At 43.0% G+C, this 57,671-nt stretch carries 48 protein-coding genes and 2 pseudogenes (2 of these 50 running past the window's edge); 19 read left to right on the top strand and 31 right to left on the bottom strand.

Annotation, left to right across the window (positions count from 1 at the left end; translation table 11 throughout):
* The 4 genes from HUE98_RS03275 to HUE98_RS03260 all read right to left on the bottom strand — a co-directional run.
* On the bottom strand, positions 1-1,880 hold the 5' portion of the coding sequence (locus HUE98_RS03275; RefSeq protein ID WP_241422459.1) for an ice-binding family protein. 709 nt of this gene lie to the left of the window's left edge; the window shows 1,880 of its 2,589 coding nt (coding positions 1-1,880); it begins with the start codon at positions 1,878-1,880; its stop codon lies beyond the left edge, outside the window.
* A gap of 485 nt (positions 1,881-2,365) precedes the next feature.
* Entirely contained in the window at positions 2,366-2,500 is a 135-nt protein-coding gene (locus HUE98_RS17925; protein ID WP_407080296.1) for an aspartyl-phosphate phosphatase Spo0E family protein, read from the bottom strand.
* 545 nt (positions 2,501-3,045) lie between these two features.
* Positions 3,046-4,197, bottom strand: coding sequence for a helix-turn-helix transcriptional regulator (locus HUE98_RS17555; RefSeq protein ID WP_277623702.1), 1,152 nt, complete (start codon positions 4,195-4,197; stop codon positions 3,046-3,048).
* Positions 4,194-6,962, bottom strand: a complete 2,769-nt coding sequence (locus HUE98_RS03260) for a chemotaxis protein CheB (RefSeq protein ID WP_241422458.1) — start codon at positions 6,960-6,962, stop codon at positions 4,194-4,196. Before HUE98_RS03260 ends, HUE98_RS17555 begins: the two co-directional genes overlap by 4 nt.
* A 383-nt stretch (positions 6,963-7,345) precedes the next feature.
* Between HUE98_RS03260 and HUE98_RS17920 the strand changes: the two are divergent.
* The 3 genes and pseudogenes from HUE98_RS17920 to HUE98_RS17915 form a co-directional block, all read left to right on the top strand.
* Positions 7,346-7,411, top strand: a pseudogene (locus HUE98_RS17920) (IS3 family transposase); the annotation flags it as partial.
* 303 nt (positions 7,412-7,714) lie between these two features.
* Positions 7,715-7,873, top strand: coding sequence for a hypothetical protein (locus HUE98_RS03255; RefSeq protein ID WP_241422457.1), 159 nt, complete (start codon positions 7,715-7,717; stop codon positions 7,871-7,873).
* Between the two features lie 123 nt (positions 7,874-7,996).
* Complete coding sequence (locus HUE98_RS17915; RefSeq protein ID WP_318036517.1) at positions 7,997-8,140, top strand: lmo0937 family membrane protein; 144 nt, start codon at positions 7,997-7,999, stop codon at positions 8,138-8,140.
* Positions 8,141-8,192: 52 nt separating this feature from the next.
* Here the strand turns inward: HUE98_RS17915 and HUE98_RS03250 are convergent, their stop codons facing one another.
* Positions 8,193-10,100, bottom strand: a complete 1,908-nt coding sequence (locus HUE98_RS03250; RefSeq protein WP_241422456.1) for a serine hydrolase domain-containing protein — start codon at positions 10,098-10,100, stop codon at positions 8,193-8,195.
* 161 nt (positions 10,101-10,261) lie between these two features.
* Here HUE98_RS03250 and HUE98_RS03245 point away from each other — a divergent pair, with 161 nt between their 5' ends.
* Both HUE98_RS03245 and HUE98_RS03240 read left to right on the top strand, forming a co-directional pair.
* Complete coding sequence (locus HUE98_RS03245; RefSeq protein WP_241422455.1) at positions 10,262-11,872, top strand: MalT transcriptional regulator family protein; 1,611 nt, start codon at positions 10,262-10,264, stop codon at positions 11,870-11,872.
* Positions 11,838-12,092, top strand: a complete 255-nt coding sequence (locus HUE98_RS03240) for a response regulator transcription factor (RefSeq protein WP_407080295.1) — start codon at positions 11,838-11,840, stop codon at positions 12,090-12,092. The genes HUE98_RS03245 and HUE98_RS03240 overlap by 35 nt, the downstream gene beginning before the upstream one ends.
* Before the next feature lie 290 nt (positions 12,093-12,382).
* On the opposite strand, the gene HUE98_RS03235 is transcribed toward HUE98_RS03240, so the two are convergent.
* From HUE98_RS03235 to HUE98_RS03185, 12 genes and pseudogenes are all read right to left on the bottom strand, one after another.
* On the bottom strand, positions 12,383-12,976 hold the full coding sequence (locus HUE98_RS03235) for an NAD(P)H-dependent oxidoreductase (RefSeq protein ID WP_241422453.1): 594 nt from the start codon (positions 12,974-12,976) through the stop codon (positions 12,383-12,385).
* A 672-nt stretch (positions 12,977-13,648) separates the two neighbouring features.
* Complete coding sequence (locus HUE98_RS03230; protein ID WP_241422452.1) at positions 13,649-14,401, bottom strand: hypothetical protein; 753 nt, start codon at positions 14,399-14,401, stop codon at positions 13,649-13,651.
* A gap of 46 nt (positions 14,402-14,447) precedes the next feature.
* Entirely contained in the window at positions 14,448-14,750 is a 303-nt protein-coding gene (locus HUE98_RS03225; protein WP_241422451.1) for a hypothetical protein, read from the bottom strand.
* Between the two features lie 216 nt (positions 14,751-14,966).
* Positions 14,967-15,833 carry an AraC family transcriptional regulator gene (locus tag HUE98_RS03220; RefSeq protein WP_241422450.1) on the bottom strand — a complete coding sequence of 289 codons (867 nt, stop codon included), beginning with the start codon at positions 15,831-15,833 and terminating at the stop codon, positions 14,967-14,969.
* Between the two features lie 295 nt (positions 15,834-16,128).
* Positions 16,129-16,647 (bottom strand): DUF5698 domain-containing protein, encoded by a 519-nt coding sequence (locus HUE98_RS03215; protein ID WP_241422449.1) that lies wholly within the window; start codon positions 16,645-16,647, stop codon positions 16,129-16,131.
* Positions 16,648-16,961: 314 nt separating this feature from the next.
* Positions 16,962-17,075 (bottom strand): annotated as a pseudogene (locus tag HUE98_RS17550) (prevent-host-death protein); the annotation flags it as partial.
* An 81-nt stretch (positions 17,076-17,156) separates the two neighbouring features.
* Entirely contained in the window at positions 17,157-18,572 is a 1,416-nt protein-coding gene (locus HUE98_RS03210; protein ID WP_241422448.1) for a hypothetical protein, read from the bottom strand.
* Positions 18,569-19,132 (bottom strand): sigma-70 family RNA polymerase sigma factor, encoded by a 564-nt coding sequence (locus HUE98_RS03205; RefSeq protein ID WP_241422447.1) that lies wholly within the window; start codon positions 19,130-19,132, stop codon positions 18,569-18,571. Before HUE98_RS03205 ends, HUE98_RS03210 begins: the two co-directional genes overlap by 4 nt.
* 478 nt (positions 19,133-19,610) lie before the next feature.
* Positions 19,611-20,693 carry a YheC/YheD family protein gene (locus HUE98_RS03200; RefSeq protein WP_241422446.1) on the bottom strand — a complete coding sequence of 361 codons (1,083 nt, stop codon included), beginning with the start codon at positions 20,691-20,693 and terminating at the stop codon, positions 19,611-19,613.
* Between the two features lie 14 nt (positions 20,694-20,707).
* The gene (locus tag HUE98_RS03195) at positions 20,708-21,112 is read right to left on the bottom strand and encodes a GNAT family N-acetyltransferase (RefSeq protein ID WP_241422445.1); all 405 of its coding nucleotides are present in this window, start codon (positions 21,110-21,112) and stop codon (positions 20,708-20,710) included.
* Positions 21,113-21,411: 299 nt separating this feature from the next.
* On the bottom strand, positions 21,412-21,729 hold the full coding sequence (locus HUE98_RS03190) for a type II toxin-antitoxin system RelE/ParE family toxin (RefSeq protein ID WP_241423492.1): 318 nt from the start codon (positions 21,727-21,729) through the stop codon (positions 21,412-21,414).
* Positions 21,707-21,997: a type II toxin-antitoxin system Phd/YefM family antitoxin gene (locus HUE98_RS03185; protein WP_241422444.1), complete on the bottom strand. Its 291-nt coding sequence runs from the start codon at positions 21,995-21,997 to the stop codon at positions 21,707-21,709. The genes HUE98_RS03190 and HUE98_RS03185 overlap by 23 nt, the downstream gene beginning before the upstream one ends.
* Before the next feature lie 301 nt (positions 21,998-22,298).
* Here HUE98_RS03185 and HUE98_RS03180 point away from each other — a divergent pair, with 301 nt between their 5' ends.
* The 3 genes from HUE98_RS03180 to HUE98_RS03170 all read left to right on the top strand — a co-directional run bounded on the left by HUE98_RS03180 (position 22,299) and on the right by HUE98_RS03170 (position 24,912).
* A complete protein-coding gene (locus HUE98_RS03180; protein WP_241422443.1) occupies positions 22,299-22,817 on the top strand; it encodes a hypothetical protein in 519 nt (172 codons plus the stop codon).
* A 255-nt stretch (positions 22,818-23,072) separates the two neighbouring features.
* A complete protein-coding gene (locus HUE98_RS03175) occupies positions 23,073-24,266 on the top strand; it encodes a sensor histidine kinase (RefSeq protein WP_241422442.1) in 1,194 nt (397 codons plus the stop codon).
* On the top strand, positions 24,253-24,912 hold the full coding sequence (locus HUE98_RS03170) for a response regulator (protein ID WP_241422441.1): 660 nt from the start codon (positions 24,253-24,255) through the stop codon (positions 24,910-24,912). The genes HUE98_RS03175 and HUE98_RS03170 overlap by 14 nt, the downstream gene beginning before the upstream one ends.
* A 45-nt stretch (positions 24,913-24,957) precedes the next feature.
* Here the strand turns inward: HUE98_RS03170 and HUE98_RS03165 are convergent, their stop codons facing one another.
* The gene (locus HUE98_RS03165; protein WP_241422440.1) at positions 24,958-25,794 is read right to left on the bottom strand and encodes a C40 family peptidase; all 837 of its coding nucleotides are present in this window, start codon (positions 25,792-25,794) and stop codon (positions 24,958-24,960) included.
* Positions 25,795-26,046: 252 nt separating this feature from the next.
* Here HUE98_RS03165 and HUE98_RS03160 point away from each other — a divergent pair, with 252 nt between their 5' ends.
* Positions 26,047-27,225 carry a YheC/YheD family endospore coat-associated protein gene (locus tag HUE98_RS03160; RefSeq protein WP_241422439.1) on the top strand — a complete coding sequence of 393 codons (1,179 nt, stop codon included), beginning with the start codon at positions 26,047-26,049 and terminating at the stop codon, positions 27,223-27,225.
* Complete coding sequence (locus HUE98_RS03155; protein ID WP_241422438.1) at positions 27,213-28,520, top strand: YheC/YheD family endospore coat-associated protein; 1,308 nt, start codon at positions 27,213-27,215, stop codon at positions 28,518-28,520. Before HUE98_RS03160 ends, HUE98_RS03155 begins: the two co-directional genes overlap by 13 nt.
* Before the next feature lie 43 nt (positions 28,521-28,563).
* Here the strand turns inward: HUE98_RS03155 and HUE98_RS03150 are convergent, their stop codons facing one another.
* Positions 28,564-29,709: a YheC/YheD family endospore coat-associated protein gene (locus tag HUE98_RS03150; RefSeq protein WP_241422437.1), complete on the bottom strand. Its 1,146-nt coding sequence runs from the start codon at positions 29,707-29,709 to the stop codon at positions 28,564-28,566.
* A 353-nt stretch (positions 29,710-30,062) separates the two neighbouring features.
* Between HUE98_RS03150 and HUE98_RS03145 the strand changes: the two genes are divergently transcribed.
* From HUE98_RS03145 to HUE98_RS03130, 4 genes are all read left to right on the top strand, one after another.
* On the top strand, positions 30,063-31,193 hold the full coding sequence (locus tag HUE98_RS03145) for a YheC/YheD family endospore coat-associated protein (protein ID WP_241422436.1): 1,131 nt from the start codon (positions 30,063-30,065) through the stop codon (positions 31,191-31,193).
* A 326-nt stretch (positions 31,194-31,519) separates the two neighbouring features.
* Positions 31,520-32,134, top strand: coding sequence for a TetR/AcrR family transcriptional regulator (locus tag HUE98_RS03140; RefSeq protein WP_241422435.1), 615 nt, complete (start codon positions 31,520-31,522; stop codon positions 32,132-32,134).
* Positions 32,135-32,148: 14 nt separating this feature from the next.
* Positions 32,149-32,844, top strand: a complete 696-nt coding sequence (locus tag HUE98_RS03135) for an ABC transporter ATP-binding protein (protein WP_241422434.1) — start codon at positions 32,149-32,151, stop codon at positions 32,842-32,844.
* Positions 32,844-35,060, top strand: coding sequence for an ABC transporter permease (locus tag HUE98_RS03130; protein WP_241422433.1), 2,217 nt, complete (start codon positions 32,844-32,846; stop codon positions 35,058-35,060). Before HUE98_RS03135 ends, HUE98_RS03130 begins: the two co-directional genes overlap by 1 nt.
* A 1,083-nt stretch (positions 35,061-36,143) precedes the next feature.
* On the opposite strand, the gene HUE98_RS03125 is transcribed toward HUE98_RS03130, so the two are convergent.
* A complete protein-coding gene (locus HUE98_RS03125) occupies positions 36,144-37,016 on the bottom strand; it encodes a hypothetical protein (protein ID WP_241422432.1) in 873 nt (290 codons plus the stop codon).
* Positions 37,017-37,846: 830 nt separating this feature from the next.
* Between HUE98_RS03125 and HUE98_RS03120 the strand changes: the two genes are divergently transcribed.
* Together HUE98_RS03120 and HUE98_RS03115 are read left to right on the top strand one after the other, a co-directional pair.
* Positions 37,847-38,239, top strand: coding sequence for an IS110 family transposase (locus HUE98_RS03120; RefSeq protein WP_241422431.1), 393 nt, complete (start codon positions 37,847-37,849; stop codon positions 38,237-38,239).
* 154 nt (positions 38,240-38,393) lie between these two features.
* Positions 38,394-38,768 (top strand): IS110 family transposase, encoded by a 375-nt coding sequence (locus HUE98_RS03115; protein WP_241422430.1) that lies wholly within the window; start codon positions 38,394-38,396, stop codon positions 38,766-38,768.
* Positions 38,769-38,883: 115 nt separating this feature from the next.
* On the opposite strand, the gene HUE98_RS03110 is transcribed toward HUE98_RS03115, so the two are convergent.
* The 4 genes from HUE98_RS03110 to HUE98_RS03095 are packed head-to-tail and all read right to left on the bottom strand — an operon-like array spanning position 38,884 to position 47,279.
* On the bottom strand, positions 38,884-40,389 hold the full coding sequence (locus tag HUE98_RS03110) for a TIGR02679 domain-containing protein (RefSeq protein ID WP_241422429.1): 1,506 nt from the start codon (positions 40,387-40,389) through the stop codon (positions 38,884-38,886).
* Positions 40,386-44,594: a TIGR02680 family protein gene (locus HUE98_RS03105; protein ID WP_241422428.1), complete on the bottom strand. Its 4,209-nt coding sequence runs from the start codon at positions 44,592-44,594 to the stop codon at positions 40,386-40,388. The genes HUE98_RS03110 and HUE98_RS03105 overlap by 4 nt, the downstream gene beginning before the upstream one ends.
* Positions 44,584-45,789, bottom strand: coding sequence for a TIGR02678 family protein (locus HUE98_RS03100; protein WP_241422427.1), 1,206 nt, complete (start codon positions 45,787-45,789; stop codon positions 44,584-44,586). Before HUE98_RS03100 ends, HUE98_RS03105 begins: the two co-directional genes overlap by 11 nt.
* 11 nt (positions 45,790-45,800) lie before the next feature.
* Positions 45,801-47,279 (bottom strand): TIGR02677 family protein, encoded by a 1,479-nt coding sequence (locus HUE98_RS03095; RefSeq protein WP_241422426.1) that lies wholly within the window; start codon positions 47,277-47,279, stop codon positions 45,801-45,803.
* A 391-nt stretch (positions 47,280-47,670) separates the two neighbouring features.
* Here HUE98_RS03095 and HUE98_RS03090 point away from each other — a divergent pair, with 391 nt between their 5' ends.
* The gene (locus HUE98_RS03090; RefSeq protein ID WP_407080294.1) at positions 47,671-48,468 is read left to right on the top strand and encodes a mechanosensitive ion channel family protein; all 798 of its coding nucleotides are present in this window, start codon (positions 47,671-47,673) and stop codon (positions 48,466-48,468) included.
* 360 nt (positions 48,469-48,828) lie between these two features.
* Here the strand turns inward: HUE98_RS03090 and HUE98_RS03085 are convergent, their stop codons facing one another.
* Genes HUE98_RS03085 through HUE98_RS03075 form a run of 3 tightly spaced genes read right to left on the bottom strand, consistent with a single transcriptional unit; the run spans position 48,829 to position 50,876 of the window.
* Complete coding sequence (locus HUE98_RS03085; protein ID WP_241422424.1) at positions 48,829-49,653, bottom strand: CPBP family intramembrane glutamic endopeptidase; 825 nt, start codon at positions 49,651-49,653, stop codon at positions 48,829-48,831.
* Positions 49,654-49,659: 6 nt separating this feature from the next.
* Complete coding sequence (locus HUE98_RS03080; protein WP_241422423.1) at positions 49,660-49,908, bottom strand: hypothetical protein; 249 nt, start codon at positions 49,906-49,908, stop codon at positions 49,660-49,662.
* Positions 49,909-49,937: 29 nt separating this feature from the next.
* Complete coding sequence (locus tag HUE98_RS03075; protein ID WP_241422422.1) at positions 49,938-50,876, bottom strand: ketopantoate reductase family protein; 939 nt, start codon at positions 50,874-50,876, stop codon at positions 49,938-49,940.
* Between the two features lie 233 nt (positions 50,877-51,109).
* Between HUE98_RS03075 and HUE98_RS03070 the strand changes: the two genes are divergently transcribed.
* A complete protein-coding gene (locus tag HUE98_RS03070; RefSeq protein WP_241422421.1) occupies positions 51,110-53,863 on the top strand; it encodes a LuxR C-terminal-related transcriptional regulator in 2,754 nt (917 codons plus the stop codon).
* A 76-nt stretch (positions 53,864-53,939) separates the two neighbouring features.
* Here the strand turns inward: HUE98_RS03070 and HUE98_RS03065 are convergent, their stop codons facing one another.
* A complete protein-coding gene (locus HUE98_RS03065; protein WP_241422420.1) occupies positions 53,940-54,485 on the bottom strand; it encodes a hypothetical protein in 546 nt (181 codons plus the stop codon).
* A gap of 153 nt (positions 54,486-54,638) precedes the next feature.
* Between HUE98_RS03065 and HUE98_RS03060 the strand changes: the two genes are divergently transcribed.
* Complete coding sequence (locus HUE98_RS03060) at positions 54,639-54,830, top strand: hypothetical protein (protein WP_241422419.1); 192 nt, start codon at positions 54,639-54,641, stop codon at positions 54,828-54,830.
* Between the two features lie 16 nt (positions 54,831-54,846).
* Here HUE98_RS03060 and HUE98_RS03055 read toward each other — a convergent pair whose 3' ends face one another.
* The 3 genes in view from HUE98_RS03055 to HUE98_RS03045 are tightly spaced (each overlapping or abutting the next) and all read right to left on the bottom strand, a layout consistent with a single transcriptional unit that may run on beyond the window.
* Complete coding sequence (locus tag HUE98_RS03055; protein WP_241422418.1) at positions 54,847-55,548, bottom strand: glycosyltransferase; 702 nt, start codon at positions 55,546-55,548, stop codon at positions 54,847-54,849.
* Positions 55,545-56,657: a glycosyltransferase family 4 protein gene (locus tag HUE98_RS03050; protein ID WP_241422417.1), complete on the bottom strand. Its 1,113-nt coding sequence runs from the start codon at positions 56,655-56,657 to the stop codon at positions 55,545-55,547. Before HUE98_RS03050 ends, HUE98_RS03055 begins: the two co-directional genes overlap by 4 nt.
* A protein-coding gene (locus tag HUE98_RS03045) for a glycosyltransferase family 4 protein (protein WP_241422416.1) crosses the window boundary here: on the bottom strand, positions 56,645-57,671 show its 3' portion. It continues 125 nt past the right edge of the window; only the last 1,027 of its 1,152 coding nucleotides appear in the window; its start codon lies beyond the right edge, outside the window; its stop codon occupies positions 56,645-56,647. The genes HUE98_RS03050 and HUE98_RS03045 overlap by 13 nt, the downstream gene beginning before the upstream one ends.

Genomic DNA, 57,671 nt, shown 5'->3' with positions numbered 1-57,671 from the left:
TCATGCCAGGTGTCGCCGCCGTCAACGGAGACGTACTTTTTGACGCTGATGGCCGGGGCATCGGACACGTAGCCCCAATAATGGGCAGCGTCTGTATCCCCGTAGGTCACCCCTTCGTGGTCTCCTGTAGCAGTAGCCGTGTTTTGATGCTGCCCCTCCTTCGCCGTCTCTTCCAGGATATACTTGAAGTCGCCGCCGACCGGCAGCGGGTCGGTCAGGGCTGCACCGCTAAGATGACCATAAACGTTATCGCTAAGCGTGATATCGGTTAAAGTCACATTGCCGGTGTTGGTAACAACAAACTTAAAGAGCACCTCGCTGCCTACCTCGACAGAAGGACCGGGTGCGGACTGAGCATCATGCCAGGTGTCGCCGCCGTCAACGGAGACGTACTTTTTGACGCTGATGGCCGGGGCATCGGACACGTAGCCCCAATAATGGGCAGCGTCTGTATCACTGTAGGTCACCCCTTCGTGGTCTCCCGTAGCAGTAGCCGTGTTTTGATGCTGCCCCTCCTTCGCCGTCTCTTCCAGGATATACTTGAAGTCGCCGCCGACCGGCAGCGGGTCGGTCAGGGCTGCACCGCTAAGATGACCATAAACGTCATCGCTAAGCGTGATATCGGTTAAAGTCACATTGCCGGTGTTGGTAACAACAAACTTAAAGAACACCTCGCTGCCTACCTCGACAGAAGGACCGGGTGCGGACTGAGCATCATGCCAGGTGTCGCCGCCGTCAACGGAGACGTACTTTTTGACGCTGATGGCCGGGGCATCGGACACGTAGCCCCAATAATGGGCAGCGTCTGTATCACTGTAGGTCACCCCTTCGTGGTCTCCCGTAGCAGTAGCCGTGTTTTGATGCTGCCCCTCCTTCGCCGTCTCTTCCAGGATATACTCGAAGTCGCCGCCGACCGGCAGCGGGTCGGTCAGGGCTGCATCGCTAAGATGACCATAAACGTCATCGCTAAGCGTGATATCGGTTAAAGTCACATTGCCGGTGTTGGTAACAACAAACTTAAAGAGCACCTCGCTGCCTACCTCGACAGAAGGACCGGGTGCGGACTGAGCATCATGCCAGGTGTCGCCGCCGTCAACAGAGACGTACTTTTTGACGCTGATGGCCGGGGCGTCATCGTCGGGGTCATCGGGAGGTGTACAACCCACAACTGTGATGGTATTAGTATCCAGAGTGACTGCTCTCATGGCTAACAGCTGGCCTTCCACCTCAACACCGGTAGTCGCTGTTATGTCTTGCAAGGCCAGAATATGCCCCACAAAAGTGGAGTTTGTTCCTAAGGTCGCAGAGCTTCCGACCTGCCAGTAAACCTGGCAGACCGTGGCTTCGCCGGTTAGGACAATACTGCTGGCTGATGCTGTAGTGAGCGTTGACTCCATCTGGAAAATAAAAGCATCATTCGGGTTATCAGCGTAGAGTGTAAGTGTGCCTGTTAACTCAAAAGTTCCATCAGCTGAATCGTAAACACCGGGAGTCAACTCCTGGCCACCAAGCTGTGTAGGAATTTCGGTGGCCCCCTCTCTTGTTTCAGCATCGGTATAAGCAGTTGACAGATCGTCTTGGGCTTTTTGTGCAACTTCATTAGCACGGTATACACCTCCGCCAGTTTGAACCACGTTTTCCTCACCAGTGTATGCGGCACTTGGATACACCCCTATATCACCATAGATCGTGGTAGTTTCTACTTCGCCGGCAACGGTAATCGCCGAGGCGGCTAAAATCGCAAAAGATTCGGCTGTTCCGAGGTTCACCTTTTGTTGGGCTGCAATACCCACTGAAGGCATCGTAGGCACAACCAACGTTACAACCAGCAATAGCAACAGTAATAATGGTATAAATTGTGCCTTCTGAATTCTTTTCATAAATTATTGACTCCTCTCAAATTTTGAGTGGTGAATCCCAAAAATCATATGTTCTCGGCGCTGCAGCAGTTCTTGAGCTCATAATTATTTCTCTTTTCCACCATTTCCTAGCTTATTTTTGGTGGCAGGTGCGTAAACCAACAAGGGGTGCTGTCTTCAATATCTCCAACCCAATCAGTGTCCGCAGTAATTATCCGCCTTCATAGATTTTCTTATCTGAATTTAAATTACCTGGCAACATATAGCACAATCACTGCACTCAGGAAAATCCCAATGAAGGTTGTAAGGATCAATCCAGTAAATGTCCATAACATTCTTTATCATCCTTCCTTTATGATCTTAATCTTCAGCCAAAGCAACTGTAATCTTAGTTAATTTGCCGCTTGAAGTATTTCCATTTGGCCATCCTAAAAAAACTTCCCATTTGACAAAGGCCTGATAGGCAGGAGTGTTGATGTTAACAGCGGAGAAACTTATAAAGACCTCTAGGACTTTGTAAACCTGTTGTACTGATTTAACAATTCATCTAATTTTTGGCTTTTTCTTACAGTTACATCGCCACTCAAAACGCTGTTCTTGTACGATTTGTTAATATCCGTTCTCTTTTTTTCGATTAGCATTACCAGACTTTTTAAGTTCAATTAATTCACATCCTTAAATGAAAACTTCAACTAGCGGGTTCCCCCAGTTGAGTGCGTTCATATGGTTATACTGTTACAGACAGGGTGCAGCATTACCTTCGTCCGCATCTTTTCTTTAAATTCTACCGGCCTTGCCTGGGGAAAAATCATAGGGCACACCTCCCTAGGTTAGATTTATGTTACTAATTCATAATTAAAGCATATTTTAATGTTATCAAGGAAAATACGTAGAAATCTATTAGCAATTTCCATATTATTTCTTTTTTTCTTTTATTTATAAATAAATAAAAAAAGCCTCATAATTTATGAGGTTTCTCGAAAGCAAGCCTAACACTTATGCTGTTTGTATCGGATTCAATTGCCCCGACAAGTTTGATGTTTTGCTCCATAGTGGAGTATTATTAAAAGAATAATGTTTGAGCCGGAAAAATTTTGTCAAAAAACGGTATTTACCTATACAAAGTCCCGTACTTTTTGGGGCTTTTAAAAATATGCAAAGTTGTTTTAAGATAGATTGTGTCAGGTTACATTAGCCCAATCAGCATGGCAAACAGCATGAGTTCCTCTTTCTCATACAAGCTTAGCTTTTCCATCAGGTTCTCTCTGTGCTTATCCACAGTTTTTGGCCTTATGTTCAACAATTCCGCAATTATCTTACGGCCGAGGCCCTTGGCCAACAGCTTAAAAACTTCTTTTTCTCTAGCAGTAAGCTTGTTGTACACCGCCAGGCGCTTGCGGAAAGTGATATCCTCAAAAGTTATAAAAACCTGAAACGGCCTGTCTTCACCGGGCATAAACTGCGGCACCGCAGTGATATTTAGCCAGACATAACGGTCTGTTTTTGGTGACAAGACCCCCATGACCACATTGTGCATTGCTTTACCCGTGCGAAGGGCTGCCATGGAGGGGTGTGTTTCCCCCGAGAAATCAGTTCCGTCCTCATGGATAGCCCTCCAGCGAAGATCTGTCGATGTTCTTGCCTGTATTTGATCTATCGTTAGACCCAGAATACGTTCAGCTGCTGGGTTAGCTGATATGATTTTTCCATCCTGCCCATAAATCAGAACACCCTGTGCCATGGTTTCAAATAAGGTGCGGTATTTTCGCTCGCTTTCCTGCAGCAATTCTTCTGCCTGTTTTTGTGCCGTGATATCTATCAGGGCGGTGCGGCATTCCCGCCCATCCTTGCATACTCTGCCCTCAATATGGACATAAATCGTACCACCTCCCTCTTTTTGCAGTTCAATCACAAAGGTTTCCTGGGAGTGGCTACTGAATATTTTTACCAGGAAGGCGGTAAACACAGGCCGAGAATCAGCAGCGATGAACCGTAAGAAATGCTGGTTTACCAGCCGGGAGCGGTCTACCTCGAGCATACGGGCCCCGGTCAAGTTAACTTGCAGAATCATGCCGCTAATGTTTAGAGTAAAATAGCCTACGGGAGCAAAATCATAGAGATCGGTATATTGGACAAGAAATGACTCCAGCTCTGAGCGTGCCTGCTGCAGCTCCTCGTTTTGCATCTCCAGTTCAATTTGGTGCACCTCCAGTTCGTGGACGATTCGCTGCAATTCTGCTAGTGACGCAGGAGCGGTTACCTTTTGCATATGTTTTTGTAACCGTTTCTCTGCCAGGCGGCGCAGTTCTTCTACCGAGTTGATTTTGTCCCCGCTCATGAAGGTACCTCCGGTGACTCGTCATTTTTCATGGTTGCATTTGAATTTTCTTTCTTATTTTTCTGCTTCATTTCTGACTGCAGTCTCTTCTTGGTTTTATTCAACTCCGCTTCTTTATTGGTTATGCGTTTTTTCAAATCAGCTTGGGTTTGTCGCAAAACAGCTTCCAGTTCCTTAGAGACAGTGATGTCTGTAAAGGTGAGGACTAAGCCGTCAATTTTATTTTCAAGCGTGCGATAAGGCATAATACGTACCGTACACCAGCGCCCATTGCTGGTAGTAACCTCTTTTTCCACGAATACTAGTGTCCGCAGCACTTCTTCGGCATCTATGGCCAGTTCCGGGTAGACCAGGGTAGATACAATGTCAGTGATTGGCCTCCCCACATCACCTGGTATCAGTTTGAAAATTTTGGCCGTCCGAGCGGTAAAACGCCGCACACAAAGAGCATTATCCAGAAATAAGGTGGCAATGTCAGTGCTTTCCAGCAGATTTTTCATGTCGTTATTTGTTCGAGACAGTTCATCTACTTTCGTTTGCAGTTCGTAGTTAACCGTCTGCAATTCTTCGTTTAAGGACTGCAGTTCTTCCTTGGACGTGGTCATTTCCTCATTAGAGGACTGCAGTTCCTCGTTGCTGGATTGCAATTCTTCGTAGGCTAATAAGAGCTCTTCCTGGGAGGATTGCATCTCTTGACGAACACCCTGCAGCTCTTGGAGAGAGTGCTGCAGATCTAACTCCAGTTCCGCTACATGACTTCTGTTGGCAGTTGTGTGACTGGTTTTGCCTGTTTCTTTCGTTTTTACAGGTACTCTTACATCTGTAAAGACAATCATGACCAGGTGCCGCAACGCTTCAGGCTCTTTAAGCGGCTCGATGGTAATGTCTACTACCTGCTTTTCACCCTCGGTTCCTATTTTAACGTTTTTCAGTGCTATGGTACTATTTTGACTGACTGCTTTCTGAAAAGATCTGCTAAGCTTGTAGCCCAGGCTTTCATGGGTCATGACAAAAATATTCCAGTTAGCCTTGCCGGCTGCCGGCTCCAGGTATCTGCCAACCCGTCCACTGGTATAGAGAACATCTCCCATTTCGTTGACCATCACGGCGGCAGGAGAGTAGCGCTGCAGGATCAATTGGTTGGCCAAATTCTCCAGGTTTGGGGCTTGCTTCCACTCCTTGGGCAATGCTTTACCAGCACCCGGCTCACCGGGTGGAAAGCGGAACCGAGGAGAGGGGAATTGAAATAGCTCTTTATGCTGCGTGGACGACTCCAGTCGCCTGTAGAGCCGGGATTTCCCCTTCAAGGACTCGAAAAGATCGGTTAAAATACCGATTGTTTCCGAGCTACCCAGAAACAGGAACCCGCCTTGATTTAAGCTGTGATGAAAGAGAGCCAGAAGCTTTTTTTGCAACTCTTGAGTCAGGTAGATGAGCAGGTTGCGGCAGCTTATGATATCAATCTTGGTGAAAGGTGGATCCATGATAATATTCTGGGGGGCAAAAACTACCATATTACGGATCTCTTTCCCTACCCGGTAACCGCCATCCTCCTTAATGAAAAAGCGGCGCAGCCGTTCCGGGGAAACATCTGCAGTAATGTTGGCTGTATAGAAACCCTGGCGGGCCTTTTTAATGGCGTCTCGGTCAAGGTCGGTGGCAAAGACCTGAAACGAGAAGCCAGCGGTTGGTTTGGCGTATTCCAGCGCCTCTTTAAAAATTATGGCCAGGGAATAAGCTTCCTCCCCTGTGGAGCAGGCGGGCACCCACGCCCGCAGCGGTTGATCAAGCGAGCGCGTGGCAAATAGCTCTAGAATTGCCTGTTTTTTCAATTGCTCCCACGCCTCAGGATCGCGAAAAAAACTGGTCACACCGATTAAGAGTTCTTTGAACAGCACCTGCAGTTCCTGGGGGTTTTCCTGCAGGAAGCGGATATAGGTTGCAAGATCGTTAATCTGGTGGATACCCAACCGTCGCTCAATACGGCGGTAGACGGTGGTTTTCTTGTAGAAGGAAAAATCGTGGCCCGTTTGTGAGCGCAGCAGGATAGCAATTTTTTCAAAAGTATTGCTGTCTTTGTCTGTCAGGCCCTGCTCTAACCCGCCGATCACGGGCTTGTGTTTAAGATAAGCAATGGCTTTAAAGATCAGCTCCTCCGCCGGGGCCACCACGTCAACTAAGCCTGTGTTGATAGAGCTTTTGGGCATGCTATCGAATTTTGCCGAGGCTGGTTCCTGGACTAAGACCATGCCTCCTTTTTCCTTAACGGCCTTGAGGCCCAACGTACCGTCTGTCCCCATACCTGAGAGGATAGCTACGATGGCTCGCTCCCCCCGATCTTCGGCCATGGAGCGAAATAAATAATCAATAGGCAAACGAAGACCGCGCGGCGCTACCGGCTCGAAAAGGTGCAGCGCCCCGTGGAAGAGAGACATGTCCTTGTTTGGCGGAATAATATAGACGCAATTCGGCTGGACTGCAGTTTGTTCCTGGGCCTGAAAAACCAGCATGGGGGTAACACGTTTAAGCAGCTCCACCATGGCACCTTCTCGCGTCGGGTCCAGGTGCTGAACCACGATAAAAGCTATACCGCTTTTTTCCGGAACATTCCCCAAAAAAAGCTCCAGGGCCTCCAATCCTCCGGCTGAAGCGCCGATACCGATAATGGGAAAGTCTGCATCCAGCGTCTTTACTTTCGTGGTGCTGAACTGCTCACTGGTAGAAAAATTCTTTTCTTTTTTTCCATACTTTTCCTTATTAATCATTTTTATCATTCCTTTTTATTGTTATCCAGAGAATAATTAGTATTTTTCAGAATTTCCCGAGAGGTCTGCAATATTTTCTTTATAAACCCGGTTTCCTTTAAATACGACAATATTCCTTATTATTCCTGCTTTTGGATATAACATTTCTTGCACTACCAGGTAAAATATACTTAATCTTCTTATGTTGGTAGAATCTGGGTTAGCAGCCCGTTAAATAAGTGTTATATTCTCGAGCCCACATGATCAAACAATTAGTAATTGATGCTATGAATCAATCTATCATGCATGAAAGACCGCAGAGGAGCTTATATTTCATTCTGCCAGAAGTTCAAGACCCGTTCCCAGGCCAAGTTAGCAATTATTAATTACATTTTTTTGGGTATAACTCTAAACGAATTCATAGTTACCTAAATGATTTATCTCCGATGGAATTTGAGCAGCAATACTAAAAAATCAAATAAATCAAATATTGCTGATAGATTTGTGAGCACTCTGTTTGATATTATGCTGATAGGTTCAAATATGATCTGGTATCCGAAATCTATTAGTAAGGAGGTATACCCGATGTTTTTTCCTCATGGCAAGAAAGGTAAGGTTGCAAGATGGGATGCACAGATTGCCTTTGTTAGCAGTTGCGTGCCTCGATTTTCTGTTAATACTCGGGGTTTTTTGAAAATGTAAGCTAGACCCGACATTGTTAATGGGCTTTAATCGAGTATGTGCAAGAATAACTTAAAAAGGGGGTTATCCTAATGATTTTGAAAAACTCTAAAGACATTAGCCTTGATAACGAAGATGATCGCTCTATAAAAATATTTGAAAAATCAAATTATAGAAATAGAGAAAAAGACATTAAAGACATTATCCTTGACAGCGATGATTCCAATTTGAAAATATTTTTAAAGAAATAGCTGGGTCTGGTCAAAAGGGAATCGTTTTAATAAAGCAGGTTTCTGGTTTATGTCAAACTTATGGTATTATTGTTCAGCAAGTAGAGCTTGTTAACCTAATACTAACGAAAGGGGTGAAACAATATGTTATGGACAATTATTTTTATACTCGTAATCTTATGGTTGCTGGGTCTTTTTACAGCTACCGGTGGTGCGTTAGTACACATTCTATTGGTAGTTGCACTGATTGTGATTGTAGTACAGTTGCTTCAAAGCAGAAGAATATAAAACAACAAATATCTCATTCGCAGCATTTTGGTTTGATGTAACACGCTGAAGATTATACCCAGGTGCGGAATCCGATGATATTGTGAAAAGCTAAAAACAGGGTAATGGTCATATTGCCCAGGGAAACCAGCAGGGAATGAACCTTTACGCCCAGGCCTATTTCTTGCCGGTGCCAGGTCCTAATTGACTGAATGAGTCCTCCCAAAGAAGCCAGCCCAAACAACAAGGTAAGCAAAAACAGTAACACCGACCATATGGTAATCCGCCCATAATGCTGAATGGGGTCTCCTGCCATGGTGCTTAGAACTACGACAACCGCCATTCCTATAAAGGACAGCGCCGGCAGAAGTGGGAGAATCCTTACACTGAGGTACTTTGCGTTTTTCATCTTTCCAAAGAGCTTCATCGGCGCCCAGACTGCTGCAAATAACAAGGAGCTAAGCATTAACAGGAATGATGCTGCAGCCGCTGTCAGCCGTGCCCAGTATTTCCAGGCAGGGATAGAACTGAGGTTTACGGATACCGGGCCGCCATATCCCTGCATAAACCATCCAGAACCGTCGTCCTTTTGTATAAATACTGTGGTGGAAACCGGTTCTCCTGTCCCCCTAAACTGTCCATCCTTAACCGGAATCAATGCCTTTCCTCCTCCCATGAGAGGCCTTAAGCTCAAATTCTCACCCTCTATTTCAATCTGTGTTAAACCCAGAATCACTTCCAGAAAGCGGGATACCTCCTGCCGGGGAGTAAAGGTTTCATAGAAGCCTGTATACTGCTGCATCTCATCTGCCGTCATTTCCACAGCAGGGGCAGCTGGGTTTTCCAGATCCCTGGTTACGTATCCCCTTATAAGCCGGAGAATTTCGTTAAAAGCTCTACCGTCCGGTGCGTTGATAGAACAGAAATAGCCCAGTCCGTGTTCCGGAAGGTAACCGTAACTGGATAAAAACCCGTCAATCCCTCCGTCATGACCGTAAAAAAGGAATCCATCTACAGGGGTAACATAACTTCCTGGACCAAATCCTACATCCAGGCCCTGTTCTGCTGCCAGCGTTGTTTCCGACCGCTGAAAACGGGCGATGGAATCAGGAGATAATACCTTATTTCCCTGGAAACCACCATGGTTTAAAAGCATCTGCAGGAAATTTCCCATCTCTCGCGGAGTAACATTTATGGAACCGGAGGGGCGCATGATAATGTGGGTGTAGGGCATTTCCGTTACCCCATCGGGCTGGTAACTTCTAGCCAGTCGTTCTTCAGCTGTTGGAGTTAAGAAAAAGGAAGCAGTTTCCATTCTTAATGGGCTGAATAAATTCTCCTGAACCAGTTCTTCAAAGGATTGACCCGCTGCTTTTTCTGCTGCATATGCAGCCACTGCCGGGCCTGCATTGCTGTATGAAGCATGCTGGCCGGGAGCCCAGCGCACTACTCTAGAACGGGGATTGTACTCAAATGCCTCCGGCAGGGTAATGTCCGGATCTGAATGGGCGGTTTCTCTTAAAGAAAGGTCATCATATCCTGCGGTATGTTCCAGCAGGTGCTTGATTCTTATGGGGTTGGTTTGCTCCCAGGGGTTTGTGGTAGCAGCTTCCGGTGCCAGGTCCTTTAATTTATCCTCCAGGGAGATAAGGCCTTTTTCCTGCAGCCGCAGTATGGTCAGGGCAGTAAAGGATTTTGAAACAGAACCTACCCGAAACATGGTTTCCTCTGTCACCTCTCTGCCGCTTTCCACATCAGCTGTGCCCAGAGCCCCCACCCACAGAATATTATCCCGGTCCGTCAGCACGAAGGCAGCGCCGGGAGCATTGTTCTGCTCCAATACCTTCTCTATACGGGACTCCAGCTCCTCCAGGGTTTGGGGTATAGAGTCCGGCGAATCCTGGCCTGCCGCAGGGATACCGGAAATCAATACCCCCATAATAAGTACTACCATAATTAATTTTTTCGCATAAAATTTCATTTCTCTTCCTCCTTCTCATGATAAACTTTCTGTTTTGGTGTACATTTCTCAATGAACATCAATTAATTTCCTCCACCGGCAGTTTGAAAAAAAAATTAATTATTACCTTACAGATTCATATATTTTACAGCCATGCACAGTTCTAAAGCCTGAACCGGTACATGGTAGATTACCTTTCCAACGAAATTCTGGGATCCGTGGAACAAACAGAAAAAGAATTTCTTCTAAAAACCTCTATTTTGAGCTATTTTAACAGCTCTATATGCGCTGCACTTTTAGACATCCCGGAAGTCAGGGCAGAAAATATCATTGACCGGCTGGTGGAGAAAAACCTGTTTATCGTTGCTTTAGACCCACAGGAGGAGGTTTACCGGTACCACCAGGTCTTTGGAGAGTTTTTACAGCTCCCCCTGCATAAACATGACCCAGAAATTAACATAGCCTTTCATGCAAAAGCTGCAGAGATATATGAGAGCCGTGGAGACCTGGAGGAAAGCATCAAGCACCTGTTTCAGGTAGGAGATTACTCCCGGGCCCTGAAGGTCATTGAAAAGATGGGGCAAAACCTGAAGGGATGGACTTACCTTAAGCAAATTCCCCTGAAACATGTGGCAGAAAACAGGGAACTGGCTATCCAGAGGGTATTTGTACATTTTTGCAGCATGGAACTGAACCGCTGCACGGAGCTCATCAACTACATGGAGGAAAATATTCAAGATAAAAGCACTTTAAGGATCCTTAAGCTGGCCCTTTCCTTAATTGAAGATGCCGATTTAGTCGGTGAGATTGAGAACAGCTGGCTGGAAGACCTGAAGGCCATGGAAATCAGCCCTGTTACCCGGGCAATCATATACCTTCATATTTCTCTGTTATTGGGAATCCAGGACCGTTACAAACAGGCGCTAAATTTGTTGGAACAGGCAGAAGCCATTGAAAGAAAATTTAATAACCCTTACATCAATTACTATGTGCTGAATATGAAAAGCCAGATAAAAGAATCACTGGGAGACCTGAATGACTGCCTGTATTTGTATGATGAAATAACTCAACTCCAGAAAAGTAATCCAATTCTTTCTCCCCTGGCAGGAAACAGCTTGATTGGTGCCGCAGGAATTTACCTGAAACGAATGCAGCTGAAGGAAGCGGAAAACTGCCTGAGCAGAGCACGGAAACTGATGGACCGCAGCTACACTTCCCTGGACAGGGGATATGTATTTAATATGATGGAACTGAAAGTACTGATGGGGGAACACCAGGAAGCATTACAACTGATCCAGGATCTTATGAATTTTGAAATCTATAAAAACCCTCTCTACTTTTCCGCAGTATTAAAATACCTGATGTATATGGGTCAGGCTTCAAAGGATATGCTGCAGGAATACCTGGAGGTTTACACTACCTTTCAAAAAAACCATTCCCTGAGACATGAAGACAGCCTGGTCTATTCCCGGTCCCTGTTGTTATTGGGGAAGGGGCGTCAGGCTCTGCAGCAGGTAGAAGACATTCTGGAAACAGCCCGCAGGGAAGGGATTAAAACTACGCTGCTGGAAGCACTGCTGTTAAGAGTGCTGATTCTCAAAGATCAAAAGGAAGAAAGCCAGAAGAACATCCTGAACCTGCTTCGGGAAGCAGTTCACTACAGTTACGAAAACCAATTCTTATCCCCTTTTGTAATGGAAGGAAATGAACTAAAGCAAGATCTGAAATTATTATTGGAGCAGAGAGGAAAAGACTTGAATCTTCAAGAAAAAAAATTCACACCGGCTTCTTAATACTCCCGGTCAAAAGCATAAAGAAGACCTGTTAAGTGAAAGGGAAATGGAGGTCCTGCAAACACTATCTACCGGCGCATCCAACAAGGAAATCGCCAAAAAACTCTGCATCTCCCTGTCCACAGTTAAAACCCATATCATAAACATTTACTCCAAACTCCACGTATCCAACCGGGTAGAAGCAGTGGAGACGGCACGGATGAAAGGGATTTTAGATTAACTGTTTGGGGATCCAAACCCTGGGCAGTATTTACCATCTTACAGGATTTTTTAATTCTAAGAGAATCTTTCCTGGCCGCCCTGGGTTACAGTTTTTTTATCCTTCTGGTTTTAGGAATTCAAGGGACTTCCCTGGCTGCCGGCGCTTATATCATAGAAACTTTGACCATCAATGATCAGCCGAAACCCAAAGCAGTCAAAATGCATTCAAGAAGAATTAGACCATAACAACAGGCCATGGGGGCTATAAATTAGCCTGCCATGAAAATCTAAGATTCCAAAACTAATTTTCTATTTGGGAAAATATCTTTCAATTATCTTTTTTACATCTCTAAGCCATGATTGCCTTTGTTCCAGGGAGCTGGTTACCATAACTCCATACGTCTTTCTATGGAAGTTTTTAATTCCACAGAAATCAAAAATACAGGCTTTCCAGATACTTTCCAACGGGTCGCCAAAAACCTGTTTTTCCCTTTCCTCAGGTGTGTCGGCCGTGTTAAATACTATGGCTGTTTTTGCTTTTAATAGACCATCAGGTACTCCTTCTCCACTGTCTCCCTCTAAAAATTCATATGCTACTCCCGGTCGAATAACTCGATCAATCCATCCTTTTAAAATTGCCGGCGGCTGCCCCCACCAGTTGGGGTGAACGATTACGATGCCGTCTGCACCTGCAATTTCATTACAGTGAGTTAAGATGTCCAAGGGAATTAAAGCATCTTTTGGTATTTCTTCAACAGGCAGAACTGGATTAAAGTTCTCCGCATACAGGTCATAATAATATACTTCATGCCTGTTTTCCCTTAAAGTATTTAACACTGTATTTGCTATGGCATGATTAAAGCTGCCCATTCTTGGATGGGCTAAAATTACTGACACTTTCATTTGTGAAAACCCTCCATTTTACATTACCCAAAATTTTATTTTTTTTAATTATTTAGTACGTATATTTTCAATGTTATGCAATACGAATATCGCCCAATAAGTAAGATCTAGAAGTATCCCGTACTTACCCAAAAATATATCTAATATTCTTTCAGCTTCTTTTCAACACTTGCTATTTTAGTAAACTCCTTGTCATCATGAAGAAGTAAAAGAGTATTATCTATGGCTGTTTGTGCAATAAGCAAATCAATGGTGCTACGAACAGTTATCCCTTTTTTCCTGCAGTTTAAAAATATTAAGGCGGCTGATTTATAAGAATCAATTCCATGCAGTAATTGATAAAAAATTTAAACTTATCCTCTTGTTCACTGTTTCTACGTTTACAAAATTAATGAGAACAGAGGTATTAACTAAAATCATGTTATTCCTCCGTTCTCATCTTTTTTTGATCAAACTGATCCATAAATTGTATCTTTCCTTTAAGATCCATTAAATTTTTCTTTTTCTATTACTAACAAATTCTTCACAAATTCTTCCAAGGCAAGGTTTATCTCTTTTTTTTAGTGTATAAGACCCCCACCTCTAAGCGTTAGCGTAGGTGGGGCTTATAATCAGGTTGGAGTAGAGTCTCCACCTGATTCCCCGATGTTTCAGCTTGCTGAAACGAGTTCACTAATTTGCAAACTTACTAACCTCTTCATAAAGCTCTGCTAATACACTGCCGTCAATCGGACCCTTTGAAATATAGTCGTATGTATCTTCTTGCAGCTCTCCACCATTAATGTACCTTGAAGATACACTAAAGCTCTCCAATAAACCATCAACTATTGTATATGTCTCTACTGTATGCTCCTCATCTGGCTTACCATCGTATTGTGTTTCTACTTTAATAACTGCTTTATTGCCACTTGAATCAAACTCTACTTCCTTTACCACCCAGTTATGAAATTCATTTTCTGCATATAATGAATTAGTAGAGTATGCTTCTAATTGACGTATAAGAGACTCTAAACGAAATCCAACCCAATCCGTAAAATCATTTTCAAAAACTGTACCATACTCTCCATTTGCCATTTGTACCATATAGCCTTTTCCGCCAGCTTTACCAATGCTAAAAAGCATCGACTCCTGATTTCCCATGAGTACATAGTCTCCCTGACGAGTAAATACTTCACCGATTTCTACTTTGTACCCCTTCTCAATTGCAGCAGTGATTTCATCTACTAAAATTTGATATTCCGGTGGTAGTCCCTTAACAGGCTCTTTATCCTTTTCATCAACAACTGCTGCCACCTCTTTCTCTGTTGGATTGTTATCTATTTTCTCATTTGTTACTGGTGAAGTTTCTGTTTTACAACCTACCAACAATAATAATCCTATGATTAATGCTATTACTTTAATTCTCATACTAACTTTAATTCTCATACTAATTATACCCCCTCTTCCTTTTATTTAATTTCTTTATACCGTCTTAAGTTGTCATATAGTCTTGCTGTCTTTGATGTTCCCTTTTAGTTCCATATCTGTCATTCCCTATACCTGCCGTTACTCTTACATTGAAAACATATCCTATATATGGTTTTACCCATTGTGCAATAAAATCCTTACTTCCGGTTCCTATTTGTCCAAAATAATTTTGCCCATACCCCCATAAGCTGTTATCTTTTGTAATGTAAAAAGTCATGTTACTTTCTGGTGCAAAAATAATATTACTTACTTGACCTTGAGCATATACAGGCTGTGCTCCATTTACCATTGATAAAATCATGGTCACTACAAATATTGCTGATATAATTCTATTTTTTCATATTAGCTTCCATCCTCCTATACTTTAAATAATTATTTTACCATTCAAATTAAACAATATCATGTGATTAAATATTTGCTTTCACTTTATTGCATTATTTTGTACTATTATTGCTCGCTGATAATAGAAAAAAACACCCCTATTAGAGTGCTTTCACTATTTCATAAGAATTTAACATTTTTTTTATATATCTAAAACTTTTTTTCGATATTCACTAGGGGTTAACCCTGTTTTTGTTTTAAAGATTCTCGAAAAGTAGCTTTGATTTTCAAAGCCACTCAAAACACCTGCGTCAATGATTTTGTTTTTAGGATTACTCAAAAATTCAAGTGCTCTCATGATACGAATGTTTAATAAATATTCATGGGGCGTCATCCCAGTACTTTCTTTAAATTTGCGGATAAGATTGAATTTGCTCATATTAGAAATGTCCGAAATTTTGTCAAGGGAAATATCATCATCATAATTTTGATTCAAATATTCCACAATTTGTTGAATCTTCTTTTTCTCATCCTCCTTCTTTTCACATGTGTAATTTACAATGCCAATTTTTCGAAAGACAGCAATGGCAATATGTACGCTTAAGTTATTTAAGATATAAAAATAACCCTCCTGCTTTTGTTTATGCTCCTGTATAAAAGCATTCACAAGTTCAGGAATTTCTTGATCTACTGGAATTGGCAGGCTAAGAAAGACAACCTGTTTTATACCATATATTCTAAGAGCTAAGTCTTGTAAAAATTCCCTTTCAAACTGAATACTCAAAAATGAAACTTTAGACAAATACTTTGTTCCATGCATCTGTTCGGAATTAATAGCAAAAATCATGCCTGGTTCTGCATATATTTTTTTTCCATCTATCATAAAGTCATCAACCGATGAATCTGTGATAATAAATTCATAATTTAGATGCTTATATTCACCTTTTAATAGATAAATTGGTTTTTTAGTTTTAAATATTGTCATTTTATTACCCGGATATGATGATATAAATTCATCTTCCTTGACAAAATCAGGCAGTGGTTTTTTTCCCATATTAATTCTACTCATAAATAATCCCCCTGGCCAAGATTGTTAGTGTACACCTTATCTATTCTAAAACACCAATATCTGTTGATATTTCAGTATTTGAAAAAAAATATAGCGACACCCCTCTTGTTTAGTATAATTTAGTCACCACAACCAATCACAAAAACAAGGACGGTATCGCTATGACTAATATTATAAATATTTTACTACATAACATCAAACAATTGCATCAAGAAAAAACTCAGCTGCTTTATTTTATTGCGAAATTCTTACAAAAACCCCGACCAGAGCGGAAATTCAACAGTTGGCTGCAAACTTATATGTTTGCCTTTAGGTTCCCATATACGTCACTTATTTCTTTAACTACCATCGTGCGTTCTTTCCCGTTTTCAGGTTTCACAAATCTTTTAAATGATTTTAAGTCTCTTCTTTTTAAGGTAGTTTCTACGACATACCTTTTCTTCCCGCTGAAACCGAAAGCAACTACCGTGTTCACAGAATACCCTGCCCTTCTTAGTTGATCAGCGATAGAAGACATCTTGGTTTTATCATTAAAAAATATACAGGCTTCCAACAGTCCTAAAGCTACCTTATTTTCCACTATCCCCCCCAGGAACACTCCGATACTCTTTCCGAGGGCAAAGGCAAGGATATAATATATTCCTTGTTCTGTACCAACCACTTTTGAGATCACCACAGCAAAAATGACTGAGTTGACAAAAACAATGAAATATACCGGTTGAAAAAACTTCTTTGATATGAATATAGTTTTTAGAGTGCTTAAGCAGTCGGCAACTGCCATTATAACTATTATCATTAACAGCTCTACAAACATTGTTACACTTCCTTTATTTCTTAAAATTTTTTAGCTGCAGTAAAGGAACAATGATTCCAAATTTCCTCCTGAGGTTAAGGTGCAAACGGATCGATTATTTCTAATAATAATTGAATAAAATAAATCCCTCCATTTCTACTGGAGGGATTCTCCTTAAAAAAACAGAACAACCCGAACACCAGGGTTGCTGAAAAAATCTATTCACTCAATTTGAGTCAATACCTTAGCTGCTGTGGTACAACAGCAATGTCAGAAATTTTTACCTCGCTTTAACTACTATAACATATAGAACAAATATTTACCAGAGGTATGCACTAAAAGAAGGATCCGTCAAGGTATTTGTCCAATTCATCCGGCGTGACTCCAGCGCGTCCAGCCAGACGATCTTCCTCAACGGCCAGCAGTTCTTCGCGCAGCTTGAGCATTTTTCTTTCCAACCACGAAATTATTCTGTTATTTCCCTGGGTTCAGAGATTGCCCAGTTATGAATTTAGATTTCCAGGGTATTTTTACTGCTGGAGAGAAATATCTAAATTCCATGGACCTTGTATGACTACTACCGGGTCATTTAGCAGTAATTTAATGCTCTTTATTTCTTTAGCATCAGGCTCAAGATTAATAGTAAATGATTTCATGGCCCCTGTTTTTTCGTCGATGGTATAGCTGGAAGATCCTGATGTTGGTTTTCTAATCCAAGGGAAAGGGGAGCTTTTAACATCGAAAGAAAAAGCCTGGAGTGTTTTTTCTTTATCTTCTTCATAATTTACATCTACGTGAATTTTTATATTATCTCCATTAATATCACTAAAACGTTCAACTTTTTCTAACACTACAAGGTAGTCTGCCAACTGAACTATTTGATTTATGTCTGCACTGCCCTCCCGGGGAATATCTAAGGTTATTTCAGCTTGTTCTTCCTGGTAAACAACCTGTATAAAAGGAATGGACAGGGTAAACTCCTTTTGTTCCGCTGCTTCCATATCAAAGTAGAATTCACTTAAGGGAGGAGAATATGAATGTGGTGCATCTATATCATACACCTTACCTTGCGTATCTGTCAGGGTGATTGTATCCCCGCCAAACTCCTGATGAGCACCATATGCATCTATTTTCATGCCATCCCGTGATGGTGATATTAAGTTTATCTTTAACTGTTCTCCTTCCATGGCAGCAATTGCGGTAATGCTGAAATCATTCACACTGGCGGTGGGCCCCATTTCATCATAGCTGCTAAAAGTTTGAGCTTTTTCTAGAGAAAGAGCAATAACAGTATGATTAGAATCAGCCAAGATAATCCCAAGCTCTTCCGGTTCCGGCATATATCCCTTATAAACGTAAGTTCCCTTCCAGTAAAAACTATTATCGGGGCCTCCACCGCTGCTGCTTACAGTATAACCAGTTGTAGCATATTCTGCTCCGTTTTTATCCAGGAAAACAATGTTTTTATTCAGGGGGATGTTCCACCCGGAAATGGTAACAACTGTTTGCTGTTGGTCCACGATTATACCTTCAACTCTGATTTTACCATTATTAGTTTCCTCTATTTCTTTTTCAACCGGACTGCTCAAGATATATCTTTCTAATATTTCTTTGTCATCTTCAAGGACAATCCCCATACCGGGAATAAATTGCAGTGCCTGTTTTACCCTTGCCCAGGCTTCATTGGGTCCAACTATGGCTGTGCTTAGGACTGTCAATAATAAAAGGGATGCAGCAATAGTTCCCCAAATGTTTCTTATGGTTTTAGGTTTTTTAGGCTTACAAGGATTAACTGCAATTTTTTTATATGTTTTTTGTTTGATATTATCTATAGTTTTCTGGGGAATTTCAGGCTTATTATTGGGTTCAATATTTTCTATAATAGGTATCATTTCTTCTTCTTTAAATGAATCTATCAGATTAAATAATTTATCCTCTTCTCTCATGAAAATGACCTCCTTTCATTGGAAAACTGTTCTTTCAATAATTTCCTTATCCTCCAGAGTCGGTTATCTACTGCTTTCCTGGTTAAACTCAAACAAACAGAAATATCTTCAATCTCTTCATAAAAAAAATATCGACGATAAAATATTTGTCGATCTGTTTCACCCAGGTTGTCTATCACAGTCATGATCTGTTTTATTTCCTCTTTAAAAATTACTTTGTTCTCTACCTGCTCCTCAGATACTAATTCTATCTCTTCCTGTTTATTTAAATTTTTCTCTTTATAAATTTTCCTGCGGTAATCCAGGGCTTTATATTTGGCTACAATGAACAGCCAGGTTTTAATTGTTCCCTTTTTAGGGTTATACTTATGGCTGTTTTCCCAGGCAGTCACAAATACATCACTTACACATTCTTCTATATCTTCATTACAGCCAACATCTTTTAATATTCTGTAAGTAAGACTGTAAATATTTTTGTTATAGTTATCCAAAAGATATTCCAAAGCTTGGGGGTTTTTCTTTTGGAGCTGTATTATCACATTTTCTGCTGTAATTTTCATCTAGTGACTCCTTCCTTTAGCCTTGTAGCCCATTTCCCTTAACCTGAAACTAACTCTGTTACAACTGAAGTTAACTTCTTATTTATTACTACGGGAAATGAATAAGAAATCCCCCAACATATTTAATATTTTAATAAAAATATTAGCACTAACTAATAATTCTTATCAAGAAATCAGAGATTAAGCTCACCTCCGAAGTTAACAAAGAATCGTTATCATTACTGGTTATCAGAAAGGTTTAGAATATCCGCCCCACCAATTTCAAGAGTGGCTTTCTGCTGGGCCATCGATGTACCAATCCTGAAATTGATGGTCCGGCCAGTACCCTTGCGCAAGAAGTTAAAATAGCAAAAGGCTGTTAAAATTCACCAAAGAAATAACATCTCTTTTTGGGACGCAATGATAATTAAAAGTGCTAAACAAATGAGATGCGAAATTATCTGGACAGAATAAAAATAGGGTCAGCCCCCCCACCACATTAGTCCCCTAGAACCTTTTCTGTATATAAATAGTACGCATGCTCAAATGGGATTTTGAAAGTGGTAACCCATCTGATTTTTTCAGGACAAAAATTGGTTTCAATATACCACAGCTTACCATTTTTATCAATTGCCAGATCGATACCCATTTCTGCAGTCCAAGGATAAACCTTTGCCATAGTTTTGGCTATTTCCAGACAAAATTCACGAATGTCCCTATAATGTTTTTTAAGCTGCATTTTGGAAAATGATACCATTTCCCCGCCCTGACTCAAATTAGTAATTTGTCCTGGCTCCTTCGCGACTCTGGCTACACGGCTTGTTAATTGCCACTTGTTTTTGCCATTTTTTTGCACAACAGCCCTGATATCAAAGGGACGGCCTTTAAATTCTTTAAATGGAATCCATTGTTGAACCAGAAAAGATTTAGGTTTTCCAAAATTTTTATTATAGAATCCTTTTAGCTGTGAATGCGAAATGGATAACTTTTTTTGATTTGAGTTCAATCTACTATTTGTGAAATTTTTTTTCCCTAAGGGAGTTTGACAGACCTTATACTGAATTTGGTCTTTTTCAATGATTGTCATGCCTCTCCCTTTTTTGCCATAAATTGGTTTAATGATGACTTTATCATACTGCCGGATAAATGATTCTAAACGCTTGAATGATAAGGGTTTCGCAGGTGGAACATGATCTTTTAATTGGTTATGTGATTGAATATATTCATAATTTCTTAATTTATTTGCTTGAAATTTTAAAGGTAGGTTAATAAAATAAATATTCTGATTGTGTAATTTCTCAAAATTGTTAATTTGTTCCTGGTTGGCAATGTAGCTTGTATTATAGACGATATTTATTCGTGGTAACGCTAACGTTTTCCGTATTAGATTGTCTTGTTTCCACGAGTAAAAAAATGCGTCAATCATTTTCAGGTTTTTTGAGATTTGCTTGAAACTGAACATACACAAGTCTACCTGGTATTTTTTTGCCAAAATTTTGTATTGATTTAAAATGTTGTGTTCCTTGTTTAAACGTTTTATCTCACGATTAAAGGAAGTGGGGGACAATACGATCCCGATCATTGTTGATTCTCCTTTCATGAAGGCACCGATTTGGTTAAATCTAAATAATTTGCACGTTTTCTGGTTACCAAAAAACCGTACTTTTTAGCAGCATTGATTGCCTGTTTATTTTTTTTATTGATTATAATTGTAAGCCCTCTAAAGCACTTATCTTTTTTACGTCCATATCTCATAACAGATTCAATTACCATAGAACCAAATCCCTGTCGCTGAGCCTGTTTTTCAAAGGCCAGTATATAAATATAAATTCTTTTATTCGGCTTAAAACCAAAACTAACGAAACCTATTCTTTCTTTGGCATTATAAATAAGATACGTTTTATAGTCGTTCAATCTTTTTAGCTCAATGTTAACTTCATCCCGTGCCAATTTAAGCGCGTAATCTTTTTCACTTTTTTTTATTGGCCTGTATGATAACATATTCATGCACCTCCATACCTGGTAATCATCATTACTTTACTAATACATAATATGCAATATCATCCGGCAGCGTGTAAGCATTAATATAGTATATAAAAAAAACGCCCATATTGGCGATTGTTTTAATTAATCTAAAATATTTCCTCCGAAAGATAAACAGTTATTCCAATAGCTTGGGTTTTTAGAATTTACAAAAATCAATCATCATCATAAACACCTTTCAAAAGATAATTATAGAATACGTCCAAATTACTGAGTACTTCAAACTTATTGCACATATCAATTATAAACCTTTAAACCTATCGTACTAACCACCCATAATCCTGACTGCAATCCACGATATAATCAACGTACACTGTCTGGCCCTTGACCTGATACAGAATTAAATACCATTTCTCAACAAACATCTTATGATACTTGTTAAGCGGTAAAAATTCAGCATTGAGAAAAGGAAAACGCTCCGGCATGGTGGAAAGGGAACTAATAGCATCCATCAATTCATTCTTTGTTCTACGGGCAGCAGTAGGACTTTTTTGTGCCAGAAATTGAACATGGCCAGCTAGCATCTGACGGGCACGGTCGGAGACAATCACTTTATATTGAGGTTTCTTTTCCATGTTCCACCTCATCTATAATACTGTCAAGGTATTTGTCCAATTCATCCGGCGTTACTCCGACGCGTCCAGCTAGACGATCTTCCTCAACAGCCAACAGTTCTTCGCGCAGCTTGAGCATTTTTTCCCGGCGTGTAAAAGCCTCTATATCCATAACCACAAGGTCGCCCTCGCCATTTTTAGTAAGATACACAGGTTCACCGGAAGACTTACACAAAGCCGCAATTTCATTATAGTTCTGTCTGATGCTTGCGGATGGTTTAATCTGCATGGTATCAACTCCTTGTAGTAGCATTCTACTAATATTATACCCCGTTGTTGCTATGAAATCAATCAAGATGGTTAAGGTCTTTCAAAGTGCATTAGCGGTTGTTAAAGATACTGGCCACCGCTAATAAATGAGTATGCTAAACCCTGCCTCAATTTCTGTTACAGGCGGCAGCAAATTTAATTTAATAAAGAATTAAGGATTACCCCGGTCACATAAAAACATGACCCCTTTCATGACTCCAGTTACTGGAATCTCTCCTCCATCGTATTTATAATGAAAGAAAAAAAGGAGAGGATCCAAAATGACAAAAATGACAAAAGGCGGCATTCTGTTGTTGGCAGCGGGAATCGCGCTTCTTTTCAATCAGTTAGGTGTAATCCCGGGGGATATTTTTTTACTTACTTTGGGACTGGGATTTTGTTTTGCTTACGCCCTGCTGGGAGGTCGAAAGGAATACGGAAGCGTTGGTTTTCTAATTCCCGGTATGGTCCTGTTGGCTATAGGTGTTTTCGCTGCGCTCCAAAGCATGCAAATCACGGGGGACTCTACACCGGGTTTCTTTTTTCTCAGTTTGGGGCTGAGCTTTTTGGGAGTATTTATTATACACACCTTTTGGTTTAAAGATCTGGACCATGGTGAACGTTTCTGGCCGCTTTATCCTGCGGGTGGATTAATATTTTTTGCAGTACTGCTCACCCTCCAGGATTTATGGAATATGGACTTTCCCCTGCAGGCGCTGAATTATATCTGGATAACAGTTCTGTTGGGAGCCGGGCTTTGGCTCATTTTAGGGAGCAGGAAAAACAAAGAAAATTCATAGGGTTTGCCCTGGAGAAAAAAAGTTGAGCTCATGAAAAATAGTGGGGCGCGGTCGGCTGCGCCCCACGGTATTATCGGCAGGAAAAACGTTCAATATATAGAAATATTAACATTGTACTAACGAAACGATACTGAAAAGTACTGCCCGGCTACAAATAACAATGATAAAAAACCTGTACACAAGAGTGCCAATAGACCAGCCGGTGACAGTTAACTGGAATATTAATAATATATTTAGAGGAGATATTAAAAATACATGGACAAAAAGACTGCCTTGATTTTGACTCTGGCCAAGTATGGGGTCTATATTACAACCCTCTGGGTCACCATAAGCAACCAGCCCCTGGACTTAAAAGGGCCGCTGCTTCCTCTTCTTCTGGTTTTCATGGTGGACAATATTAGAAGCTTTTACCTGGATCGTGAAGCCCGGCAATTTTCTAAATCCAGCCTTTTTCTGCAGTTAATTCTTCTCTACTTCTTTATTTCCATGGACATCAGTGCTATCGGTAGTGTCCTGCTGGTGGTTCTAATCGCAGAAAGTTTGATTGCCTATCCTCGCCCGGTAGGAGACTACATTTTTCTCCTCTCCATCGGGGGGTACTTTGGCTTTGGACTGGCCGGTTTTTACTGGCGGGATGCTTTCACTACAAACAACCTGGTCCTGATTCTCATTAACGGCCTTTTCCTGTTTTTCGGTTACGGGATCAGCTACTTGGCCAGGCGGCAGATTGAAGAAAAAGACAGGGCGGAATCTGCATTAAGAGAGCTGGAGCGTTCCCGAAGGGAGTTGGATGAAGCATATCAAAAACTGCTGAAAAACAGCAAAGAACAGGAGCAGCTGGCGGTTATGGAAGAAAGAAACCGCATGGCTCGGGAAATCCACGATACACTGGCCCATACCCTGACCACAGTAATTATCAGCCTGGAAGCCGGTAGAAAGCTGATGCCAGTGGACACTGACAGGGCCCTGGCAGAACTGGAAAAGAGCCAGGAACAGGCCCGCAAGGGGCTCCAGGAGGTGCGCCGCTCCATCAAAGAGCTGCGGCCCCATGAGCTGGATACCCTGGGTTTCGATGCCGCATTAAAAGGGCTGTCACGGGAACTTGATGGCAGTGGGATAAAAGTTCATATTTCCCTGGAAGATGGAGCTGCTGTTCCAAAGGCATTGGAACTTCCTTTCTACCGGGTAATACAGGAAAGTATTGCTAACAGCCTGCGCCACAGCGGAGCCGGATTCATTACGGTCACGTTAAAACAGCGTAGGAATACTTTGCTGCTGAAAATAGAAGATGATGGGCGGGGCTGCCGAGAAATTCTTGAAGGCTTTGGTTTGAAAGGCATTCGTGAAAGGATAGCTGCAGAAGGAGGCCGGGTAGAATTTATTAACCGAAGCCCTCATGGTTTCCTGGTGAGGGTTGAAGTGGAAGGAGAAGCATGTGACCAGGATTAGAATTTTGATAGTTGATGACCAGACGTTGATGAGGGAAGGACTGAGTACTATTCTGGAGCTGGAAAGTGATTTCTTGATTGCCGGAACAGCTGCCAACGGCCAGGAAGCTGTTAAGTTTTGCCTGGAAAAACCCCCGGATGTTGTGCTGATGGATATACGGATGCCGCAGATGGACGGTGTTGAAGCCACCCGCCGCATCACTGCTGCACATCCTTCGGTTAAAATCATTATCTTAACCACTTTCCTGGAGGATGATTTAATAGTAAAGGGCCTGAAAGCGGGGGCTAAAACCTATCTTTTAAAAGACCTTCCCTCGGAAAAACTGGCTGAGTCTATTCGCGCCATTTACCGCGGTGATATTTTTATGCAGCCTGAAATCGCCGCCCGCCTGGTAGCCCAGGCTGCCGGACAGCTTCCCGCCGGTGAATTGCATGAAAAATATGATACCCTGATAGAACCGCTGACCCGGCGGGAGCTAAATATCCTGGCACTGATGGCTGAAGGCTTAAGCAACTCAGCTATTGCCTCCCAGCTCCATTTAAGCGAAGGAACGGTGAAAAATCATGTCAGCTCCATTTACGGCAAACTGGGTATCAGCGACCGCACCCAGGCGGTATTGTTCGCCTTAAAACACCGCCTGATATAAATATATTAGCGGCTAAAATATCTCAGAATAGATAATAATTTACTATTAATCTAAAATATTTCCTCCGAAAGAGAAACAGTTATTCCAATAGCTGGTCATTGTGCCTACGTGAACTCCACGGGTACTGGTTGCATGCAATATTTGGCTGTCTCCCATATATATTGCTACGTGGTTTACGGTTCCTTCCGAATTAGTAAAAAACATGAGATCTCCACGCTGTAAATTTCTCCAGTTTGTTGTTGTTTTACCATTCTGACTTACATAGGCAGCTTGAGTTCTTGAATTGCCCGGTATCCATGATCCTGTTGCATCAAAATATGTTCTTCTCACAAAATCAGAGCAATCAAACGTAGCTGTACTGGAACGGCTTGAGTTATATTGATAAGGGGTGCCTACATATTTTAATCCTTCCTGAATAACCTGTTCTCTTATATTGTCTGCGACATTAACTATGCGTCTTGCAAAAAGGGCATAACGTAAGGCATCCTGTGAACTTAGGCTGATGGCCCGAATTGTTCCATATGGCCGCCAAGAAAGAATGAACTGGTTGTTCCCTATATAAACGCCGGCAGAAGTTAAATTGCTGGAGCTATGTCCGAAAAAAATGATATCTCCTGGTTGTAAATGTTCAGCTCTTCTTACCAACGTCCCCTGCTGTCTCAACGCATCTAAGGTATCAGGCAGTTGAATTCCTACACTACTGTATATGTCTTGTACTGCAGTAGCGGAATTTCTAAAAACTGGCCTTCCTTCGTACTTTGAAGCTTCGTTAGCTATGTCTCTACCTGTTACCTGGGCAAAAGCCTGTCCACTTACCGAGAACACCAACATTAAAAGAACTGTAATGGTAAGGAAAATCTTGCTGTGCCATTTCATTTTCATGAGTAAATTCCTCCTAAAAAAAGTATTGTTATGTAAACTTTATATTTTAACTATAATAGATTCCAAACTAGAAATCAAATGTAATTGCTTCCAATAAGATACATTTTTAGACAGTATATAGCTGATATGTAATTGCTTATATGCAAAATAGGAAGTTTTTTTTCATCATTAAATTAAGCATTCTGATATAGTCTCCGGTTTGCAATATTAAGCATATACTGTCAATAAGTCTGTAAGCCGGGAGTGATAAATTTGATTGTAAAACAAAAAGAACCCATAGAGAAAAACGTTATTATTGGTGTTTTTATTACTAAAACACATGCACAATCTCTCATCACAATGAATCCTCAGTTTGTCAATTCTCATCGGTATATTCGCTACATTGAGCTGGCCAAAGCTAATCAAGACTTGGATGTTACCCTGTATTTTTTTACGACTGATGACGTGAGCTTTGAGAAGAAATGTGTAATGGGAATCTATTACAATCACCAGGACAGTACTTGGCAGAGAAAAAGATTTCCACTACCGCATCTATTGTATGACCGGGGAGGGGGAAGTTCGAAAAAATCAAGGCTTGTAATTAAAAAGTTTTGGGAACTGGGTATTAAAAATATTAACGCCCGGCACTACTTTGACAAGTGGGATTTATATGCCCGGTTATCTAAACTAGATACAATTTCACCACACTTACCTTTCACAGTGAAGGGAGATAAGGCTATAAATATTGTTCAAATGCTCAACCGGTATGGCCACGTATATGTAAAAAAGCGAAGAGGAAGCTGTGGAACAGGGGTCATACGCATAAAAAAAAGTGGTCCTGACAAGTTCAGATATTATTACTCATACCATGGCAAACTGTTCTCCGATATATTTCCTAAACAGGAATTAAATAAGATTCTTTATCATTTTTTTGCTGAAGAACCTATACTTATTCAAAAACCCATCGAACTGATGAAAAAGGGTCGATGCATTATTGATTTCCGCAGTGAAGTTCAAAAAAATAAAAATGGCCGGCTCATTGTTTCCGGGACAACAGCACGTATAGGTAAGCCTGGCTCACCGATTGCTTCTAATACTCATAAAGAGGATTATTATCGTATAAAGAATTTCATGAAATATTTGTTGCAATTAAATGCACAAAAAGCAAACGCGCTGCAGGCAAAAATTAATCGTTTTCTACAAACCGTATTTAGAGCTGTTGAGCAAGCTTACGGTTCATTCGGTGAAATGGGCATTGATTTTGGCCTGGATAAACAGGGGAATCTGTGGTTGATTGAATGTAATTCCAAATCAGCTAAAGTTGCCTTGTATAACGCGTTCGGCCGACAAAAAGTAAGGCAATCATTTAGTAACACGTTAGAATATGCCAAATATATGGCAAAGAAGCAAAAAAACTATAAGAAAGGTGCAAAAGTAAAATGCCTGCATTGATAACGGCTGCTCTCTATTATGATCCTAAAAGCAAAAAATGGCACATTTATTCAAAAGGAAAAACTGCTGGTAAACGCCAAACACTGTATTGGGGCGTGCCGCATACACCCATCAGGATAATTGCACACAATAATCTTCTACCATCAGCAGCATTGCCAACGAAAGCATTGGCAGCACCGGGAAATCCACCTGTATTAGGGCCGCTCATCGGCATATTAAGCGCACAAGACCGGAAAGGATCACTGAAGGGCAATTTTAACAATTATAAAGCGATTATAAAGACTGGGCAAACAATCGGCGGCATAGTCTTTACCTTTACCCCCAGCAGCATTAATTGGAAAAAGAAAATCATCCGAGGACAAATATTTAATAAAGATAAAAATCAATGGATAACATACCCTTTCCCATTCCCTAACGTCGTTTATAACCGTATTCAGGACCGGCCCCATGAAAATCAAAAAAGCAGCCAGTCGTGTATACGGCGATTTATGTCCTGCCCGGGTATTACATTGTATAATCCAGGGTTTTTCAATAAAGAAGAGATCATCAAAGTGTTAAACAAATCACCTAAGATAAAGAAACACATTCCTGAAACAACTCCACTATTGTCAAAAGCTGATCTTGTTGACATGTTACAGCGACATAAAGCCGTCTATTTAAAACCGTCTTATGACAAATTAGGCTCAGGTATTATCCGCGTTATAAAGTCGCGAGTATCAAGCTCGTATATAATGCACTATTATGCTGATGACAACGAATTAACAAAATACCAGGCTTACAATATTTATCAGTTATGGAGCAAGATCCAACAACAGATGATCCACTCACAATACATTGTACAAAAAGCTGTTCCTTTGGCTGTTGTATCCAATTGTCCATTTGATTTTCGTGTGCTGGTACAGAAAAATTATCAAGGCTTTTGGAAAATATCAGGGTTGGGCATACGCGCTGCCGCACATCCTAAAAGTATCACCACTCATGTACAAAGAGGCGGCCGTATTGATACACCTCAAAATGTACTGCGAAAATCAATTCCATGTAAAAAACCTGCCAGGATCATACAGCGCGTACATCGGTTATGTATTGCTGCTGCTAAAGTGCTGGAACAACATCAAAACCTTCTGGGTGAAATGAGTATTGATGTTGGACTGGATCACCATGGGTATCCGTGGATTTTTGAAGCAAACGCCAAACCAATGAAATTTGATGAACCTGAAATTAGAAAAAAACAACTTGAGCAAGTTATTCGTTATGCTCAGTTTCTAACATTTAGAAATTATCGCAAAAATCTGTAGTATAGACTAAGTCCCCCATATCTGCGATATGAGGGACTTAGTTTTAGTTATTCCAAAGGTTCTTCCTTTCGGATCCGGGTCTTTTTTTTAAATATAATAATCTGGCGTACTCCAGCGTCAATAGAAACTGTGGAGATATTCCTACGGTATCTTCGATTCTCTTTTCCGGCAATTTGCTGGGTTTAGAATTTGACTCTAACAACCACACCTTGCCGTACTTATCCAAAGCGACATCGATTCCGATTTCTCCGAATGGTCCGAATTCTTTTTCGATATAACAGGCGATATTCTTGCATATATTCTTAATTTGCCTGTCTGACGGTATGCCGGGGTATTTTTCTTTTAAAGCAGGAAAAATATCACGGTAATTCATTACCTCCCCACCCAGTGAGATATTAGTAATTACGGCCCCTTTTTTCGCCACCCTGGCTTGATTGTAAACAGCATTCCATATACCGTCTTTGCCTTTAACCATGAGTACGCGTAAATCCGTAGGGCGGTTTTTATATTTAATCAGACGTATTCCCTGCTGAATAATAACCCGGTCAGGTTTAAGTCCTATTGTTTTCATTTCTGTGCATAAACCTTTTAAATTTGAAACATACCGTTTCAGGTGAGCACCCTTACGATAATAACGAAAACAGAATCCTTTGGCACACTTTTCCAGGGAAAATACGCCTTTACCACCGCTGCCACCGGAGCTTTTTAGAAAAAGATATCCATATTTCGCAACCTTTGCCCTGATGTCATCTATGCCATGGCTAATCGTAGTTTTAGGTAGATACTTGTTAACGGCTTTGTGTCTTGACAGCTTTTTATGCACCTGCCATTTTTTTAGTTTACAGCTGTTAATATACTGAATCCCCGGATTTTTTTTAAAGCGGGCGCGCAGCGCCTTTACTTCCGCTTTTTCTCCTCCGTCAAAACCGGTTCCCCTGTCATAGATAATATCTGGAAATGGCAGACGGCACCTTAGCCACTGTTTGCTGCCGTCCTCTAATACATACCCGTTGATTGTTTTCTTTTTCCAGTTAATATCCTGCGAAGTAAAAAAATATATGGAACACCTTGCCTTTTGGTTAGCCTGATAAAGCTTTCTGGCAAACTTGGGTATCTTACGTACATATTTTTTTTTCACAAAGACGCCGATTCGTGGTCTGAGGTGATTGTGTTTTGCCCTGGGATACACCTGCTTTGCCTCCTCTTTATTGCTGGATAGCAGCAGTTTTGTTGTTACTTATTTAATATATTCCGATAGGTGCATGCAATGTTCATGATTTTCCTGATTATTGAGCATATACTGAAAAGTAGAATGACCGTAAACCAGGAAGGAATGTATTTGCTCTATCAACCCTTATCGTAAAATTTTCAATAACATCTATCTTTCATAGGCATATATTGAATATATATATTTAGCATTCTGGTACCCAGGTTTAAAATCGTTTGAGCTGTGAAAAACCAGTCAGGTAGAAGAGTTTTTAACTAAATCTGGGTGAAAGGATATCAAGATGTACAAGATTAAAGAAAAGGAGACGTTTCCCATTGCTTAGCGACAAAAAGAGTTACCCAAGGCCTGTCATGGCTGTGTTAGTGAGAAGTAAAACCATATCCGGTATGCAAAAACAGATGGCTGCCCCCCGGATTCGGATGATGGCGGAAGCGAACAAAGAAGTCAAGAACATCCTTTACTTTTTTTCACTCAGAGAGGTAAAGTTGAGAGAGCAAAAGATTACCGGTTACTATTGGCATATAAAGAAGAACAGGTGGTTTAGTAAAGACTTTTTATTTCCTGATGTTTTATATATAAGGATTGGAGTTGGCAAAAGACATACTCAGACTTATAAAAAATTGTGCAGCATTATTACTAAGAAAAACGGTAAATTGATCACTCACTATCGCTTTAACAAGTGGCGGTTGTATCAAACTCTAAGCAATGATCCGGTCCTGAAAAACTATCTGCCTGTGACCAGAACGGTTAAGAAGTCGGATGATATTAAAAAGATGCTTCAGCGCTATAAGGTCGCTTATCTTAAGTCACATTACGGCAAGAAAGGAGAAAATGTCTTAAGGGTAGAGGTTCTGCCTGACGGCGGTTACCGGTACAGTTATTATCGGAATAACCAATTAACGGTTAGGGGGGTATCCGACTTTCAGGCTTTGATGGATGTTGTGAAAAAGTTTTTTAAAGATAAAAAATTTTTATTTCAACAAGGTATTAAACTGTTAAAAATAAAAAACGGGTTTGTCGATATGAGAGCAGAGCTGCAGCGTAATGGAGATGGAAGCCTGGATATAGTAGGCATTTCAGTACGACATGGAAGGCCCGGTTCACCCATTACCACCCACGGAAAAGCTTTAAGATTTGACGATTTCTTTGTAAAGTATACGGTACTATCAAAAGATCAGCTGAAAAAGTTTCGTCCTGCCGTTCAAAGGTTTCTCTTCCGTGTCTATGAATATCTCGATAATTACTACGGCAATTTCGCGGAAATAGGCATCGATTTCGCCATTGATACTAACAATAAAATTTGGTTTATCGAAGCAAATTCTCAGTCGACTCATGTATCCTTACGTAACGCCTATGGCGAAGCGGCATTCTACAGGTACAATAAAAACATCCTGGAGTATGCCAGGTACTTGTCTAATAGATCCAAAAGAGATAAATTAGCATAACCATCATCCTGCCTGAATATGGAAACTTTCTTCATCCTTGTCACTCCTTCACGTTCTCTGAAAAAACCCATCGGAACAGCACTGCAATCCACGTGAGAGAAATCACAGTCCCCATTACAATTGGAAACATGGGGATAGGCTCCCCATACTGGCGGGTAATAAGAATCATTTCCCCAATCCAGTAGTTTCGGCAAGTGTATTAGCAGCCAACGGCATTAAGAATTTGTAGCTTTTTAAAAAAATAATTTGACATATAATTAAAAGCAAATTATAATATGAACGTGTTCACATATGAATACGTTCATATTATTGTTAGGAGGTCATTTATGGGTTTAAGAGAGAGAAAAAAGAAAAAAATCTTGGAAAACATTATTCAAGCTGCCAAAGAATTGTTTTTAACCAGGGGATATGCAGGAACTACGTTGGAAGAAATAGCGGAAAAAGCAGAGATTGGCGTAGGGACCCTCTATAACTATTTTAATTCAAAGGCTGATATCTTTCTGGCTGTTATGGCCGATGAGTTAAACTTGACCGAAGAGGACAACCACCTGCTGGAGCAGGATTTAGAAACCAGTGTGTTGACTTTGATTATGGAATTCGTATGGAAAGTGGTAAAGCCCCTCCAGCTTATCAGCAAAGAAATGTGGCGGCAGATCTTAGCTGTTGCCCTGGGAACCCTAAAAACCGATAATGCCCTGCTCCGGGGACTGGTAAAGCTGGATTACAGGACCATTGATAAACTTCAAAAATTCCTTGATTATCAAAAAGACCAGGGAAAACTTCTTGCTGACTTTTCCACCCGCGAAGCATCCTTTGTGATATACAGCATCGTTATAACACAGTTCATGATTTATATTTATAGTCCCCAGATAACCCTGGAGGAAATGAAAGAAAGTATAGAACAACAGATCCGGTTTGTATTTCAGGGAAAATGCTTGTAGAAAGGAGTAAGAACATGTTTCTGGAAGTCAATCAACTGACGAAAATATATCATATCGGAGATGTCCCCTTCAGGGCTCTGAACAAGGTGAGTTTTTCCATGGAGAAGGGACAGGTGTCAGTAATTCTTGGTCCTTCAGGTTCGGGCAAAACTACCGTTGTCAATATCATCGGCGGTATAGATTCTGCAGACGAGGGCCGGGTAACAGTTAAAAACACAGAAATAACCTCACTTTCCCACCGCAAACTTACCGAATACCGTAGAGATTCCATCGGCTTCGTGTTTCAGTTCTATAACCTGATTCCTAACCTGACCGTGGCAGAGAATATTGAGGTGGCCTCTAATATCAGCAAAGACCCCATGGAAACTAGTAAAATCCTTAAGTCCATGGACATGTCAGGCCTGGAAAACAGGTTCCCCAGAGAACTCAGCGGGGGACAGCAGCAGCGGGTATCAATTGCCAGGGCGTTGGTAAAGAACCCGGAACTGCTTCTGTGCGATGAACCCACCGGTTCCCTGGACTACAAATCCTCCAAAGATATCCTCACATTAATTGAACAAATTAACCAGGAATTTGGAACTAACATAATAATTATCACCCACAATCAAGCCATCGCAGCCATGGCCCACCGGGTCATTCATATGAGAAGCGGTGAAATAACACGGGACATTACCCAGGAAGCTGTCCCTGCCGAAAGGATTGAGTGGTAATGTTCATGGTTATCCATAAAAAGATACGTAGAACTTTAAATGAACAAAAAGCTCAGTATATCGGATGTACCCTGTTGATTGCCTTGAGCTGCGCCCTCTTTGTTATTATCAACATTATGGGAGCCAATATTATCCTGAGTATGGATACTTTAAAAACCCAACACAACCAGGAAGATGCCAGTTTTATCCTGCAGGAAACAGTTAAAAATTTAGATAGTTTACAGAGAAAATATAACATAGACTTGGAAGAGCGATTTGCTGCAGATTACCCTTTTAACAGCGGGACAATCCTCAGAATCCTCAGCAGCACCCGGACAGTTAACCGCTATGCGGTGATTCAGGGAGAAGAATTACAAAAAGACACTGATATACTGGTGGACCCGGGTTTTGCAGCAGCCCATGATATCCGTATTGGAGACCGGTTGGACCTGTTCCAAAACACATTTACAGTGACTGGTTTTGTTACAACCCCCGATTACATTTATCCTCTCAAAAACGAAAACGATATCCTTAAAAACTCAGATACTTTTGGTATCGCCGTTGTCACCCGGGAAGCCTTTGAGAACATTGGACATGGATATTTATTTTACAGTGTCAGAGGAGAGACCGCCGAATTTCGCGAACATCTGTCGAAAGAAAACCGGATAATTAAATGGATAGACAGGGATAATAATATGCGCATTGCCTTCATAGAAGGAGACATTCAATTTATCGAACCCATGCGAGAAATTATTCCCTCCACAATACTGCTTCTAACCGTAACACTGATTTCCGTAATCCTATGGAGACTTCTGAAAAAGGAGTTTAAACAAATTGGCGTTCTCTATGCCCTGGGTTACAGGAAACAGGAAATCCTCAGGCACTACCTGTTAATTCCCCTGTTTATGGCTTTGGCCGGAGGCATCACAGGCACTGCAGCAGGTACTTATCTTGCCTCTCCAGTTACCATAGCGGCAGCCCGGTTCTACCACCTGCCTGTCCTGAAGCTTGACTTGCAGCCGGTTTATTTAGTAGTTAGCCTGTCCCTGCCGTTCCTTTTTCTGATCCCTATCACTTCATTAGTAATTATGAAAGCACTGCAGCTATCCCCCCTGGCTCTGATCAGGGGAGACATCAGCAGTGGAAAAATCAGCCGGCTGGAAAAAGCCGTAACCCTGAACCGTCTTACATTTCACAACAAGTTCAGAATTCGAGACATACTAAGAAATATTCCCAGAACTGTAATTCTCTTTCTGGGAATTGTTCTGGCTTCCGCATTGCTTTTGATGGGATTGTCCATGAAAGATTCTATTGACTACCTGATGAAACACAGTTTTGCCGAAACATTTCAATATGAGCATCATTACGCCTTTAATTCATTTCAAACAGTCAGGCCTGAACACGGAGAAATCCTTTCTTCCCTGCCCGTTACTATTACAGAAAATAAGCAGAATGTCCTGGTATACGGAATTCAAGAAAACTCTCAATTTATTACACTAAAGGACTCCTTCGACAACCCTGTTCCTGTGGAAGGTACTGTTATCACCCGGGCCCTGGCGGACAGGTTAAATATCCAGGCAGGTGACAAGTTTAAGGCAAAAAATAACCTGAGTTCTGAAATAATAACCCTCCAGGTGGACGGTGTTGCAGATTTTTACCTGGGAAGCTTCATATTTATGCCCCTGGCAGAGTTCAATACGGTCTTTAGCCTACCTTCAGATAGTTACCTGGAGATATACTCAGCCCGCCCTCTGGAAATAGAAGCATCATCTTTGCTGTTCAGTACCAACCGGGAAGAAATGGCTGCAGGTTTTCAGGCACTCTTAGAACCCATTCATTACATCATGGGCGTGATTGCTGCTGTGGCTTTTATAATTGGCCTGGTTATTGTATATGTTATAACAAACATGGTGATTGAAGAAAACCGAAGCACAATATCCCTGCTTAAAATTATCGGCTATAATATAAAAGACCTTTATTCACTATTCCTAAAAACCAATACTCCCTTTGTTCTTTTGGGTTACCTGGCTTCAATCCCTTTAATCCTGTCTTCCCTGACGGTTCTTTACCAAACCATAACTGCTGAAATGAATATAAGCATACCGGTGATATTGAAAAATGAGAATTATCTCTTGGGTTTTTTGTTCATCTATACCACTTATCAAATATCCAAAGGATTGAACCGGAATAAAATAAATCGGGTAGACATGGCAGAAATCCTGAAACAGCAGGATTAATTGATATCCACAACCTACACAACCAAGGGGCGCCTGTGCGTAATTGTGCCAGGTAACTGCCATCTAACGCACCATTGTTTCTTAAACAGCTAAGTTATAGCTCTAAATACGGATAAAAGATTTCATATCTTCAAGTGAACTCGTTTCAGCAAGCTGAAACATCGGGAAATCAGGTGGAGACTCTACTCCACCTGATTAAACCCCTCACCTACGCTAACGCTTAGAGGTAAGGGTCTTATACCCTCTAAAAAAGAGATAAAGAATCAAGGATTACTCCGGTCACAGATGACCAGACGTTGATGAGGGAAGGACTGCGCACTATTTTGGAGCTGGAAAGTGATTTCTTGATTACCGGCACGGCTGCCAACGGCGAAGAAGCAGTTGAATTTTGCCTGGAAAACCCCCCGGATGTTGTGGTACCAGCGACCGCACCCAGGCGGTTTTATTCGCCTTAAAACACCGCTTGATTGATCCATGAATTCCGTCTAATGCCATATTGCCCGGAGATTCAGGCCCTTACCTTCGGCAATTTCCAGAATATGCTATATAGGGTCAGTCCTCTACCATAAATAATACTGTTTGGGACCCTGAGAGTCGAACAAAACGATATTAATGTAAAAAAGCCAACAAAATACCCGGGGCTTGCACTGGAATTTTTTGAAAGCCCTTGTTTATTAACAAGAATTCTAACATCTAGATTAGGTTGTCCTTTCTTAGTTATTAATTTAAAAAAATATCTAATTAGATGAATACGCTATGGTTGAGAAATCACAGAACCAGGAATAAAAATCATTGGCTGTTGAAAAAAGGACACGCAAAAAAAATGTCCCGGCATGTATTCCTGAAGAGAAGGTTCTACCTTCGTTGCCACACTTCTAATGTCTTAACGTCTGGGGTTAGATCCTCGTCCACCTGGACTCCATAAAGGGGGGAGCGCCTTCACTAAGCTTGATCTTAGCCTTCCACAGGTAGGTTTTTGGCCATTGGCGGAAGATCTTGATGGCGTTAAACAGAAACTTAAGGAAAAGAGTTCTGGGGCGTGGCTCCCACCCGCCGCTGGGGTTAAGGGTTACTTCCACCTCTTCACCACCGGCTAACCTCATAAGCACCTCTCACCACCCCTGCAGACTCATCCGCGCCAAGAACGAATTCGCCGCTAAGGGAAGTATTATCCGCGATGTGGGTGATTTCCGGGAAGGGTGGGTGAAACTCGGCTGCAAAGCTATGGCTTTTGCGGCTTGAACTAATACGGGCAAAAGCGGGACAGTTCTTTTGCTCTAAAAGCTCATAAAGGGTGTCATTCGGCCCGTAAAGCTTGTTTCCTTCCCCTCTAAGTGGCTTAAGCGCCTGTGACTGTGCCGGACACCAGTCCACCAGAAATGTATCGGCACTGTAGCGCATGAAGTACACGCGAGAACCATTAAGTGGGAATGGGAAGGTATCTGCTTTATGAGTGCGGCCGTTAATGCTGATGGTTACGTCAGTATTGGCCCGGCGGACAAAATCAAACTTAAACATCAAATAGACCGGAAAAGACGAGGGATTAGCCGAAGAGCTTCCCACAGGCGCCAGTAGCGAAAAGGGTTTGGTTGGCTTCTGGCTTTTTTCCACAATTTCAACTTCCACCTTGCGGCCAGCTTTATCATCAAAGGCGAAGGCCACATCAACGCCGCTTGTGGTCACGCTAAACCGGGCATTGGTCATGAGGTTTACAATGGTATCAGCCAACCCCTTTGCTGCTACGTCTATTTTATCCTCTTTAGTCAGGCCAGGTTGCTGGTATACATCGATATAGCCGTCCTTGCGCCAGGCAATAATTCTTAAGCCTGTACCGTAGGAAGCATCATCAAACCACTGCGGCTCAAAGCCAATGTAGATTTCATCCGGATCCTTCTCAAAATTGATGAGGAACAATCGTTCCATGGGACTTATGTTTAATGTAAAAGGTAAATACATGTGAAAACCTCCAGTCGTGTTTGAATAGTCATCCTCCTGGCTCGAGAGAACAGCACTGACCATCTGTCTTCGTTAAACAGGTTTACCAGGATTTTAGTTCCGTTTCTCCCAGGTTGTTCAGGGCGGTGGTCATAGCCTCCGCCAGCTTATCCGGTTCTACGTGCAGCCCGGCATCCAGGAATCCACTTCAATGCCTTTTTCTTTTATTATACCCTCCATTTCATGCTTTAGGATAGCACAGCTCAATATTTTTTGTGACAATTGAATTCCCTCCCTTCTCTTTTAAGTGCTCCGAATATGCCGTTCCTCTGCGGTCCAACATCAATTACGGATACCGGTTTCTGCAGGAATTACAGATTTGCCCGGGCGACTATGGTTTCCGCAATTTCTTCGGCGCTCTTAACAGGAAAATCCTCTGGGGTCAAAAGCCAAGAGCCAAGAAGAGCCAAGAGCCAAGGGGACGTTTTGTTTGGCTTGCCCCATATTTTTAAAATGAGAACCAAGCATTCCTGTAATGCGTGAAAATGAACTTTGAAAAACAAATAACCTCCAGCTATAATTAATGTGTGCTGCTCACACGCACAAAAATCATAAAACCGGAGGTTATAAGAATGAACAACTCTCATAAGCTGGAAGCAATAACAGTAAACACATTGATTGTTGGTGTTCGATATTGCAAAGACACTACAATGGGCAAGGTTTACGGATTACCGCGGCTTGGAACTAGGTAAAGCCCTGAAATTTAAAAACAACAAAGAAGGCTTTGAAAGTATTGTAGCAAGCATAGAAGCGATTTGCAAGTTTAAAAAATTGGATAGAGTTATTGTGGCATGGAGCCAACAGGCCATTACTGGAAGACACTTGCAAACTACTTAATTTTTCGCCAAATAAGAGTGGTGATGGTAAATCCGTACCATACGAAAAGAGCTAAAGAGCTCGATGACAACAGTCCCACAAAAAGCGATAAAAAAGATGCTCTAACCATTGCACGTTTAATACGTGATGGCAGATATTATGAGGTATACATGCCCCATGATATATTTGCAGAATTAAGGGGGTTATCCAACGCCAGAATAAGCCTTATGAAGCGACATAGTGCCCTTAAGAATACCATAACAGCCGTGCTGGATGAATATTTCCCTGAAATCGTGAGTGTGTTCAAAAAACCACTCAAAGGGAAAGCATCAATGCAAATCCTAAAAAGCTGCCATTCCCCTCCCTGATTCTTGAGCTGGATGTAGATGGGGTACTTGTAGAGATTAGGAAGGCTGTTAAAAAGACTGTTGGCATAAAAAGGCACAACAACTTGTAGAAGTAGCCCAGACCTCTATAGGCGTCAATTATGGACTCGGGGCAGCAAAGTTAAAACTGGAGCTAATGATTGAAGAATTAGAGCTTTTAATGAGGCAACTGGAGCAAATAGAAAGTGCTATTGAACTGGCATTAGATAAGACTAGGATGAAAGAAATAATACTTGGCATCCCAGGCATCGGTATCGTTACAGCAGCTAGTTTCCTAGGCGAGATTGGAGACCCTTTGAGGTTTGCACATCCCTGCCAGATCAATAAAATGGCTGGCTACAACCTAGTAGAAGACAGTTCAGGCAAGAATATAAGTGGGACCTATATTTCAAAACGTGGCCGAAAAAATTTGAGAAATGTGCTATACCAGATAAATTCTAACAACATCATTCATCCTCTTCCTATGTTTTCTTACGATCAATTATCTGGTATATTCCTTTATGGATTTTGAAGAGATTTTAAAAAGTTTGCAAAAATATATTATGATATCCATCTCTGCATATGAATAATGAAACCCGCACTCTGCTTCCCTGTTAACTTCAATGAAGCAGAGAAAGAAAAAATAACTACATAAAAGATTTTATATCTTCAATTAACAAAGGCACTATTTGTTCCTGGTACCCTGCTTTTTTCACGTCCTGCATTTTTTCTTTTAGGGGGAGAAGTGCCGGAAGGGTTATGCCCTTCAATTTATGGAGGCGAGCCTCAGACAGCGCTACCTGGGAAATACAGCTTTCATAGTCTGCAGTTGTAAAGCGCCAGAGTCTGGCCAACCGGGGATAACGCTGTAAAAGCCGCTGAGCTATCTGCAGGCCCTCCGGGTCAAAATCACCGGAGTAATAAATTACATTTCCGCCCTTTACCAGCCTGTCAAAGAGTAAAAAGGCCGCCAGCTTAAACTGGCCGTGGCTGCATACCACGGGCGGAGGGAGGGCTCCCGGGAATTTGTCCAGCAGTCCGGAAAATACACCGGAATTTTCTACCACAAAAACAACTTTTTTATTTATTTTAACTTTGAGTTCATTGTCTTTTATAGAAAAGGCATCCCCCGAATTACAGGTAAAGTTTTTCTCGCAAATAAGCCGGGATTCCTCTAAACTGCTGCAGACAGCCGGCTCAAGTCTGTTAATACGGGTAATCTCCCGCAGGGGAACATTTAAGACCATTCCATCTTTCCAGGCGTTCTGCCACATGGAAACAGGTTCCTTTTCTTCTCCCCTGAAGGCTAATAGACCGGTACAGGTTACAAAATTTAAAAGATCATCCCGAATCAAGCCAAAACGGCCTAGAAGTTCCGTTACTTCTTCGGCAGAGAGGCTTCTTCTCTTTTGCTTAGGCTCACTTTCACGGCTACATATAAATTGCAGGGCGGAAATTAAAAACCTGCCCTGCTCAGTATTTAAATCAAAGCCATGGGGATCTCCGGTAATTCTGCTGGCGAATACCGGTAACCGTTCATACTTTGTATTTTCTTCACACCGCTGGCTATCTCCCAACTGGTAAAAGGAGGCCAGCTCTTCCACGGCTTTCAACACATTTGTCAATTGTTTCTGCAAAAGTTTTGGAGCCTGTTCATAAGCTGAATGAATTCCCCTGGTTCCGGCCCCTTTCTGCTGGATATGTTCCAACCACAGACGGCAGTTCTCACTACTGAATTCCCGGTAAAAGCTCTGGAAGAAAGCACTTTTTTCTAAAAGAATTCGATTTTTCTCTTCAGTCCTGGTCGTTATGGACTTTCCGTGATAACCTTCTAAAAGCTCTTTCAATTCAACCCCGGCAAATCTGGTTTTCTTCAGAGCCTTTTTAAATGCGGCCAGAGAAATGGAAGCGGAGTCCTGCCGGCTGTAATCTCGACCCATAATTCCCGATAGAGCATCCTTTTCCTCCGGCTTTAAATTTAGAAGTTTTACAGTCCCGCCCATACGGCCCAACCGGTAATAATTCTTATTAAATAGATGAAAAAGTCTTTTAAACCCGGGTTCTTTCTGAAAAAACTCTACGGCTTCCTTCAGGAGCGCAGCATTTCCGGACTTTTTTACCTGTTCCTTATGATTTATATCCTTTTTCTTCATCTCCCTGCCTCCGCAGTCACCCCGGAATATCCAGTAAAATCACCGGCATCTTCTTCAGAAAATTGCAGCAGTTTCCTTACTTTACCATTCCAGTGGTAGCGCACCACGCTGACATAAGGAACATTTAACGGCCTTACCAATTCACAGATGGATAGGGCAGAGACCGTATCGTAATCTCCCCAGAGGGACTGGGAATTGATGATATAGTTGAACCCCAGTTTTTCTATCAGGTCAAACATATCCCGGATATTGTTTTCATCCACTCCGGCGAAGGCTTCGTCCAAGGAAATGATATAAGGGGCATCCTTTCGGGCCTCCAGGTAGCGGGAATACGCTGCGGAAAAAAGAGGAATATACATGGCCATGGCCTTCTCCCCACCGCTGAAGGTATAAAATACATTGTTAGTCAGTTCTTTTTTCTGTTCTCTTTCCTTGCGATAATACAGAATAAAGGAAAACCACTTCCGGTAGTCCAGCATTTCTTTAATAGCCTGGTGCAGTGTTTCACCGTAGCCCTTTTCCTCCAGCACTTCCTTGGCCCGTTCTATTTTTGAGCGAAAATGCCGGGTAACCCGCTGCATGTCCTGCTCTTTCAACAGCCGGGGATCCATGCGCAGCAGTTCCACCATATCCTGCGTATCCATTTCCTCTTCATAATCAGCGGTGCGGGGCTTCCAGCGCAAAGAAAAGGTTAACCCGCTGGAGGTATTCCTCTTGGCCATCAGCTCATCAATCTTTTTCACCCAGCGTTCGGCCCGGCTGATGCGGCTGCGAATAATTCTTCCCACGCTGTTCATAATGATTTCTTCATAGAGTTCCCGGTCTTTCTCACTCAAAATCTTTTTTTGAAGTTCAATATCTTTATTCATCTTTTCCAGGACAAAGTATGGAGACACCCGTTTTCCGCTGTACTCCAGCAGCATCTGGATTCGGCGGGAGGTCTGTTCCAGCTGAGTCAGCTGAGCTGTTAAGGCTTCGTCCGCTTCTTCCATTTCAATATCCTGGAGGGAAACTTTTACTTCAAATATGGATTTCTGGGTAAGCCGGTATTCCATTAAAACTCCGTGCTCCTGGTAATACGTGCGGTCCAGGCGTTCCTTTACCTTTTCCCGGTCCAGGGCTGCCGTCAGGGGACCATGCTCCTTCCAACTCTTCCTGGCCATTTTTAATGCATCTTGTGCCAAATCCCCGGATAAAGAATCTGCCTCTATCACCAGCCCCAATCGGTATTCCTCCTGGAAAATTTTTTCCCAGAGGTTCAAAATCTTTTGGGCTGACCTGATGCTCTTTACAGTATGGCTTACTGAAGCTTCCGTATTTTTTATTAGACTTTCCTTATTGCTGGATGCCTTTTGAACCTGCACCATTTCATCGGGAATCACGCCCAGGCGTTTTTCCACCCGGTTTATTCTCTTCCTGATCTCTTCGGCTCCCATCTCCTGTAAGCGCTGCTCCACCTTCTCCAGGCGGCGGCGGTTTACTGCCAGCTGATCTGCCAGCTCATTGGCCTCTTTATTTAAATCAACTATGTCCTCCTGCAGGGTTTTTAGATTTTCTGTATACTGCCGGAGCATTCTTGTACTGCCGGTAAAATCTTTATAAGCCAGCTCCAGTTTGTGCAGAGATTCCAGGTAGGACCTCATATGCCGGCAGGCTGCTTCATAGGTTTCTAAGTCAGGCCGCAGCTCCATTCCCTCCACCAGCAGACGCAGCCTTTCCTTTACCTGCTGGAGTGTCTCCAGCACATTTTTTACCTTCTCATTTTTTTGCTCCACCTCGTTCAACTGAACTTTCACCTTCTGCCTCAGTTCTGACAGGTTTCTGTATGCCTCCCCGGCATCCCGGTCGGAAGGGAACCCTTTGTACTCTTCCTCCAGCTTTTGTTTCCTTCCCAGGCAGAAATTCTTCTTCTCCATTAAGTTCTCCCGCTGCTCTTTCAGGCTCTCCAGTTCCCGGATCAGGCTCTCTATTACCTGCTGCCGGTATTTACGGCGGGCTTCCTTCCCAATATATTTAGAACGCTCTTCCCGGGGAGCATGTCCCTGAATCAGGGTCAGCCGGTAAGTTCCGTCCTCTTTCAGCTCGGCCAGGCCTTCCCGGGCATCCCTGACCAGCACACTGCTCAATACACTATTAATTTCAGAAGCCGTGACCTCTACTCCTTCTACCGGAGTGGGGTAAAGGTATTCACACAAAGTGTACGCCAGAATCTGAGGGTTTGGTTTAATCACGCGATCATGCTGAAATACCCGGTCCAAATGCTTTTCCGGTACAATCAAGGCATCTAAAAGCCCCATGCGGGTAACCGCAGATTCAATCCGCTCCCTTTCCTCCGGGGTAACCTCAGGCTTAAACTCTACCGCAGCAAAAAAGGGCAGATAAGGGACCTCCGCTTCCTCCAGCCGGCGGCGGGCCTCCAGGGTATCAGGATGCCTGGGGGGCTCCGGGTCTTTCATACGCTTCCAATCCTGCAGTTCCTCTTCCTTTTCCTTAATTTCCTGTTCTTTCTCTTGAATTTTTTGCTCTACTATCAGCTGCTCTTTTACAATTTTCTGAGCAAAATGATTATAGGCCTTGACCATTGGTTCTTTTACCTGCTCAAAGGTGCAGCCCTCATAGAGCTCACCACAGTAACCGGCCATAAGCTGTATTTCCTCCGGAGAAAGCAAAAGCTCCTGATTATCTTTCGACCACCGGTGGATTTGGGTCAGCAGCTCACCTTTTACCTCTTGGAAATAATCCTGCCATTTTACTTTTTCATTCCGGCGGATATCCAGCTCTTTACGGGCTTCCCCCAGTTCCCTTTCAGCTTCCTGGTATTTGTCCATGGTACGGGCTTTTTCCTGCAGCACTTTTAAAATATCATTCAGTATCTGATCATGCTCACTGCCCTGTTTATTCCACAAATCAAAGTGATATTCATCTCTATAGGATTTTTCAAATTCCTGAAGAAACAGTGCATGACCGCTGAACTTTGATTCTTCCGCTTGATTTGTTAAGTCTCCCAGAAGCCTGGAGATTTCTTTCTCTTTTTCACTGGTTTTATTTTCTTCCTTAGAAATGCTGCCTATCAATGCCAGCTCCCTGGAAAGTTTTTGGCTCAGCATACTATTTTTCTGCCGTTCCTGGCCCTCCAGCCTGGCAGTTTCCTTTTCAATATCTATTTTTTCCCTTTCCACATCAAATACATCGTGCTTTTTCAGGGCCTTTTCTTCCTCTGCTAAAACTTCCTTTTCCTGCCGCAGGTCCGTCATATCTTTTTCCAGCTGAATCAGCTCATCCCGGTATGAATGCAGGCTATCCGTTAATTCCGTCTCTTGTTTTCTCAGTTTCTGAAGGCTGCTGTGGGATTTCATTACCCCCTCAGCTTTTTGAGCCAGGATAAACCGGTTGTACTGGTCGTACTGGTCACACAGCTTCTTTAACGAACGCTGTTCCTTTAGAAGCTGATCCAGCTGCTGCTTTGTCTGGTCCATATTCTCGATGGTATCGGAAAGGGGCCTCAGCTCTTCATCAGAAAGGGAGGGCAGGGATTCGTTTAATATTTCGTAGATCACCGTGGGTCTAAAATCTTTGGAAAGTTTAGGGCTTCTCAGCTGAATTAAAAGCTTTATAAGTTCTTCATAAGCCTCTTTGGATTCAAAGCCAAAGAGGTGCTTGTTTACCAGGTCCATGTATTCCCCCTGGGTGCGGACTACTCTTCCCCCCTGCTCCAGGCGGTTTTCCAGTTCCTGCCGGGTCAGGGGTATTTTCTGCTCCTGGCCCACCTGACTGCTGTACTCAGTTTTGTACAGCTGAAGGTCTTTCCCAATGCGGCGGTTGTCCCACAGGATAAATCCCCAAAAGTTCATGGCCCCCTGCCGCCTGGCCCTGAGGCCTATGCCGGTAGTCAGGTACTGTTCAAGCCCCTGGCGCTTGTATTCCAGGTAAAGATAACCGGTTCGTTCATCCCGATCCACAACATCCTGCTCTCCCAGCAGGTAGTCCTCCATTTTTCGCGACCTGGAACCAAAGGGGTCCAGGCGGTCGGGACTTTTGCGTCCGTCCAACAAGACCGGTATAAAGCTCTGCATGGTCACGGATTTCCCCGAACCGTTGTTGCCCCGCAGAAGGAGCTTTCCATCGGCAAAATAGAATTCTTCCTCATCATAATACCAAAAATTTAAAAGTCCGGCCCGGTTCAGCTGCCACTTACTACTGTTCATCGATATTCACCCCTTCTTTAGAAGGCTTTAGAAAATCTTCGGGATACCTGCATATGGTTCGGGCCAATAAGGGAAGCAGGTAGACCACCCCTGTTTCTTTATCCAGCCGGGCCATCTTCCAATCAATTATGAAAGTAAGTAAATCCCGGGCCGTTTCCGAAAGAGAAGCTTCACGGTACTGCTTGCTCCATCCCACTCCATACAGGTCTTTACATTGCGCCACCCATTTTTCGAAATCTGTTGGTGTGAGGCAGAGGGAACCGTCATGCTGCAGGGGGATATCCTCCTCTTCCTTCTGCCTGCGGGCGAAAGAAGCAAACTGCATGGTGATGTCGGCAATGGCCCTGTTATCAGGAAAAACTGTAAAGAGGGCCTTCCTCTCCGGCAGGGTAAGCATGGCCTCGTTTTGATACAGTTCAAACTGAAAACTGGTATGTCTCTCAATATCCTCGCTGATGCGGTTTCGAAAGTTCCGCAGGTAAAGAAAATCGGGATCACCGCTTCTTCCGGCATACATAGCCGGGGAAAGCATGAGCTGCCGGTAAACCCGGTGTCTTCGTTTTACTCCTGTGCTCTCTTCTGCCCCCTGCCACTCCGCCTCCAGGATTTGTTCTCTGGAATCAAACAGGGATAAATCTTTCGGATAGGAACGCATATAATAACGGGACACCAGGGGTACCTCAAAAAGGGCTTCGTGCGTTTCCAGGTAGCTGAAGCCGGAAATGTCACCGTCTACCAGCTTTACCACCCGGAGTTCTGATGCCGCCTGCAGCACCCGGACCATTGATTTTCGATGCTCATATTGAGTCCAGTCCAGGCCTTCTTCTCCGGGGTATAAGCTCTGCAGCTCTTCGCAGAGGTCCGAAAGTAAAAACTGCTCGTCTATATTTTTGCTCTCCAGGTAGGCCAGCAGGCAGCAGAACAGCCCGTAATCCCGGGTATGTTTAAAGGACTGTATTCCCATCCAGGATTCCGGGCAGGCGGGAACCTTCTCCAGTTTAGCAAAAGCGCGGTGCACAATGAGGTGATAACCCAGTTTTTCCAGGAAGTAAGTTCGAAGGGTATTCTCCCTTTCCCGTATCAGCTGATATATCTCAGGATCATCTTCCCGGATAATCCAGAATTCTTCCAGCAGGTGTTCCGCCGCCTGCCTGGCAGTATCATCAAATATCTGTTTTTTTCTTTCCAATTCCATTCCTTAATCACCTACTCCAGAAATTGAATCATGTAATTAGGAAGCTGCAGGCTGCCGTCCTCCCAAGGGAGAGTAATCCGCCTATCATCTATTTTACTCAGCCTGAATTTTCGCCCCGTCTCCGTCTTAGCCACTAACTGGCGGCTGCCCATACACCGGCCAATCCAGTTAAGAATAGTTTTTCGTATGTAGGGGTCGCTGAAGGAGAGTTCACTCAAAATAATTCTGTCTTTTTTTATCATCTGTTCAATCAGTTTTTGTTCCGCTTCTTTTTCCTGCAGGTACTGTGCCAGCAGCCTTTCCTTTTCCTGCCGATGGCTGATAATGGGGCGGGGCCTGGTCTTTTCCCGGTAATTGCGAACCCTGGGGTTAACCGTAATGACAGTAGCTGGCTGGTCCCATATCTGTACATAGATATCCTCCGTTTCTTTGGGGCGGGAATAAATGTGGCGGGTATGAGATACTCCAAAAACACATGCGGACAGCTCATGGGCTTCCTGCAGATCCTGACAATTTACGAAGCAGTTGGCCAGGTGGAGATAATCCTTTCGGCGGCTCTTAAAATTATGGTGCTTTTCCCCGATCCGCTGAGCAAAACGGGTAATGCGCCGGATGGTTTCGTTGGTGGAACTCTGAAGGTAGACCAGGTCGCTTTCCCGGCCGTCACTCCCCAAAAACCAGGTGCACATGCTCTGCCACCTAATGAAATATTTTCCGGCTACCTCCTCTTTTGAGGGAGTTTCCTCTAACCGGGGAATGCTCAGGTAATACTCTGCCAGTTTTTCAGTAATATGCCGGATCAGCTCAGCGGGCATCTCCCGGAGAAGGGATTCTATGCGAAGGGAAATACGCTGCAGAACAGACATAAAGCTGCGCAGGTACCCGGTAATGGCATCTTTGTAGACTAAAAATGCCTCTGTCATCATCATTTCTTCCACCTTTTCACTTTCCAGGTGGGCCAGATAATCAGTGGCATTCTCCGTTAGTTTTCGGAAGTTATCGTAGATATCTTCCCATATCCCATTTAACTCTTCCGGGGGTAAAGCTTGAACCGCTTGAGAAGAAGAAATTTTAATCAATCCATCCAGGAGACGATCAAAGAGGGTTTTTTCCAGAGAGCCTCCAAAGGAATCCCCCTTCTGCTCCAGAGCCTGGACCATTCTTTCAATTTCAACAGTATAAGGGGTACACTGGTAACGAAATTTTTTCCGTTTGAATTCCTCGATAGTGCTTACTTTCCCCATGTCCTGGCGGGGGATAAGATTTTTCCATTCAACCAGCTGGTTTAAATCCTGCTGCAGCTGTTCCTGGGAATAGTCCTGGAAAAAAAGACTCTGCTTTAGATAGTCCAGTATTTCCTCCGGAAAAAGGTAATGCCTGAGCCTTTCATGCTGTATATAAAAATACCGTAGAATGGCCCTGTATCTCCAGACATTCCCAGCAGTTAAATAATTTACTTCCACGATAGGTTGAAAAAGCTTTGCATCCATCAGCTTTACCCCTCCATGTTAATAATTGTAGCATAAATTAGAGACTGCTACAATTGAGTAACCCTGCCCTTTACTCATCCTCTTTTAAACTTGACCGTATACAGCCCCCCTATCCCGGTGATACCATGAATTTTCCTGAGGGGTGATATCCAAAAGCTGGTAAGCCAGACATTTTATAAATTTTTTAGGATTTCAAAGCTGCAATAACCTGCTGAAAAGTTCCATTGGATAGGTACTGAGTAAGCTCATGGTTCGACCTGAAAAATGACTTTGTCATATTCCAAGCTATTCCAAGCTGTTATAGAAAAATTAAGGGATAATCCAACCCATGACGGTTATTAATATGTTGATAAGTTTTACAAATAAATTATGAAAGGAGAGAAAATATGGAATTTTTAACCTCTTTTTACCACTGATTATTTCATATGGGGGGAAAATTCTGCTGTCAATAGTTTTTTTAATCGTCGGTTTACGGGTTATTAATTTTTTGGCTCATTTGACTACTGGTAAACTTGAAAAAGCAAATATTGATCCCTCCCTGCAGCCCTTTTTGGTGTCCGTGTCAAAAACAGTCCTTCAAATATTGCTGGTAATTTCCGTCGCTTCCATGCTGGGGGCAGAAATGACCTCCTTTATAGCAGTCCTTGGGGCTGCCTCCTTTGCCGTAGGCCTGGCCCTTCAGGGAAACCTGGCAAATTTCGCCGGAGGAGTTTTAATTCTTCTGCTAAAACCTTTTAAAGTTGGGGATTACATTGAAGCTGTAGGATATAGCGGCACTGTAAAGGAAATTCAAATTTTCTACACAATCCTGGATACTCCAGATAATAAAAGGATTATTATCCCTAACTCCAATCTGTCCAACAACGGCACCACTAATTACAGTATAAACCCCACTCGAAGGGTTGACTTTACCTTTGGTGTCGGCTATCAGAATGATATTTCTAAAGTAAGGAGCATACTCCAAAAAATAGCTGAAGAACATCCCATGGTTTTCGATGACCCCCCACCTCAAATTGTCCTGGGGGAGCATGGTGACAGTGCCATTGTTATCTATTTCAGGGTATGGTGCAATAAGGAAGATTACTGGACCATTTACTTTGAAGTTTTAGAAAAGGCCAAGCTAGAATTTGACAGAGAAGGTATCAATATCCCCTATCCTCAAATGGACGTACATATGATTAACCAGTAGAACGAAAAAAGTTGAGGGAACTCCTCTCTTTCCAAAAACCCGGCAAACTATGCATGAGGCTGTTCCCCCCCCACCCACTTCAGCAGTGCCGGTTTTAGCTCAGAGTTCCAGGCCTTTGAAATTCCCCTGGTGGATTAACCCGTTTAAGAAATATTTAAAGAAATAAGAGCCTCTCGGCTCTGAAATATCCCCGTTTTGCTTTTTTCCCTGGCAGCCCTTGACATTTTTACCACCTCAATTTAATAGCCTTAAAATATGGGAAAGCCAAACAAAACGTCCCCTTGGCTCTCTTGGCTCTCTGCTCATCAATAATGATATTTATCCGGTAGGGCAATCAGGCTTGGAAAAGAAACGCCTTGTTCACATTCTAGACAGCAATGCGAAGTAAATATAAGAGTTCATCCCCAGGATATAGCCTGAATGACAAAGAATTGCTCCAAATATGGAGCCGCTTTTACTCCTGGCATAAATGAATAGGTAAGATACCAAAAACATGAAGAGGAACCACAAGGACATCGGCACAAAGGTATTTGTGAAACCCCTGCCGGCAAAAATTAAATCGTAGTGCGGGATGTGTATAGCCGCAAAAGAAATGCTGCTTAAAAATCCAGCCCATTTGTAGCTAGATAATCTCTTAGCCAAGACTTCATGAATCATACCCCTGAAAAACAGCTCTTCCCCTATGGGGCTAAAAAGCATAGATAAAAAAGTGATGACCACAAACACTCCAGGAGTAAGCGCTTCTCCTTGGGCACTATATTCTCTTACAACGGTCATTCCCCAATTCTCAGTACCGGTTCCATAGAGCAGATGACCAAGCCAATAAATAACTCCAGCACCTAAAACCCCTATAAAAAAAGAAAGTAATAACCAAACCCGATTATCAGCTTTTTTTATCCCAATTTTTCCTCTCCCATTCTTATGGAAAAAAACTACAGGTAAAACCCACATAATGAGAAAGCCCAAAACCACTACATTGATTTCTTCCCTAACAAGGCCAATTATGCGTATTATCCCCAGCAATACAAACATCACAACAATAAAACGGATTTCTGATTTGAATACTTTTTCCCAAAGTGGCCTTAAGAAATTCCCCTTCATATTTCTCCCACCCTTCCCTGATTTATATTTTTCCTGAACTTCCCTATCACACCCGCTCAAGGTTCTTTTTTTCAGATTTTTCATAATAAACTAAACCCGTTCTACTTGCAGGGACAAAAGCTCCACCCCTGCATCTCTCAACAGTAAGATTAAACCGTATACGGCAGACATGTCCGATAATTCTCCGTTTAAATAAGTTGTGCCGTCTTGTTCATGACTGATGGCAAATTCGGCAAAGTAATCCTTTATCCAGGAATCAAGGTGAGCCAGGGAACGTACCCGCACCCGCCAGACATATTCTTGTGATGCAACCTTGTAGTTACCTTTCTTATTATCCATTTTTCGCCCTTCCTCCCTTATTTTTAATATTAATCTGTAAAAGCTGGTGGGACAGAAGGATCAAAATACTTTTCAACTTCATCCAACACAGGGGTCTTAATTCCGGCTTTTTCTTTAAGTTGTCTGAATTCTTCCCTCAGCTGCAGCATCTCGTCACGGGCATTCCTGGCGTGACGCACACCGCCGATATCGAAAAGTTCCGAACCCAGTACACGCTGCAGCAGGGGAACCATGATAAATTCGGGAATATGCATGCCCCAGCGCAGCTTCGGCGGTTCCATGGGAAAACCAAGGGTTCGCAGAACCTGGAATGCTTCGCGCATACCCTGCCAACATTTTCTGATAGCTGCTCGGTTCCGCGCCAGACGATAATTGCATAAACCGGCCATATAAATGGAGCCTGTAAGCGCCAATCCGATTGCCACGTGATAACGCTTCCATGAATCCATATTTCTGCTGAACACTACCGGAAAGCCCGCCGCTTTAAAGGCACCTGCTATTTGCTGCAGACGCTGGCTCTTTTCCCCGTTAAGTTCGCCCATGGTCATCTTTTCTGCCACCATGTAACGGACAACGTAACCGTCACGCTCGCCACCGGCGTTAACATGCCCCAGCAGAACCCTCTCACGTCCCAAAGCGTCAATCATGGGTTGCGGGCCTTCCGAGTCATTGTGCATAAAAAGAAATGCCGGTATATGAGGGTTTGTCGCTAATGCCGGAAGTGCATCGTGAAGCTGATTTTTTTGTATTAACACCACACACACATCAAAGTACTCGTTCTCCGGAATACTGTCAACCAGGCGCACATTTGTAGTGGTTCGCTCTCCCGTATTAAACTGTTCCAGTACAATACCGTGCTTTTTCAGGTCCTCATACCTGGAACCACGGGCTACCAATGTCACTTCCGTTCCCGCCTCATGCAACCTGGCAGCATACAGACTGCCCAGAACACCCGCACCGAAAAACAAAATTTTCATCTTTTTCATTATCTGTTCAGCTCCTTCTTTGTTATGACTTTATATTAACTCAGTCCCCTTTATTTTAGACCTGCCAACCAGGAGGTTTTGCAAATGCAGCTAAAACCCCAACCCATGGCTTCAAACCTGCCAAAGGTTGGGTATCAAGATATCAGGTGAAAAAGGGATAATAAGTCTAAATGTCGAAATAATATTTAATTGCAGGCTAACGGAGGTGCAAATTAATGGTTGGTCATATTCTTAAAATTAAAAATATCATCCCCCCGCCGGGTCTTAATATAATCTCCCGTCATCTCATTTTGGAACGTCTGCAAAAAGATTTAACGGCTGCAGAAGGATTTACCCGGGGATTAACCCTGTTTTCAGCTCCCGCCGGCTACGGCAAAACAACCACCGCAAGAAACTGGCTTTCGGGTCAGGAAAACAGGACTGCCTGGTATTCCCTTGATGAGACAGATAATGACCCGGAACGTTTCTGGATCTATCTGATCTCCGCCCTGCAGAATATAAATGCGGACACCGGAAAAGGCGCCCTGGAAATGCTGCGTTCCGGAACAGCCACTTCAGAGTCGGCTGCCGGAAACCAGCCTTTTCTGACCCCTCTGCTAAATGATCTGTTTACCATGGATAGCCCTGCCTACCTGGTCTTAGATGATTACCACATGATTAACAACAACACAATTCATAAAACCATGGTCTTTTTTGTGGAAAATCTGCCGCCCACACTTCACCTGGTGCTAACTACCCGTTCCGATCCCCCCTGGCCCCTGTCAAGGTGGCGGGCCAGAGGTAAAATGGCTGAAATCCGCCTGGAGCAGCTTAAATTTTCTGAAGAGGAAGCTGCCCGTTTACTGGCTGAAACCGGCGACCTCCGGCTGGCTGAAACACAATTGTACGCCCTGTGTAAAAAAGTTGAAGGCTGGGTAACAGGCCTGCAGCTGGTGGCCGCTTCCCTTTCCGCCAGCGGAAACACAGAGAAATTTATCGAAACATTTGCCGGTACACATCGGCATGTCTTTCAGTTTTTGAGCGAAGAGGCATATGCAATTCAACCCGGGACCGTTCAAGAATTCCTGATGCAAACTTCCATATTAAACCGTTTCAATGCCTCTCTCTGTGATGCTGTCACCGGCAGAACAGGCAGCTCTGATATCCTGGCAAACTTGGAACGCAACAACCTCTTTGTTATCCCTCTTGATGAAGAAGGGATCTGGTATCGGTATCATCCGTTATTTGCCGATATGCTATTATATAAGCTGAAAAGCCGCTGTCCCAAAGAGATATCAATGCTGCACGAAAAAGCCTGCAGATGGTTCGTAGAGGCAGGCGAACCCGGAGAAGCCCTGCGTCATGCCCTTAACGGCGGAAATACCGGGACCGCTGCCCTTATTCTTAATAATCATATTGAAGAACTACTGCTAAGTGAGGGGTTAAGGCTGATAATTCAATATTTAAACAGTTTCTCTCCGGAATTGTTAAAGAAAAATCCCCGCCTGATCGCACACAAAGCCTGGCTGCACCTCATCGACAAAGGCAAAGAAGAGGCCAGGACCTGCCTGGACCTGGCAGAAGAAACGGGTTACGAAGAAAAAGAAGGGCAGGAAGAGCTAACCGGGATGCTGGCGGTGGTAAAAACTTACTACTATATTTACAATAACGATTTTAAGAAGGCCCTGGAATATGCTGAAAAAGCCATGACTCTTTTGTCTACTGACAATTATTACTGGCGCACAAACGCAGCTATTATCTCCGGTGACGCCCGGATTTTTTCCGGCAATCCTAAAGGCGCCCTTCCTTTTTACCGCGAAGCATACCATAACAGACAAAAATACGGTAATAAATACCTGATTGTAAGCGCCGGCTTTAAAGTAGCAACCGGTCTTTACTTCCAGGGAAAACTGAGGGAAAGCGAGGAATTGACCAGGGAACTGTTACAGACCGCCAAAGACAAAGGATTCCCCGGGGTCCCCCGGATAGGACTTATCTGGACCCTGCTGGGTGAACTGCTGCGGGAAAAAGGCAACCTTGAAGAGGCGGAACAATGTGTGGAAAGGGGGCTTCTTTTAAGCGAACCGGAAAAGCCTTCTCTGGGATGGAATTACCTGTTCAGGACGGCTCTCTCTTTTTCACAGCAGGATTACCCCAATGCAATACAAACCGTTAGGAAAATTGAAATACTTCACCGGGAAGTAAATCTCCCCGCGTTTATAACGATCCCCGCCGCCACCTGGAAAGCCCGTATTCTGCTGGAGCAGGGAAAACTGTCCGAAGCATTGGGTGTGCTTGCTAAAGAGGGTATTTCAGAAAAGACGGTGGCAAAGGGAGGCCAGGAGTGGGGTTATCTCATACTCACACGCATCATGACAGTGGAGGACAAAGAGAAGCTTACCCATGCCCTCACTCTTTTAAACCATGTTAAAGAGCAGGCCGTCAAGGGAGAAAATCAAAATATTCTGCTGGAAACACTGCTTCTCAAAGCCCGACTGGAAAAACAGGCAGGGAATTTCCAGGCTGCTGAAACTTCTTTTTATTCAGCATTGCAGGCAGGGAAAGAATCAGGATATTTTCAGTTATTTATAGACGAAGCCCGGGAGCCTGACTCCGTTTTCTTATGTATAACCGAAAAAATAAAACGCCGAAAAACTGCTGTTACAAACTCGGAGATGTTGGAGTTTATCGGTAAAATACAGCAGATACTTACGGGGGTAAATGACTCACCGGGTAAAGAAATTGCATCCGGACAAGCACTAAAAAAACGGGAAGAAAACTCAGCAGAGCTTGTTGAAAAGCTGACATCCCGGGAGCTTGAGATACTGAATTATATCAGTCAGGGGTTCTCCAACCAGGAAATTGCCGGGAAACTCTTTCTCTCACTGGGAACGGTTAAATGGCATACCAGTAATATCTACGGAAAAATAGGTGCCAGAGGCAGAGTGCAGGCTATCTCTCTGGCACGTAATCTGAACCTTTTACCCTGACCCCTGCGTCCCAGCAGGTGCTCGAAGATTCAGGCCCTAGCCCTCAACAATTTCCAATTGTCCGCAGTTTCTACTATTACTGGTGAGAAGATGAAGCAGAACCGACATGCTTTCCCAAGTCAGTAATCATGATACTCCGGCTGATGCCCCGCATCAGCCGTCCTAATATATCAGAACCGGTTATTATCCGGCGTTCCACTTCAGTCCATACCAGAATAAGGTCTTCGTCCACAACATCGTCACCCGGCTTTTCAGGACGAACCGTGAGCTTGCTCAATACCTGACCTAATGGAAGATTGGCGTTTCGGACAATAAGGGGACGATGACAAAGAGCCTTAGGTTTAAAATCATCGCAGCCGAACAGGGCTTCCCTTAAAAAAATATGGGAATCTATAACAAAACGCGGTTTTCCTGTTTCGTCCGTAATAACCACCCACTTTTTGCCGGAGGAAGCAATCTTTTGTATGAAGGGGTCCTCTGAGTTTCGCTCAAATGGTTGGAAAAGGGGGTATGCATGTTTCATAGGAAGGCTTATGATACTGCGAGGGTCCAGCAGTTCTCCTTCTTGCTTGACGGGCAAATCATCCAGTGCTAAAAAATTGATGGCGCCTATGGCCTCCAAACGACCAATCTCGGTAGTAGCCTTGCGGGCATGCTGACGAAGGACATCCTTCAGCTCATCCTCTTGAAACCAGGGGATTACCTCAAATAAGTAACTATCAGGGTGTATTTTAATATATTATTATATAAATACTTCATATTGGGAGGAATATAAGTGAAGAATCCGCACAATAAAAAGGGTTGTAAGGTCACTATTAACTGCACCTTTTACGAGGATATCGAACTTAAAACTTTTGCCAAGGTTCAACTGCTGGTACCTTCTTTTGGCTTTTCCCCTGAGCCCCCGGCCTGCAGCCAGGAGCCGGAGAAAAAACAATATCAACCTTCTTTTTATACCAGGAAGTAAAAGCTTTTCCCCTAAACTAAACTTTAAAGGGTAGGGTTTTACAGGGGATCCAATCCTCCAGCTGAACCTCATCGCTGAATATAGATTGAGCGTGTTGACATTTGGGCCTTTTGTTAGTATAAAAATCATACTTTCTCTGCCGGTCTTCAATTTTCATCCAACCAAAATGTTTTATCCTTAAATCAGATTGAAAAGCGTAAGGTATATTGTAATATTCCAAGGGGAAACGGCCGCAGTGCAGGTCTTCCTGGCACCACTGATCAGATAGAGAAGGATCATACTTGACCAGCATACGGTTAAATTTTATCCAGGGGTTCCAACCTCCGTCAACCCGGCACTGGAATCCGTTCCAAAAATCAAACAACCGAAAGTCAACAGCTTGAAAATCCTGCTGCTTTAGCAGGCTTCGAAATTCAGCTTCTGCCCGTTCTTCAAAATTCTCGTCAGCATCCAGGGCTAAAATCCATTGAGGCTTTAGTTGGATAGTTAAATTCCATAACCGGGAACGGAGTAGAGATTCGTTTTGGGTAAACAGCCTTTCATCACTGCGATGATATTTCACTTTTTTAAAAGATTGGCAAATCTCTCCTGTGTTGTCTGTGGAACCATCATCCCAGATGACTATGGCCTCCACCAGTTTATCCAGATGCTCCAGGGTCTGCTCCAAATATTGAGCCGCCTCGTTGTAAACCGGCATCATTGCTGCCAGTTCTATCATTGTACTTCCCCCCTCAATAATTCATTAATTAGAGACTGCCAGCGGGATTTCCAGATATCCTTTTTAAAGGATTTTCTGGTTTCCTGTGCCTTAACACCCAGGTTTTCTTTAAGCACAGGGTTTTCAATTAAACGCTGCACAGCCAAAAATATATCAGTATCAGTTGGTTTGATTAACAGGCCATTATAGCCGGAAATAATAAAATCCACTAAAGGGCCCCACATGGAGCCAATAACTACTGCACCGGCCTCCATGGCCTCAATGACACTTTTTACAGGGACAGGTTCTCTTTTAATGGGAAAAAGCGCTATATCCGCAAAATTATAATTTATCTTCTCACCAGAATTCAAGTAACAGCGAGGACGTTGGTCAACCCACTTTTGCATATGTGTCTCAATAGACGGCGGCAGGTTTCCACAAAAATAGAACTCTACCTGAGAGTATTGATCCAGCAGTGCGTTTACTGCCCGCAGGGTCTCGCTGGTGCCAAACCGGGGTAAAGCAGGACAAGGAAATACTATTCTGATGGTATCCCCGGATGGAGGCATGTTTTTCGGTGCCACATCATGGGATGGCTCCGGTTCCAAAAAATCAGGAATGTGCTTCAGTTTGTGACTAAGCCCGGGCCAGCTGGAAATAACCCACTGAATAAACTGGGTATTATTAGTAACTACATGATTGACCGAGCTTATCCCCTGCATTAATTGATTTTTCCATTCCCGCCGTGTTTGAGGTGTACTCCTGTCGGCAAGCATGTCGGGGGAGGGGATGCTTTGACCCAAGGTAATGCTAACCTGGTGGGGTTGAGGGTATACCAGCAGGGGGTCTTGATACACTGCAAGGGAGATATCGGCAGAACTTTCCCACATGGCCTGGTTAACGTTAGGCAGAGAGCAGGCATGAGGGTCTTTTTCTGGAATGGCAAAAATTTTTCCTACCCCGTAATATACTTTGTTCCAGCGCGTTCCTTCCTGCCAGACCTCCAGGCTGTGCCCCAACTCTTCCAACAATATTGAAAATTCGTTTATCCAGGTCAACAGCACGTGATCGGTTACACCACTCCCTTCCCGGTTTAACAGATGACGCACTACCATACTTACCCGTGGCATTTTACTTCGCTCCTTTCTGGGCTCATTACTTCGTTTATCAGTTTTTTCCAGCTCTTTTTCCATTGAACCAGGTCGAAATTGAGAGAAGTTTCCCGGGCCTTTTGACCCAATTCTAGCCTTACTTCTTTGTTTTCAATCAAGTATACCAGGGCTTCTATCAGCTGGTCAGCGGTGGGGCTGATGAGCAATCCGTTGTATTGGTGGATAATCAGGTCGGGAAGGCCTCCGATATTTCCAGCGATTACCGGGAGTCCACAGGCCATGGCCTCCAGGCATGATAGAGAGGTCCCCTCGGTAGATTTGGAGGGGATTAAACAGATATCCATGTTTTGATAAATCTCTTTCATACCGTCGGGAGTACGCCAATAATAATAGATGTTTTCATTTTCTGCAGCCCAATTTAGCATCATCTTCTCGTGTTGAAAATTGTGTCCCCGGCCCACAAAGTGAAATTCCACCTGGGGGTAACGCTCAGTTAACAGGGTGGCTGCCTTCATGGCTTCACCAATACCCCGGACTGTGGTGAGGCGCCGGGGGAACAGGATCCGAATTTTATCGTCATTCTTATCTTCATCCCCGACAGGTTGAAAGAAAGCGGTATCAACGAAGTTTGGAATATAGGTAAAACGATTAAGCAGGGCAGGCCACTGCCAGGAGGCCCAGTTAATGGTGGCAGTATCTACTGATACCACCCTGGTGGGTGCATACAGGGCTTTCTCCATGCGGTGCAGCCACTCCTCTTTAAGCTCCCCTCCCCCAATGCGATTTTCCCAGGTGGGATAATCCCAGAATATTCCGTGGGAAATTGAAACGCTTTTAGGCAAAACTGTTGGATAGGCCAGGAAAGTTACAAAATATATGGCCAAATCCACTGTACCCGCCTGCTCGTTAAAGGCCCGGTTCAGGCTGCTGCAGGTTTGGGCGAAGGATTCTTGTGCTGGAATTCCATGAACAGTAACGCCAGGAAGCATCTGCCTGGTCCAGTTCAATCCCGCCTGCCACCAGTTTACCTCC

It is taken from the genome of Candidatus Contubernalis alkalaceticus, from assembly GCF_022558445.1.
GTDB lineage: Bacteria > Bacillota > Dethiobacteria > SKNC01 > SKNC01 > Contubernalis > Contubernalis alkaliaceticus.
The sequence above is the reverse complement of the archived record's forward strand: the minus strand, read 5'-3'. Positions and strand labels throughout refer to the sequence as shown.

Coding starts and splice junctions, on each gene's coding strand:
- HUE98_RS03250 (WP_241422456.1), bottom strand. CDS start 10,100: ATGAAATTTTATGCGAAAAAATTAATTATGGTAGTACTTATTATGGGG.
- HUE98_RS03130 (WP_241422433.1), top strand. CDS start 32,844: ATGTTCATGGTTATCCATAAAAAGATACGTAGAACTTTAAATGAACAA.
- HUE98_RS03210 (WP_241422448.1), bottom strand. CDS start 18,572: ATGAGAGAAGAGGATAAATTATTTAATCTGATAGATTCATTTAAAGAA.
- HUE98_RS17915 (WP_318036517.1), top strand. CDS start 7,997: ATGTTATGGACAATTATTTTTATACTCGTAATCTTATGGTTGCTGGGT.
- HUE98_RS03100 (WP_241422427.1), bottom strand. CDS start 45,789: ATGGAATTGGAAAGAAAAAAACAGATATTTGATGATACTGCCAGGCAG.
- HUE98_RS03055 (WP_241422418.1), bottom strand. CDS start 55,548: ATGATAGAACTGGCAGCAATGATGCCGGTTTACAACGAGGCGGCTCAA.
- HUE98_RS17555 (WP_277623702.1), bottom strand. CDS start 4,197: ATGAGCGGGGACAAAATCAACTCGGTAGAAGAACTGCGCCGCCTGGCA.
- HUE98_RS03155 (WP_241422438.1), top strand. CDS start 27,213: ATGCCTGCATTGATAACGGCTGCTCTCTATTATGATCCTAAAAGCAAA.
- HUE98_RS03115 (WP_241422430.1), top strand. CDS start 38,394: ATGATTGAAGAATTAGAGCTTTTAATGAGGCAACTGGAGCAAATAGAA.
- HUE98_RS03190 (WP_241423492.1), bottom strand. CDS start 21,729: ATGGAAAAGAAACCTCAATATAAAGTGATTGTCTCCGACCGTGCCCGT.
- HUE98_RS03220 (WP_241422450.1), bottom strand. CDS start 15,833: ATGAGTAGAATTAATATGGGAAAAAAACCACTGCCTGATTTTGTCAAG.
- HUE98_RS03200 (WP_241422446.1), bottom strand. CDS start 20,693: ATGATCGGGATCGTATTGTCCCCCACTTCCTTTAATCGTGAGATAAAA.
- HUE98_RS03255 (WP_241422457.1), top strand. CDS start 7,715: ATGATTTTGAAAAACTCTAAAGACATTAGCCTTGATAACGAAGATGAT.
- HUE98_RS03235 (WP_241422453.1), bottom strand. CDS start 12,976: ATGAAAGTGTCAGTAATTTTAGCCCATCCAAGAATGGGCAGCTTTAAT.
- HUE98_RS03050 (WP_241422417.1), bottom strand. CDS start 56,657: ATGCCACGGGTAAGTATGGTAGTGCGTCATCTGTTAAACCGGGAAGGG.
- HUE98_RS03245 (WP_241422455.1), top strand. CDS start 10,262: ATGGTAGATTACCTTTCCAACGAAATTCTGGGATCCGTGGAACAAACA.
- HUE98_RS03185 (WP_241422444.1), bottom strand. CDS start 21,997: ATGCAGATTAAACCATCCGCAAGCATCAGACAGAACTATAATGAAATT.
- HUE98_RS03085 (WP_241422424.1), bottom strand. CDS start 49,653: ATGAAAAATCTGAAAAAAAGAACCTTGAGCGGGTGTGATAGGGAAGTT.
- HUE98_RS17925 (WP_407080296.1), bottom strand. CDS start 2,500: ATGCTAATCGAAAAAAAGAGAACGGATATTAACAAATCGTACAAGAAC.
- HUE98_RS03175 (WP_241422442.1), top strand. CDS start 23,073: ATGGACAAAAAGACTGCCTTGATTTTGACTCTGGCCAAGTATGGGGTC.
- HUE98_RS03135 (WP_241422434.1), top strand. CDS start 32,149: ATGTTTCTGGAAGTCAATCAACTGACGAAAATATATCATATCGGAGAT.
- HUE98_RS03165 (WP_241422440.1), bottom strand. CDS start 25,794: ATGAAAATGAAATGGCACAGCAAGATTTTCCTTACCATTACAGTTCTT.
- HUE98_RS03110 (WP_241422429.1), bottom strand. CDS start 40,389: ATGAAGAAAAAGGATATAAATCATAAGGAACAGGTAAAAAAGTCCGGA.
- HUE98_RS03195 (WP_241422445.1), bottom strand. CDS start 21,112: ATGTTATCATACAGGCCAATAAAAAAAAGTGAAAAAGATTACGCGCTT.
- HUE98_RS03120 (WP_241422431.1), top strand. CDS start 37,847: ATGGAGCCAACAGGCCATTACTGGAAGACACTTGCAAACTACTTAATT.
- HUE98_RS03205 (WP_241422447.1), bottom strand. CDS start 19,132: ATGAAAATTACAGCAGAAAATGTGATAATACAGCTCCAAAAGAAAAAC.
- HUE98_RS03260 (WP_241422458.1), bottom strand. CDS start 6,962: ATGATTAATAAGGAAAAGTATGGAAAAAAAGAAAAGAATTTTTCTACC.
- HUE98_RS03230 (WP_241422452.1), bottom strand. CDS start 14,401: ATGAGAATTAAAGTTAGTATGAGAATTAAAGTAATAGCATTAATCATA.
- HUE98_RS03105 (WP_241422428.1), bottom strand. CDS start 44,594: ATGAACAGTAGTAAGTGGCAGCTGAACCGGGCCGGACTTTTAAATTTT.
- HUE98_RS03095 (WP_241422426.1), bottom strand. CDS start 47,279: ATGGATGCAAAGCTTTTTCAACCTATCGTGGAAGTAAATTATTTAACT.
- HUE98_RS03070 (WP_241422421.1), top strand. CDS start 51,110: ATGGTTGGTCATATTCTTAAAATTAAAAATATCATCCCCCCGCCGGGT.
- HUE98_RS03080 (WP_241422423.1), bottom strand. CDS start 49,908: ATGGATAATAAGAAAGGTAACTACAAGGTTGCATCACAAGAATATGTC.
- HUE98_RS03125 (WP_241422432.1), bottom strand. CDS start 37,016: ATGTATTTACCTTTTACATTAAACATAAGTCCCATGGAACGATTGTTC.
- HUE98_RS03215 (WP_241422449.1), bottom strand. CDS start 16,647: ATGTTTGTAGAGCTGTTAATGATAATAGTTATAATGGCAGTTGCCGAC.
- HUE98_RS03180 (WP_241422443.1), top strand. CDS start 22,299: ATGACAAAAATGACAAAAGGCGGCATTCTGTTGTTGGCAGCGGGAATC.
- HUE98_RS03140 (WP_241422435.1), top strand. CDS start 31,520: ATGGGTTTAAGAGAGAGAAAAAAGAAAAAAATCTTGGAAAACATTATT.